Raw genomic sequence first — 57,671 nt, 5'->3', positions numbered from 1 at the left:
CTCCTATTTCAAGTTTATTCTTTGGTACTTGGTAAGTCTAACAAGGCAATTAATTAAAATCTTGCATTAAGTCATCAATCACTGCTTTTACAGTTCTAATCTCTTTAATTGGGGTAATTCCTGTGCCGACAGTAATATAGCCATCCACTATGTTACCCTCTAGCATACCGATACGCAGACCACTTGCTCCGCCCATTGCTTTTGCTATATCTTCACGACTTGCACCATTTTCATCCATTTCCACCAGCTTGTTCGATAAATTTGTAGGTAAAGAACGGTAGTAGGCTGGTAATGTACGAAACATTTGTAAGTCTTCTGCTGTGGCATCTTCTCCTTTTATAAACTGATTTTTTAATATTACTTCGTATATTTATTTACAGGGTAAGGTAAGCCTAGATTCCCACGAAGTGTGTCGTCCTCATATTCCTTGCGGAATATGCCTTTATCTTGCAAGATGGGAACCACCCATCGGATGAAGTCCTCAAATCCTGCTGGATGATCTTGTCTTATAAGCAAGATATCCATGACGCCTTCTCGATACCAATGTTCTATTTGTTCCGCAACATGCTCCGCCGATCCTATCAACCCAGGTTTAGGCATTCGATAACCTTTAGGCATCCATGATTCGATTTCCCTTAGCCTTTCCAGGGCTTCTTTTTCCGTTTCACCAACGATGGGGTTGTGAGAAGGCATCATCAGTAGGTCATGTGGTGAACGGCCTTGATTTTTCACTTTGCGTTTAAGTTCAGCAGTGAATGCCTTGAGATATTCAAAATCATGCCCAGGCGCCATGATGACTTCGGCATGGTGCGCAGCAATATCCATGAATTCCGGGGAAGTACCAGCTTGAAAGACGACTGGTCTCCCTTGTCTGGATCGACTAATATTTAAGGGTCCCTCTACTGAAAAGTAATTCCCTGTATAATGTAGCGGATGCATCTTACTCGGGTCATAAAATACCCCACGTTCTTTATCACGTATAAAGGCATCGTCTTCATACGAATCCCAGAGGCCTTCAACAATCTCTAGAAACTCTTTTTTCATGGGATAAAGATCTGCTTTCCTTAAATGAGAGCGACTGTAATTGGCTAATCCTCCTGGATTCGAGGTGATCGCATTCCACCCTGCTCTGCCTTTGCTGATCTTGTCGAGTGAGGCAATCTGCCTGGCAACCGTAAATGGGTCAGCATATGAAGTCGCTATCGTTGCGGCCAAGCCAATGGAGTGAGTTACCATACTCAGTGCAGACAAAATGGATACACCCTCAAACATACTTAGATAGTGCGGAATCATACCATGTCCAATATGACTTACGTCTGCCAAAAAGATGAGATCGAACTTTCCCTGTTCAAGTTGTATGGCTTTCTGCACGTAATACTCAATATTTTCACTGGCATCTGCTGGAATAGCGGGATGTCTCCAACCCGTGTAATTCCAACCCACGCCATCAATAATTCCTCCTAATTTAAGCTTTCTTTCTTCCATGGTTGAAATATCTCCTTTGTACGAGTTCACTTATTCCCTTGTGATAAACCTAATTCTTGTGCCAATAATTCATGACCTCTCTTTCGGCTTTCTTGATTAGGATAAAAGTCTGCAATCATGATTTCATCCACCAAACTTGCTTTCGCAAGTTGTTGAAGTTGCTCAGCAACCTGTCCAACACTTCCAATCACAAAGCGATCTTTATTACGTTCCCTAGCCAACTCTTCATGAGGCGTGTATCTGTGATTTTTGGCTTCTTCTGGTGTAGGAAAAGTAAGATTTCTCGTCCCTGTACTGATCTGTGCCCACATTAACTCCGCCGGCCCTGCGATATATTTAGCCTCTTCTTCCGTCTCGGCTGTAATAACGATCGTCGCTAACATACTTTGCGGCTCATTTAAATAGGTCGAAGGTTTAAAATTCGAACGGTAAGCTCTCAACACAGGAATAGCCAATTGCGGTGCCAAATGTGCAGCAAATACCAACCCTAATCCTTTCTCCAAAGCAAAATGTAATCCCCCCTCGCTAGATCCCAGCATAAACATATCCGGAACCATTGATTTATCTCCCGGAGGGTTGATGTGACTAAACGGATGGTTTTCTTTGAAGTTACGGGCAAAGAAGGCAAGCAGATTATCTAATTGCTCTGGAAAATCATTCACCTCCATTAATGCCTGGGATCTTAATAATGCCCACATGGTTCTGCCATCCGTACCTGATGCTCGGCCAATCCCGAGGTCAACACGCCCTGGATACAATCCTTCGAGAAGCGTAAAGTTCTCCATCACTTTCAAGGGACTGTGATTAGGCAACATGATGCCACCTGAACCTACTCGAATGCTTTTGGTGTGAGCTGCTGCATGCAGGCTTAGCAAGTCTGGTGAAGTACTCATCGAGTTTGTCGTGTTATGGTGTTCTGCAAACCAATACCTGTTGAACCCCCACTGTTCTGCTAATTGAACCATTTCCGTCACGTTTTGGAGACTTTCCGTAGCCTCGGTTCCGTTATAGATATGAACAAATTCCAAAATCGAAAGCTTTAGTTCACTTACTGTATTCACATCAGTTACTCCTCTACTATGTTATATTTATTATTTAGCTTGCTAACTATAGGATTAAAAAATATAATGATTACTTAGCCTGCTAATTATAAAACCAAAATAAGTTTATTATTCTTTTACATTTTAGGTAAAATAAAATGATTTTGTTTTGGTTGTTGAGCCAATCATAAGTGCATTCAATTCGTTTGCAAAGAGGGCACTTTAAATGAACATAGTACATCTTTTTGTACCTATAGATTAGGAGTGATATGAATGAGGGTTTGCAATGAAGGTTTTGAACAAGAGTTCATAGATGAAAAAAGTGATATGTACGCGATAGCTTTTACACAGAATGTTCTTTCCGGACGGTGGAAGTATTTTATATTATGGTTTTTAAAAGGTGAAACACGTCGTTATTCGGATATCAAAAAATTCCTTGGAGGTCTATCTCAAGGCTCTCTTACCAAGCAGCTAAAGGAATTAGAGAATGATGGCGTTATTCAACGTGATGTTTATCCAGAGGTTCCTCCACGAGTCGAGTATTCGTTAACAGACAAGGGAATGAAGTTACTACCGATCCTTGAAAAGATGGAGGATTTCGGTAAAGAATACGGCGTGAAACCTGAAATCAATGAAGTTTAGAATAAGAAGAGATCATTTCATGTGCAGGTTCTCTGCAGATGGGACAGCTCTCTTTCCAACCCAGGCGTTCGAACCAGCTTCACGATCAAATCGGCAACGCTTTTGCGGGATACTTCCCGACCTTTGAAAGGTTCACCCTTATGAGTGATTTCATAGTCAATCTCATTCTTATTGGTGAACCAGCCCGGTCTAATTATGATGTAATCCAGATCAGAGGCTTCAATGACTTCGGCAGATTTTCGATAGGGGTCCAAGATCGGACTTATTGAACTCTCCTCATTAATGAATGGTCGTTATTCCAGTACCGTCGGTTGTGACGTTGGCGTCCAGATGTTCTGCGCGCCAATGGGAAGGCGTATCCCCCTCCCATTGGCGAAAAGCCCGAAAAAACGAATTCTGATCTTCATATCCAAGCAGGAATGCAACTTCTTTCAAATCCAGCTTAGGATCCGCCAAATATTCAAGAGCACTCTCTCGCCTGGTGTCAGTCAGCAATTGTTTAAAACTCGTGCCTTCGTCCGTCAGACGGCGCTGCAAGGTACGCTCGCTCATTCCAAGCTCGCTTGCAATGACACGCATGTCGGGCCGGCCCGAAGCAAGATTCTGCTTTAGAATCCATTTCACCGTTTCCGTAATGGAACTGCTGCTGAACTTCTGCTCCAGTGACCGATCGAGCACGGGAGTGAGAATTTCCAAAAGCTCTTCGTTGTATGAGATAAACGGGCGGTCGAGATCGCTTCGGCGAAGGATCAATCGACTTCGCTCTGATCCAACCCGAACGCTGCAGCCGAAGAACGCTTCAAGGGCTTGAACGTTTCCCATGGGGCGAGAAAGTACTACAGCGTGTGCGTTCAAGGGCTTACCGGATCCGCGGCGCCCTAGCTCCACCAACGAAGCTAATGACACCCCGATAAGCATCGGCGGTTCAGGTCGTTCGGAAAAAAGCCACGACAATTCAATAGTACATAACTCGCCTTCCTCGACGATAAGAATCCGTTCGGGAGCGCACAATTGTTTGTACCTTGCCATTCGGTTCAATGCATCGCGATAGTCACGCGCATGATAGGGAGCCATGACACTCGGTGGCAATTGCGCATTTTCGAAATTTGTTGAAAGTTTTATGGTGCTCTCGGCTGGATCCTCTACAATATCGGAGAACGCTTGCCAAAGCGCAAAATATTGGTCCGTTGTAATGAAAGTCTGATCATTCACGATGGTGAGCGGCAGACCCGCTTTACGGACCACATCACTAGGCGCAATATTCAAGTAATGTAAACCCAGCCAAAATCCCTTAGGAATTTTAATACGATCAACGGAGTGTATCTGCATCCCTCATTCGCCTCCTTACGTTTTCCAATCATGAAATATAGTGAAGCTGCCGTTACTCTTGGCAGCTTCATCTAAGTTACTTATGTTTCGTTCCATCGTTACGAGTTTATAGCCTGTCTGTCTTGCCAAGCGAAGGTCGAGGTTCTTTTAGCGATCAACCACTTTCCGTTTTCACAAACGTATTCATCGCGATAATAAACGCCGCTGGTCGTTTTCATTTTTTTATCATCTTCTACGGAAATAAGATCAACCAGACAGTAAAGGGTACCCTCTGCCTTATTTCCATTTATCGACACTTGATGTTGACCATTAAAATGGTACACCGTTTCGAAATTGCTTAGAAAAGCTTCGAAGGCATCTCCCATTTCCTTGGTCCCCTTCAAACTCGAAACCAACTGATCACTCAAGTAGGACTCAACGGTTGCGTCTGCGGTAAAAAGCAATACTTGCTTGCGAATATCTTTCATTTGTAATTTGCAACAATATAAAATCATGCTTCAAGCCAGCGGCTTTACCAGCATTTCAATAGAGCCAAAGGATGAATCCAGAGCTGACATCGATCAATATATCATTTCCGCTGTAATTAAAGCCACTAAACCATAAGTTATGAGAAGCTTAAACGCATGGCAAATGAATCACCGTCTTTATTTTGGCACCTTCGTCGTCGATCCCCGAACGATCAGCTCCGGCTTCAGGACCATGTTCCGCGCAGGCTGGCGTTCCTCCTTCAGCTCTTCAATCAGCAGGTCAACTGCATGACGTCCCAGCTCTTCGATCGGCTGTGCAATCGTCGTCAGCGGCGGGCTGGTTACGGAGGCGAGAATCGTGTTGTCGAAGCCAATGACAGACAACTCCTCCGGCACCCGCAGGTTCAGTTCCTTAGCTGCCTGTAATGCGCCGATGGCCTGAATGTCGTTGCAGCAGAACAGCGCGGTGGGCTGATCGGACTGTCCAAGCAGCTCCAGCACCGCTGCTTTGGCAGCATTCAGCTCTGCCGTCGCTTCCCTGATCTGCTTCGCTTCCAGTGTGTGCCCCGCCTTCTCCAGAACTTCGCGGAAGCCGCGCAAACGTTCTTGACTGCTGCTTACTCTCGCGGGCTCCGATAACACCGCCACACGTGTATGTCCAAGCTCCAACAGGTGCTGCGCCGCCAGTGCACCACCCAGTCGGTCATCAGTGACAACCGTATGGATAGCCAATGAAGGCATATGACGGGCGACCAGCGCTACGGGGATGGACTGCTGCAGAAGCGGTGCCAGGATCTCGGAATTGCTAATGCCTGTTCCAATCATCATGCCGTCGACTTTTTTTTGCTGAAGCAGGTTCAGGTAACGCTCTACCCGCTCATCCTTGTTGTCGGTGCTGCAGATCACGACACTGTAGCCCAACTGCCTGCTCCGGTCCTCCACCGCGCGGGCAAGCTCGGCGAAATACGGATTGGAGATGTCCGGCACGAGCAGCCCAAGCGTATACGTCTGCTTGCCTGTCAGGGCAGCGGCGATAGCGCTGGGCTGATAGTTAAGGCGCTCCATGATTTCCATAATCTCGGCACGCCGCTTGTCGCTGATTTTGCCTTTGCCGTTAATGACCTGAGAGACGGTAGCAATGGACACTCCCGCCTCCCGTGCAATATCGTAAATGGTTGCTTTCATTGTGACTCCCCGTTTGTATTCGTTTATTTCTCATTATGCAGGCGGATACCGCCATAAGCAACCTGATGCAAAGCGGCGGCTCGACCGCAGATGGAAACGAAGAAGGCTTAGCTGGGCTTCATCAGCCAGTCATGGTCCGGGTCATTCCGGAATTTCCAGGTTCGCGTTGGTCCGGCCATCACGTTTAGATAGTAGACCTCATAGCCCGGAGGAGCACCTACCGGGTGGTATCCGCAAGGTACTAGTACAACTTCCCCATTGTTCACCGCAAGAGTCTCATCCACGGAGCGGTCATCGGTATATACGCGCTGAATCGCAAACCCCTGCTCGGGCTCTACACGAAAATAATAGGTTTCCTCCAGTAAGGATTCGTCCGGCAGCGCATCCCGATCATGCTTGTGCGGAGGGTAGCTGGACCAATGTCCATCCGGCGTGAATACCTCTACGACAAGCAAGCTGTCTGCTTCCTTTTGCTCCGGTAAAATGTTGTGGATCTGCCGCTCCAGATTGCCGTACCCGCGTATTTCCACTCCAACGTCCCCCGGCGCAATCAATCGCGCCGGATAGGTGTCCTTGCCCGGTGCCGCACAGATGGCCAGCTCTACGTCTGTCAGTGCCGTAATTTCCACCCGATCCGAGCTTGGAACATACACCGAGTACGGCGGGATTTTTTCGAAAACGCTCATTCTCTTCCCTATATTGTTCCATGTCTGATTCATGGTCGCGACATTCGCCAAACCGCTGAGCAGCACAATGCAGAGCTCCTGCTCACCGCTCTCGCGTGTCAGCGTTTGCCCCTCCGTCAGCTTTGCCACCTGAAACCCGACATAGCTCCACCCCGCAGACTCTGGGGTTACCGTGAGCACCGTTCCATCTTCATCCGGCGTCAACTTAGGTTTGATGATGTATTCTGACATCGTTCTCTTCACTCCCTTCCCTTGGTGATTCTGCAGCCGTTTGTGATCCACTTGCCATCCCTGGTACCTCGCTCAGCTTCACGGGTCTTCCCTGCTGCAACGACTTGCGGGCTGCCAATGCAATGCGCTCCGCCTGTATGGCATCATAGCCGCTCACCATCACAGGGGTATCCTTCAGAATGGACTCGATAAACAGGGCCGTTTCCTGCACATACGCCTCATTGTAGCGTTCCAGGAAAAAGTGCAGCGGCTTATCACGCATCAGGCCTGCCGACGTGCTGATTTCAGCCGTGTTCGGATGGTCGTTGGCGGCCGCAGCGCTTCCGAGTGACCCGAACACTTCCACACGCTGATCATATCCATACACCGCCTGACGGCTGTTATCGATGACACCAACCGCTCCGTTCTCAAAGCTCAGGGTAACAATTGCTGTATCCACATCCCCGTGCTCCGCAAATACAGGATGAATCAGCACATTACCCAGGGCATACACCTCTTTCACCTCACTTCCTGTCAGATAGCGGGCCATATCGAAATCGTGAATCATCATGTCCATGAATATCCCGCCCGACACCCTGATGTACTCTGCCGAAGGCGGACTGGGATCACGTGACGTGATTCTGATAATATGCGGCTCACCGATCGTGCCCGTCTGCACATGCTCACGTATCCGTCTAAAATTATGGTCGAACCTGCGGTTGAACCCGATTTGCAGCTTTACACCCGCCTTCTGTACCGCAGTCACAGCAGCCTGCGTCTGCTGAAGGTCCATGCTGACAGGCTTCTCACAAAAAATATGCTTGCCCGCCCGCGCTGCCTGCTCGATCAGAGGCACGTGAGTGTCGGTGGAGGAGCAGATCAGCACTGCGTCCACCTCAGGCATCGCGATCAGCTTGCTGCTGTCGGTTGTAACGACCGCAATGCCGCGTCTCTCTGCCCAGCTCTCCAGCTCCGCTCCAGCGAACAAATCACTGATGCCCACAATTTCGGCATGCGGATTGCGCAGCAGATTGTCAGCATGGATCTTGCCAATTCGCCCAGCCCCGATAATTCCGATTTTTACTTTGTCCTTCTCCATTCGGTTATCCTCCCCGTATGCATCTGCACTGCGCTCGCTTCGCTGCAAGACTACCAGCGGGCCGTTATCATTTTTTTGCGTGTATAGAACTCAACTCCATCCATACCATTGGCATGCAGGTCGCCGTAGAAGGACTTCTTCCAGCCGGAGAATGGGAAAAACGCCATCGGCGCAGGGACGCCCAGATTAATGCCCAGCATACCCGCATCCATCGTTTCGCGGAACTGCCTCATACTTGCTCCGCTCCGGGTGAACAGACACGCCCCGTTGGCAAAATCCGAGCGGTTGGCCAGCTCCACCGCTTCCTCAAGCGTAGCCACCCTCGCTATCGAGAGCACAGGCGCAAAGATTTCTTCCCGCCAAATCTTCATGCCGCTCTCCACTCTATCAAAGATAGTTGGTCCAATAAAATAGCCGGACTGATCTGCTGCCTTATCCTTCCGGCCATCCCGGATCAGGGCGGCTCCCTCCTGCTCCCCGGACTCAATATAACCGATCGTACGCTCCTTGTGTGGGCCACGGATGACTGGGCCAAGGAAGACTCCTTCGTCCATGCCGTCTCCTATCGTAATTAGGTCAGCGGACTCCACCAGCTTCTGCACAAGGGTATCCGCGATGTCGCCAACGGCAACAACGACCGAGCAGGCCATGCAGCGTTCCCCAGCCGAACCGAAGGCGGCACCCGTGATTTCCTTCACAGCCAGGTCAAGATCGGCGTCAGGCATGACGATGGAATGGTTTTTAGCGCCGGCAAGTGCCTGCACCCGTTTGCCATGCGCAGCGGCGGTGGTGTAGACATATTCGGCTACAGGCTGTGAGCCGACAAAAGAGATGGCTTGAAAATCCTGGTGTTCAAGCAGTCCGTTCACGACGTCATGCGCCCCGTGAACGATGTTCAGCACGCCGTCCGGCAGCCCTGCTTCCTGAAACAGCTCCGCCAGGCGGCACGCCAGCAGCGGTGTACGCTCGGACGGCTTCAGAATAAAAGTGTTGCCGCACGCAATCGCCAGCGGGAACATCCAGCACGGTACCATCATCGGGAAGTTGAAGGGGGTAATGCCTCCCACAACGCCAATCGGGTACCGGTACATGCCCGATTCGAGCCCTGTGGCGATGTCGGGCAATTGCTTGCCCATCATGAGATTCGGGGCGCCTGCCGCAAATTCAACGCATTCGATGCCCCGCTGCACCTCGCCGTAGGCTTCGTTATAGCTTTTGCCGTTCTCCAGTGTCACCAGCCGCGCCAGCTCCTCCCAATGCTCGACCAGCAGCTGCTGGTAACGGAATAAAATCCGCGCACGCCGCGGAACCGGTGTGCGGCTCCAGGGAGCAAAGGCCTCCTTGGCCGTGCGCACGGCCAGATCAAGATCCGCCCGCTCAGACAACGGCACGTAAGCAATGACCTCCTCCGTCGCTGGATTCACGACCGGCTCGGTGCGGTTGCCCGCCGGGGTGACCCAGGCACCTCCGATCCAATTTTGTACGTTAGTAATCTCCGTCTGCTCCGTTAATGCTTCTTTTCCCATTATCCTGTCTCCTTTGCACCTTCGTCCTATGACACTGTGATCTCTCCCCGATTGCAGCGTTCGATATAATCGTTTACCTGTTCCACCGTCGGCATCGCATCCGAGCAGCTGTGGCTGGAGATGACGATACATGCGGCCGCACTGCCATAGCCCATGCTCTGTTCAATCGGCCATCCCTGCATCAGACCGTACAGGAATCCGGCTGCGTAGGAGTCGCCTGCCCCGAACGTCTTGACCACCTGTGCCGGATAGCTCTCCGCACGATGGGACAGTCCTTCGCGGGTGTACGCGATGGAGCCCTGCTTGCCATGCTTGATCACAACGATTTTCGCCGCAAAATCAAACCACTTCTGCGCCGTCAACGAATCGCTGTGCTCCGGATTAGGATCAAACGTCTCCATCATGTCGAATTCCTCGCGCGTACCCAGAATGATATCGCATTTCTCGGCAGCAAGGTTGTAATACACCGCCGTCTCCTCCGGTGACGTCCATGTATAGGGACGATAGTCAAGGTCAAACACAATCACGACTCCATGCCGCTTGGCATAGGTCAGTGCCTGAAATACCGCCTCCCGGGATGGACTCTGTGCCAAGGCCGTCCCCGAAATCAGCAGCACCCTGGAATCGGCAATCAGTTGCTCCTGCACCTCGTGTGACTGCAGCTTCAGATCAGCGACATGGTCACGGTACATGAGGATGCTGCAATCGGTTGGACTTTTGATCTCGGTAAAAGCCAGCCCGGTCACTGCCCCGGTATCATCTGTCACGACATTGGACGTGTCGATGCCGTTGTTCTCCAGATAACGATGGATGAATCTGCCCATCTGATCATTCGCGATTTTGCCAATGAAGGCCGTCTTCATGCCCAGCCGGGACATGCCGATGGTGATGTTGGCCGGAGAGCCGCCAACGTATTTCGTGAATGTCATCGTCTCTTCCATCGGACGGTTGATCTCATTGGCATTCAGGTCGATGCACAGCCGCCCGATCGCCGTGAAATCCAGCCTCCTGGAAGCAGGAAAGGATACATAGCTCATGCCTGGGGACTCCTTTCTGTACTGGACTGCTGCTGAATCAGGGAATTAAGATATTCCAGGGAACGGCTCGCATACGCATAAGGATTATGGATTGCCGGGTCCTGCTCTCCTTCGAGCATCGCCCAGCCGTCATAACCTCTGGTGATCAGCTCCTGCAGGATCGGGCCAAAGTCAATGCAGCCATCTCCAGGCACCGTAAATACCCCTTTGCGAATACAGCCGACAAAATCGCTCTGCTCGGCGCGCGCCTCCTCCAGTACATGTGGACGGACATCCTTGAGGTGGATGTATGCGATCCGGTCATAATGCTTGCGCAGCACCTCAAGCGGATCGGCACCGCCATAGTAGGCATGGCCCGTATCATACAGCAGATACACCAGATTAGGGTCAGTTAGCTCCATCAGCCTGTCGATCTCCTCCGGTTGCTCCACCACCGTGCCACCATGATGATGGTAGGTCAGCTTCAGCCCATGCTCACGGGCAATCGCTCCTGCCGCATTCAGCCCTTCCGCCAGGCTACTCCATTCCTGCTCGCCCAGCCTCAGCACTTCTTTTTCATGCGGTGTTCTCCGTGGATCAAAATGCAGGGAGCCCCCTACCTCAGCCGTGCTGATCACCACACTTCCCATGGACTGCAGAAATTCGGCATGGCGGCGATAGCTGTCCAGCTCGGACTGCCGGTAGGCCGGATCGGAGAACAGCATCGATTTCCACTGGGAGACCAGACTAATACCGCGCTGGCTCAGCTCTTTTCTCAGAACCTCCGGATCTGTTGGAAATTTACGCCCCATTTCCGTGCCCGTCAGTCCAAGACGCTGAATATCATCCAGAATCTGTTCACACGTCGTATCTTCACCGTGCTCCTTCACATCCTCGCCAACCCAATTGATTGGATGAATGCCGAGCCGGAACGGCAGCTTGCTCATAGCTTCACGTCTCCTTTGTGATTCGATTTAGACGAGCCTTGCTTTAGCGCGATGCTCCTGCATGACACCATGAGACTGAACGACTCTTTCCGCGGTGGACACTTCGGGAACACCCACGTTCCACCACGACTCATAGCCGCCGGTATTGGTGCCGGGAACGACCGGGATTTCAATCAGCGTGGTTACGGTTTCAGTTTGTGCCGCTCGGAGCGCCTGCTCCAGTTCCTTGGCGGTCTCCACCCGGTAGCCCTTGGTCCCCAGGCTGCGGGCATGGGCGGCAAAATCCATCCGCATATACTCCCCAGTCAAGCGGCCCGTGTCTGCTTCCCGGTAGCGAAATTCATTGCCGAACCCGTCACTACCGTGTTCCCGCTGCAAATTGTGAATGCACTGGAAGCCATTGTTGTTGAATAGCAATATCGTGATTTTGCGCTGCTCCTGCAGGCTGGTAACCAGCTCGGAATGCAGCATCAGGTAGCTGCCATCACCCACCATGGCGTACACCTCGCGCTCCGGCTCGGCCAACGCCGCTCCCAGCGCTCCGCTCACTTCATAACCCATACAGGAGAACCCGTATTCCATGTGATACGTCTTTGGCTCCGCAGACCGCCACAAACGGTGTAAATCACCGGGCAGGCTGCCTGCCGCGCACACGATCACCGAGGATGGCGCAATCGTCCGGTTGATGACACCAATCGCAGCAGTCTGTGCCAGCCCCGCCTCATGTCCAAGCCCGTACAGCCGCTCCACTTCAGCATTCCACGCCTGACGCAGCGCGGCAATTTCGGAATCCTCGTATCCGCTGTAGTACTGGCGCTGCTGCAGGACCGCCTGCAGGGCCTGCATACCTTCCCGCGCATCGGCCAGAATGGCCTCTCCACCTAGCTTCGCGGCATCCATACCGTTTAGATTGATATTGACGAACGCTACATCTGGATGCTGAAAAGCAGACCTGGACGATGTCGTAAAATCCGAAAACCTTGTACCGACACCGATGACGACATCCGCTTCCCTGGCCAGCCTGTTGGCGGCCAGAGAGCCAGTTACGCCGATGGCCCCCACATTGAGCGGGTGGTCCCACGGCAGAGCGCTCTTGCCTGCCTGTGTCTCGGCGACCGGAATGCCAAATGCCTCGGCGAAGGCAGCAAGCTGCGTGGACGCCTCGGAATAGAGCACGCCACCCCCTGCGATCAGCAGCGGCCTGCGACCACGGGCGATCTGCTCAGCCGCCCGTGCCAGCGCGGACTGAACCGGAGGGCGGCGGTCCAGGTAATGCACTCGCCGTGCGAAGAACGCCGCAGGGTAATCATACGCCTCAGCCTGCACATCCTGCGGCAGCGCCAGCGTCACTGCCCCGGTCTCCGCCGGATCGGTCAGCACCCGCATAGCGTTGGTGACAGCCGACATCAACTGCTCGGGGCGCACGATGCGATCCCAATATTTGCTGACGGTCTTAAACGGATCGGTGGCAGAGATCGTATAGTCGCTGCCCACCTCAAGCTGCTGCAGCACCGGGTCCGGCTCGCGTGAGGCAAAATTGTCACCAGGCAGCAGCAGCACGGGAATCCGGTTGACCGTCGCGGTAGCCGCCGCCGTGATCATATTCAAGGCGCCCGGCCCAATGGAGGTGGTGCAGGCGTAAATCTGCCTGCGGTTTTTCTGTTTGGCATAGGCCGCTGCGGTGTGCACCATGCCCTGCTCGTTTTTGCCCTGCAGGTAGGTCAGACTTCCCGGGCTGCGCTCCAGCGCTTCCCCGATGCCGGTCACATTGCCGTGCCCGAATATGCCAATGACGCCTTTTACAAACTTGGTTTCCACCCCATCTACGGAAATGTACTGCTGATCCAGATAACGGAGCAAAGCCTGGGCCATCGTCAGCCGAATCGTTGTCATGGATGAACCGTCTCCCTTCTCCTCGAGGTTAAGCGCTTAATCTAACAAAGGTTAAACGCCTCTCCATTGAAGGTTAAGCGCTTAATTTCATCAATAAGCGTGGTCCCTGATATAAGAGAAGCCAATGCGCATATCTTCAAAATAACTAAGGGCTTGCCCCTTCTCCGCCTTCTCATGGGATTGTACTCGTACAAAAAATAAAAGTATCAAAATCCCGATAGCCGCCGTAACGACATCGATAAAGAAAATAATTTCAATAGGAGCTGCCGTCATCAAAGCACCGCTAAGCATGGGGGACAGCAGCATGACAGCGGACTGCAGACTGCTCAAGATCCCGTTCACTTTGGTAAGCTTGTCCCCGGGCACCAATTGCGGCAGTAGCGCGCCGACCGTAGGGGTTTGTACTCCTGTTCCCAACGCTCGTATGCCTGCTACTACGAAGAGCAGCCAGGTCGAATGATATCCCGCCAGAAACAAGATGGCGAGTACTAGCGTGGATAAGGCAATGATTGAATCGGACCAGATAATCAGTTTTTTTCGGTTGTAACGGTCGGCCCAAACTCCTGCAAATGGCGATAGGATGAAGGTAGGCAGAAAACCGCAAAGAATGTAGACGGTCATCATGATGCCCGATTGGGTGCTCAGCGTGATATACCACATAATGGAATACTGCACCAATGATGATCCAAATAGAGATATCGTCTGGCCGGATAAGAAGAGCGTAGTGTTTCTTTTCCAGTTCTGTTTTGAATCCATGTGTCCGCTCCTTAAAATTGAAGTATGTGATCTTCATACGCTGGAATTCTTCTCCAAAATTGTACTTAAAGCTTGTCCCAGTGTCAATTCATGTAAGGAGTCAAATTAAAAAAAATCGGCTCCTCCTATGAGGAACCGACCCTGTAGTAAATTTTGATCACTGAGCCACTTCATCCATGTACACGACTTCCCAGATGTGTCCATCCGGGTCCTGAAAGCTCCAACTGTACATGAAGCCATGATCGCTTGGATCATTGGAAGGCTTGGCACCCGCTTCCAGCGCCTTGTTCACAATCTCATCCACCTGTTCGCGGCTTGCAGCAGAAATAGCTAGAATGACCTCTGTGCTGGTGCTGGCATCCACTACATCCTTTTTCGTAAAGCTTTTGAAAAAGGGCTCCACCAGCAGCATCGCAAAAATGTTGCTGCCGATAACCAGACACGCTGCGTTATCATCGGTAAACTGCAGGTTGAATTCAAAGCCGATATCCGAAAAGAACTGCTTGGACACTTGCAAATCTTTTACCGGAAGGTTTACAAAGATATCCTTGGATGTTAATGCCAATGTGATCACCTCATGGTCAGAATGTGTTTCCGATCCATCATAACAGCTTTTGCAAAAAGCAACAAATTATGCTTAACGAATTCTCCCCGCTGCTATTTTAGGAGACGTGAAACTGCTGTCCGTCCAGCACTTCCTCTACATAACCTGACCGGATCACAAAGTCGCCAAAATGCTCGCCCTCATGACGTTCCTTGGCATAACGGTTAATGATCGGCTGCAGCGATTCCAGAATTTCGGTCTCTCCGATGTTTTCCTTATACAGCTTATTCAAACGGTTGCCTGTAAATCCGCCGCCCAGATACATATTATACTTGCCGGGCGCTTTCCCTATAAAGGCGAGCTCCGCCAGCATCGGACGGGCGCAGCCGTTCGGGCAGCCGGTCATACGGATCACAATATCCTCATCCCGCAGTCCGGCCTCGTCCAGCATCGGCTCGATTTTGTCAAGCAATGTCGGCAAATATCGTTCGGATTCGGCCATCGCAAGGCCGCAGGTCGGCAATGCCACACAAGCCATCGAATTTCTGCGCAGAGCAGAGTAATGGATGCCATCGGTGAGATCGTATTCACTGATCAGCCGCTCTATTTTTTTCTTCTTCTGACTGCTGATGCCACCGATAATCAAATTCTGGTTTGGCGTCAAGCGGAAATCGCCGGTGTGGATCTTGGCAATCTCACGCAGTCCAGTCATCAGCAGATAATTTTCCTCGTCCTTGATTCTCCCGTTCTGGATGAACAACGTAAAATGCCATTTCCCATCGCTGCCCTTGACCCAGCCGTACCGGTCTCCATTATTGTCAAAATGATAGGGACGCGCCTCTGCAAGACTCCAGCCCAGACGGCTGCTTAATTCCTGCACGAACCAATCGAGACCACGGTCATCAATCGTATATTTGAAACGAGCATGCTTCCGCACTGCCCGGTCACCGTAGTCTCTTTGAATAGTTACGGTCTTCTCGGCAACCTCAATCATTTGCTCCGGCGTGCAGAATCCGATCACCTTGGATACCTGCGGATAGGTTTTGTGGTCACCATGGCTCATGCCCATGCCGCCCCCAACCGTTACATTAAAACCTTTCAACTGGCCGTCCTCCACGATGGCGATGAACCCCAAATCCTGTGAGAAGACATCCACGTCATTAGACGGCGGGACCGCAATACCGATCTTAAATTTGCGCGGCAGGTATACAGGGCCGTAGATCGGCTCCTGCTCTTCTCCATCCCGGCTGTCGGCAACCTTCTCGCCGTCCAGCCAAATTTCATGATACGCTCTGGAGCGCGGATCCAAATGATTGCTCACCTTGCATGCCCATTCATACACCTCGCCATGAATATCAGATTGATGGGGGTTCGGACTGGCCATGACGTTGCGGTTCACGTCACCGCAAGCGGCCAGCGTGCTCAGCAGTGCATCGTTGACTTCGCGGATCGTATTTTTCAGATTCCATTTCAGCACCCCGTGCAACTGGAAAGACTGGCGTGTCGTCAGGCGGATTGTACCGCTACCGTATTTATGAGCAATCCGGTCCATCATCAGCCATTGCTCGGGTGTGACCACCCCGCCGGACGCACGCACACGCAGCATAAATTGGTAGGCAGGTTCAAGTTTCTGCTTGGCCCGTTCATTCCGCAGGTCTCTGTCATCCTGCATATAGCTGCCATGATGCTTCATCAATCGGTTGTCATCTTCGGGAATGGACCCGGTGATCGGGTCCTGAAGCGTTTCGCTCAAGCTGCCACGCAGGTAATTACTGCGGCGTTTGATATCCTCGACGTCGCTGTGCGGCCGGTCATGCGGCGGATAGAATTGATTTTGTGCCATACTTGCATCTCCTCTCGTCATCATAGGAACTGTCGTCTAATATACGTCCCGCTGATAACGTTTTTCCTGTTGCATACGAATTAGATACTCGGAAGCTTCCTCTGGGCTCAACCCGCCCTCTTGCTCCAGGATGGTTCCAAGGGCGGCATGAACGTCATGCGCCATCTTTTTCTCATCACCGCAGACGTAGATATAAGCGCCTTCCTTCAGCCATTGATATAGCTCACCGCTCTTTTCAAGCATCCGGTGCTGAACATATACTTTCTGGTCAGTGTCACGGGAAAACGCCACATCCATGCGGGTAAGGACACCATCCTTGAGCCAGCGCTGCCATTCCACCTGATACAAAAAATCCGTGCTGAAATGCTGATCCCCGTAAAAGAGCCATGTTCTCCCTTCTGCCCCTGTCTCTTCACGTTCGCCAAGAAACGCTCTGAACGGAGCTACGCCCGTGCCCGGGCCGATCATAATTATCGGCGCATCCGTATTGTCCGGCAGCTTGAAGCTCGGATTATGCTGAATGTACACTGGCAACTGATCGCCGGGCTGAATGCGCTCCGCAAGCTGTACGGAACATACGCCGTACCGATTCCGCCCACGGGCTTCATAACGGACTGTCCGTACCGTCAGATGCACTTCATCCGGGAAGGCCTTCGAGCTGCTGGCAATCGAATATAGACGGGCAGGCAGTTTACGCAGTATTCCTGTGAATGCTGAAGCGGTAACACCCTTCAGGCTGTAATCCTGGACAAGGTCCAGCAGATCTCTGCCTTCAATATAGCTTCTCAGCTCCTGCTCCTTGCCTGGCTCTAGCAGCTTGGAGATTCCACTGTCAGGTACGAGCTGCGCTGCCTGTTCAAGCAACGGTTTGGTCAGAACTGTGATTTCATAATGGCGCAGCAGCGCATCACGCAGGGCCAGCGCATCGCCATTCTTTAGCGTAATTGATTCTTCCGGCTTCCACCCCATCGTCTCGATCAATTCGTCCACTAGACGAGGGTGATTTTCCGGATAAATCCCCAGGCTGTCCCCTGGCTCATACTGCAGATTTGATCCTTCCAGGGACAGCTCGATATGTCTGGTTTCACGGTCAGAGCCGCGGCCGTTCAGATTCAGGTTCTCTAGAACCTCCGCATAGTAAGGATTAGATCGCGAATATTCCGTTTCCGCACTGTCACCAATAGCCAAGCCTGCTGAAACGGCAGAGGCTGCTGCTGTCGAAGTTTGACCTAGCGCCTGCACCACCTGATTCATCCAGTCCGCTGCTGGCTCGTCAAAATCAACATCACAGTCCACACGCGGAACGATCCGCTGGGCACCCAGCTCCTCCAGACGCTTGTCGAAGTCTTTACCTGTCTGGCAGAAAAACTCGTAGGACGTATCGCCCAGCGCCAGCACGGAATAACGCAGCTCTTCCAGTTGCGGAGCCCGTTTGCTGTACAGAAATTCATAGAAGGCTATCGCGCTATCCGGCGGATCGCCTTCACCGTGGGTGCTGACGAGGATCAGCAGGTTTTGCAGCTTCTTCAATGTATTCGACTTAAAATCACCCATGGAGGAGAGTGTCACCTGAAAACCGCGTTCCTCAAGCAGCTTGGCTGTTTTCTTCGCCAAATTGCTGCTGTTGCCTGTCTGCGATCCGAAGAGGACCATTACCTCCCTGGACACACTGGTCGCTGCTGGGAGAGATACCTCGGGAGCGGCTTCAGCCGTGGCATTCGGAGCCGCAGTACTCTGGAGGGCTGTAAGGTATCCGCTCAGCCAGATGCGTTGTGTCGGTGATAGCGTAGGCAACACACGATTCAGCAATTCCGTTTGTTCCTGATTAAAAGGGCTATTAGTTACTTGCAATTCCAACGATATCCCACCTCACAAAGCTGCTGTAATATTAATTCCAAGTATTTTGATCCAAATTATTTATTCGCTCTTTTGAACCTATCACAGCAGGCGGTGCAGGTCAATTATATTCATCTTATATGTTTTATCAATTCTACTGATAATGAAGTAAAACGCGAGGATTTTGCTTGCCTTGCTATAACGTAATAAGATAAACTTGAACATATGTTCTCATTTAATGATAATATGTAAGCTATATAGGATTTAAACCAGTAGCAGGAAAGGATGAAGAAGCCCTATGAACAGCCCCCGCTGGACGGACCACCCGGATGGCGTCACTTTAACCGTGCCGGTTGAATTCAGCTTCCAGGAGAACCTGAAGTACCTTGCCAGAAGCACTAACGAATGTATGCTGCAAATTCGTAATGGCAAAGTCTATAAAGCAATTCCGGCCGGACAAGACATCGTAATGGTTGAAGTTGGACCAGATGAGAGCAATCAGCTACATGTCCGGTTTTTAGGAAAAACAGAGAGCCTGGACAAGCCGTCACGAACGGAGATCGCACATCATATACATGATTGGTTCGATCTGGGCAGGGATCTTGCCCCATTTTATGAAATGGCTAAGTCAGACGCGTTGCTGAGCAAGGCCGCCGAGTCGTTCTACGGTCTCCGTATCATCGGAATTCCCGATTTGTTTGAAGCGGTCTGCTGGGGCATCATCGGACAGCAGATCAACCTTGCGTTCGCCTATACATTAAAGAGGCGGTTCGTAGAAGCATACGGCAGCTCCGTATCGTGTGAAGGAGAGCCGTATTGGATTTTTCCCGCTCCGCACCGGATTGCAGCTTTGACGGTAGATGAACTGAAGGCTTTAAGCTTCAGTGCGAAGAAAAGCGAATATCTTATTGAAGTCGCCCGCCGGATCGCAGACGACCAATTAAATAAGGAGCTGCTATTAGAGACAGGCGACATCAAGCAAGCGGAGCAGATGCTGACCTCCATCCGTGGTATCGGTCCCTGGACAGCCAACTATGTATTAATGAGGTGCCTTCGCTTTCCCTCCGCTTTTCCGATAGATGACGTGGGGTTGCATAATGCGATAAAAGCACTGCTGGGCTCTGAACGCAAGCCGACCAAACGGGAGCTGCAGCATCTGTCTGCCCATTGGGCACCATGGGAGGCTTATGCGACTTTTTATTTGTGGAGGGTGCTCTATTAATCAGAACAGGGTGGCTCCTTGGTCCAGATTTCATTGGCCGTTTCAATAACCAAACGAATCTTGTCCCACTGCTCCTCCTCTGACAGCAGGTTGCCTTCCTCGGTCGAGGCAAAGCCACACTGCGGACTCAGGCAAAGCTGATCGATATGTACATACTGTGCGGCTTCTGCGATTCTGGCCTTAAGCTGCTCTTTACTTTCCAGCCCGCCATGCTTAGTTGTGACAAGCCCGAGGACGACGAACTGATCACGGATATGACGCAAAGGCCGGAAATCACCTGACCGCTCGTTGTCATACTCCAGGAAGAAAGCGTCCACCTTCGCATTCGAGAACAATTGCTCGGCTATTGCCTCATACCCTCCTGACGCAAACCAGGTGGATTGGTAATTGCCCCGACACACATGCAGCGCGATGGTCATGTCCTGCGGTTTGTCCATTATGCTTTCATTGATCAGGCGCACATAATCTGCCGCAAGCCGGTCAGGGTCCATACCAAGTGATTGCAAATGCTCCCGGTGCCTCTCACTGCACAGTGTTCCCCAAGCGGTGTCATCCAATTGAAGATAGCGGCAGCCCGCTTCGTAGAACGCTTGAATAACTGACCGGTATACATTAACGATATCGCGGTAAAGCTCTTCCTGGTCGGCATAAACCTCATTTCCGTTATAATACTGGACGAAATGAAACAGCGACGGAGACGGGATGCACATCTTCGCAACCGAAGCTCCCGCCAGGGCATGGAGCTGTTTAAAATGCTCCACCATGGGATGCTGGTCATAGGCTATTTTATCCACAATTTGAAAGGATTCCGCACGTGTCCCGGCTTCGACCCGTCCGTTTCCCCGGTTGAGTGAAATCTTACGGGTGCCTTTAATTCCAAGGAAGAAATCGAGGTGCCACCAGGAGCGACGGAATTCCCCATCCGTTATCGCACGAAGTCCAAGCTCTTGTTCCCTGCCGACCAGCCTGGCGATCTCTTCATTCTCCACGTCCAGTAGCTGCTGTTGGGTCATTTCACCCGCTTCCAAGCGCCGTCGCGCTTCCTTTATGCTCTCTGGCCGGAGAAAGCTGCCGACGATATCATAACGAAACGGCGCTGTGTTTCTCTTTGTCCCCATGATTGATGTAGGCATATATTTCCTCCTGGACTATAGTAAAAAGTGATTAGTATTAAAGAAATATCCGGACACCAGATCGTTCAGCAGCTCAATGTAAGCTGCCGCTATCTGGCTTGGTCTGCGCTCTTTGTGCGCAATCCACCCGACCGTGAACATTTCGCCATTCTCCACCGGAAGTGCAATGACTGCACTTCCGTTCAGCTCTGAGGCCAGAAGCCCTGTACCGATGGTATAAGCGTCTGTGCCTGTCAACAAATTGGATAGGGTGGCTCTGTCGTTCACTTTAATGCTTTTATCGATACGGGCCGCACTCAGCATTTCCTCGGCAAAGTGCAGTGAGTTGTTGTCTCCCTGCTCAAAGCTAATAAAAGGATACGACGAGATTTCGTTGAGCGAGATGCTCTCCCTGCCGGATAAAGGATGGCCATCACGTATGAATACATGCGGATGTGTGTTAAAAAGCGGCGTGAATTTTAAGCTCCCGTCACTGAAAAGCTTGTTCAACACCTTGGAGTTGCGTTCACTCATGTACAAAATTCCGACATCACTGCGCAGGGTCCTTACATCATCCACAATTTCATAGGTTTGTGTCTCCCGCAAATGGAAGCTGTAGTCGCTCAATTCGCTTTGCTTCGTCAGCCTCACAAATGCATCCACGGCAAAGGCATAATGCTGGGTAGATACGGCAAAACGGATTTTGCTGTGCTGCTTTCCGCTGTAGCGATTTTCGATAAAATCGGCCTGCTCAATCATTTGTCTAGCATATCCCAGAAACTCCATTCCTTCAACGGAGATGCTGATGCCGCGGTTAGTTCGCTCAAAAATGGAAATGCCCAGCTCGTTCTCCAACTCCTTGATGGCATTGGAAAGGCTTGGCTGTGAGATGAACAATCTTTTGGCCGCCTCACTCATGGAACCACAGCTCGCTATTTCGATGGCATACCGCAGTTGTTGAAGTGTCAAATCGGTTTCTCTCCCCCCGCCAGATCTTCCCGCAAATATTTTGCGGTTTTCTTATCCCCTTTTAACGCCCGCTCCCGGGCACGCAGCAGCGCATGAATCTGTGGCGGCGATAACAGGAGTATACCAGCCAATTCCCGTTCCCAACAGGGTACAACATAGTCATTTACGACATAAAAAAAGCAGACCCTTAAAGGTCTGCTAAACCGGATTTATACGTTTTGTTCACCATCATACGTGGCAATCAATTTATACAAATCAGGGCGGCGATCTCGGAAAATGCCCCACTCGATCCGACCGGTTTCCAGCTCGTCCAGATCAAATTCCGCTGTCAGCACAGCCTGCTCTGTCCGGCCGGCTTCAGCAACCTTTTGCCCCTGTGGACCGGCGATAAAAGAGGAACCGTAGAACGTAATTTTCGATTCGTCATCCTCTTCCACACCAATCCGGTTGGAGGCTACAACAGGCATCAGGTTGGCTGCCGCATGTCCAAGCATGACGGTCTGCCAGTGATCCTTCGAATCAATGGACGAATCCTGCGGCTCGGAACCGATCGCGGTTGGGTAGAACAGGATTTCTGCTCCCATCAGCGCCATGACTCTGGCCGCTTCCGGGTACCATTGGTCCCAGCAGATGCCTACCCCGATCTTAGCGTAGCGGGTATTCCACACCTTGAAGCCGGTGTCACCAGGGTTGAAGTAAAATTTCTCTTCATAACCGGGACCGTCAGGAATATGACTTTTACGGTATTTGCCAAGCACTTCCCCGTCTGCATCGATCACAGCCAGAGAATTGTAGCGCGCATAGTTTTTCTTCTCGTAAAAGCTGATCGGCAGTACTACATTTAATTCTTTAGCTATCTTTCTGAAATGGCTGATCGCTTTGTTGGCCTCCAGTTCCGTAGCCAAGGCAAAATAGTCGGATTTCTCCTTCTGGCAGAAATACGGCGTTTCAAACAGCTCCTGCAGCAAAATAATTTGCGCGCCCTGCGCCGCCGCTTCTCTTACCAGCGTTTCGGCTTTGGCTATATTCTCGTCAACGTTGGCTGAACAGTTCATTTGTGTAGCCGCCACTTTTACCTTTCTCAACGTCCATCCCCCTCTGCATAGGTCGCTAAAACGATATTTGACAATCGGTTAAGCCGTTCCGGCTGCCGGCATTTGCTGTGTTGTACAGTGCACATTTCCGCCTTCTGTGATGACGGCCATGCCATCCACCGTGCGGATTTTCCGGTTAGGAAAGGCCTCGGACAGGCGCTGTGCAGCCTCACGGTCGGTTGCTTCCGCATCGCCGCCAAAGACCGGCAGGATGATTCCGCCGTTAACAAAGTAAAAATTAATATAGCTCAACGTTAAACGGCTATCCTCATGCATTCTTTGCGGAGGCTGCTGAATTGTTATGATTTCCAGCTTTCTCCCCTGTGCATCCGTCGCCTGCCGCAAAATCTCCAGGTTCTCTTGGGAAATCTCGTAATTCTCATCCGAAGGATCATCGCATACCTGGATAATAACCTTGCCCGGTGCGGCAAAACAGGCGATATTATCGACATGGCCATCCGTCTCGTCCCCGCTTAATCCTCTTTTCAGCCAGATGATTTCGCTGACACCTGTATATTGGCACAGGTATTGTTCAATATCTTCCTTCGAAAGCTCCGGATTCCGGTTCGGGTTCAGGAGGCATTCCTCCGTAGTGATCAATGTCCCTTCCCCGTCTACATGAATGGAGCCGCCTTCCATCACAAGAGGAGCATCGAAACGCGAAATATTGAAGGTCTCAAGAATACGGGGTGCTACCTGATCGTCCAGATCCCAAGGCGCATACTTCCCACCCCACGCGTTGAACTTCCAGTTGATTCCCGCCAGCTCGCCCTTATCATTCTTCACAAAGGTCGGTCCATTATCACGCAGCCAGGCGTCGCTGTGCTCAACCGGCAGCAGTTCGACCTGCGGGCCAAAATTATACTTTCGTACGGCTTCCAAATCCACCGGGTTGACAACGACGGTCACAGGCTCAAATTCGGCCATGGCACGCACAATCTCCGCATAACCGTCACATACCGCGCTATGGGTGTCTGGATACACCATGGACTCGCGCACAGGCCAGGATATAAATGTTCTTTCATGCCGAGCCCATTCAGGTGGCATGGTATAGTTTAATGGGGCAGAATTCATAGGTTTCTAGGCTCGCTTTACTATAGAATGGGGTCCCCGCAGCGCAGGCACCTAAAACATAATACAATAAGTTGCCCTTTGACTCAATCAACTAAGATTAGATTACCCAATTGCCTTTGCGGAAAACAGGCTCGATGCTTCCGTCCTGAAGCTCTCCATCGATATCAAGCTCGGCGGACCCGATCATAAAATCGACATGCGTCAGGCTAACATTGCAGCCGCGCTGCAGCAGCTCTTCATTGGTCATTTGTGTACCATTGGCAATATTGGTTGGATAAGCACTGCCCAAAGCCAAGTGACAGGAGGCATTCTCATCAACGCCTGTATTGTAGAAAATCCGGTTCAAATTCGAAATCGGTGAATCATGAGGAACCAAGGCAACCTCACCCAAATAGCTGGCTCCCTCGTCCGTGGCGAGCAAATTCTGCAGATGCTCTTCTCCCGACTCAGCCGTGAACTCTGTCACCTTCCCATCCTTAAAGGTAAACCGGATGCGCTCCACAAGCTGACCGTTCAGATTCAGCGGCATGGTGCTGGTCACATATCCGTTCACGCCGTCCCGCTTGGGCATCGTGAATACCTCTTCTGTCGGCATGTTATGCACCACATAGGTACCCTGCTGGGTCTGGCTTGCCCCTCCGCTCCAGATATGCCCTTCAACCAATTGGATGTGCAAATCCGTGCCCGGAGCGCGGTAATGGAGACTCTTGTATCTTTTGCCGTTGAGTTTTTCGTACGAATCCTTGAGACGCCCCAAGTGCTCGTGCCAATTCTGTACAGCATCACCGCCGTCAACACGATTCATTTTGAAAATGGTGTCCCACATCACGCGGATACGATCCGTCTCGGGGATATCGGCAAATACTTTGTCAGCCCAAGCTCTAGTCGGCGCTTTAATCAAGCACCAACTGATTTTACTATTGCGTGTATAGTTGGAATATGTACGTCTTGCCTGAGCCATCGCTTTCGTGGAACGGGCAACCTTCTGCGAATCGATGCCTTTATACAGCTCCGGGTCAGGCACCTTAATGAACAGAGTTGCTCCCCCCTCTTCGGCAAACTTCTCCAGCATTTCCGCCTTCCATACCGGATAATAATCAAGAGTGCTGTCATCCGCATGTTCATAACGGCTGCGGACGATCTGCTCGTCTTCAAAGTCAACCTGCACGTATTTTGCCCCGGCCTGATAAGCCTTTTGCACGATCAACCGTGTTAATTCCACCGTTTCCAGTGGCGAAGTTACGATCAGCACCTGGCCAGGCTGGATATTGACGCCAACCTTCACGACCAGTTCTGCATATTGTTCAAGCAATTTGTCAAAATCCTTCATTTCTCTGTACACACTCCTGAATTAAAAATAAAAACTGCCGCTTTCCATCATACGCCTGTAGCGCAAAGCTTGCAAAGGATTGCCACAAAACAGAAACCGCCCCCCATAATATGGTTGATGGTTGGAGATGAATTGATTACTATTTTACTATGTTAAGAAACGAAAGGGGTTCTTGCTCGTGTGGCTTATTTTTGCTCTGCTTTCCGCCGTATGCTTCGGACTGCGCGGAATTTTGTACCATTGGACCAGCCAGCAAGGTCTCCAGCGAAATCTAATGCTGTGCGGCACTTTTTTTATGGGCGCCTTGATCAGTCTGGTCTGCAGTCTTGTATTGAGACAGGATTGGACTGCTTCGGCCATGGTCGGCATCCAGATGGGATTGTTCTCCTTTGCCGCCAACGCGAGCCTTTTCCAGGGATTCAAGGTCGGCAAGGCCTCCGTGGTTGCCGTTTTAACAGCGCTTCCAGCAGTGCTGGTGGTCATTAGCGCTTATTTTATTTGGGGTGAAAGACTGAATCTGACGCAGTTGATCGCATTTATGATCATCATCTGCGGTGTGCTGCTGGTCAGATATTCCAATGATATTTCACTGCAGAACCTGCAGGGGGCCCAATGGGGCTTGATTGCACTGGTGCTGTTTGCCGGAAATGATTTAACTGGCAAGTGGTCTACTCTGCTTGAAGCACCTATGTTCCCGACTCTGACCTACATGTTTTTTACCGGTACGCTCTGCTTTGGAGTCGGAAGCTTAATGGATTACCGGAAGCAAGCTGCCAAACAGGTTACCGTGTCCGGTCAAAAGGCTGCCTGGTCTGCCCAAAACACCTTCCTTCTCGGAATGGGCATCGGCATCACCAATACAGTCGGCATGATCATGATCCTGACCGCCTTTGATTACGGCAAAGCCGGTCTTGTGTCGGCCGTTGCCGCTCTCAATGTCGTCATCATCCTGCTATATACACGCTTTGTCGTGCAAGACCGGTTCACCAGACTGGAGACAGCCGGTTTGGTCACCGCGTTTGCAGGTATTTTAGTCATGCGGTTATTCGGAAGTTAAGTGTATTAGCTGGCAGAATATTTTAAGGGACTGGTGATATAACGCTCCTTATTCTCTATTACATAATCAAGGAAGCACCTGACGGCCATGGATGCCTGGCTTTTATTTTTGATGGCCATGCCTATTTTCCTTGAAAAGCCCGGTTGCGTTTCTTTGGCAACAATATGGTATGGATTCCGCTTTAAGACAAGCTCAGCCAGTATGCTAATGCCAAGTTCGTTCTCCACCATGGACATGATCGTGTAATCATCCTCCGAGCGGTATTCGATCCGGGGCTTCATATGATTTTTGCGGAACATGTCCAGCACTTCTTTTTTAGTGCCTTCATCAAGCAAGATGACGGGTTCATGCTCAAAAAGCTGCAAGGGCACATGCTCATAATTGGCATATGCATGACCTGCGGGGAGAATCGCCAGCATCCTATCTTCAAAGATCGGGATGACCTCGAACTCTTTGGATGTGGGCTGGACAACAAAACCGATATCGACCGTCCCATCTGCAATCCATTGCTCGATTTCACGATAATCACCTTGCAGCAGCTCAAACCGGATATTCGGACGCTTTTCTTTAAAATCCTTAAGGATGGGCGGCAGCAGATGGCAGGAGACGCTGGAAAAAGCGCCGATGCGGATCAGACCGCTTTCGATGCCTAGCAATTCAAACACTTTATCCGACAGCTCATGGTGAGCACTGCTCAAACTCCGTATATACGGCAGTAATTGTTCCCCGTCCGAGGTGAGCCACACCCCGGCATGGCTCCTGTTGAGCAGCTTAATGCCAAGCTCATTTTCCAGGGAGTGGATGATTTGGCTGACTGCAGATTGGGAATAGTTGCAGTATTCCGCTGCCCGTGACAGACTTCCGAGCTCTACTACCTTTACAAACACCTCGTATTTAGATCTTTTCATCAGACACCCTCATAAGAATATGTAATACTCAGAATCATATATATTCACTTCTCTTATATACTACCTTTGGCTAAGATGGGATTCAAGACGCTGCAATTATTTTAGTAAAAGTGCGTGTTCAAAAAGTCAGGTTTTCAGCACCGAAGCCTATGCTTCCGAAGTGCGTTTTTTCAAAACGCTGGAGTTGGATGAAGCTGGGACTGAGGAGCGGAGCGTACTTTTGGGTACGTGAGCACCTGAAATGTTTCCGCAGGAAACATGCTTCGGAAGCATCCACTTAGGCCCGGCTGAATTCAAGATTCGATGTCGAGTCCGCTTCTTGACTTCCTCCGTGATCAAAAGATGACTTTTTGAACTACCTCTAAAAGGTGGACATCATGACTCAGAAGAAAGCGAACTGGATTTTAGTAACGGTATCCTTGGCTTGGGGGTTATCGTATTTGTTGATGAAGCTGGGCGTGCAGGGAATTCCCCCCTTCAACATGACAGCACTCCGATGCGGAATTGCCTTCCTTGTGACTGCTCTTGTCTTTTTCCCGAAAATCAGGAAGGTTGACGCCAGGACGTTAAAGTACAGTTGCATATCCGGCGCATTATTATGTGGCCTTTTTACCGGCTTGCTGTATGGGCTGCAAAGCACAACCGCTTCCTCCGCAGGTTTCCTGACCAGCACCACGGTGATCATAGTCCCTATCCTGCTGGCCTTCATCACCCGCAAGCTGCCCAACCACAAAATCGTCCTCGGTGTGATCGTCGTATTGGCCGGGCTGTTATTGCTGACAAGCAGCAATCGGTTTGCTTTGGATATCGGCTCCGTGTATTGTCTGGCCGCCGCGCTGCTGTATGCCATTCATATTATCGTTTCAAACCGGTTTGTGCGTGAGGTGGATTCGCTGCAATTGGGCATTTATCAGCTTGGATTTGCGGCGCTGTTCGGTTTGGCTGGAATGCTGATTTTCGAACAACCCGTGCTGCCCTCCACCTCCGTTCATTGGGTCGCCGTGCTCGGTCTGGCCCTGGTTTGCAGTGCGTATGGTTTTGTCATGCAATCTATTGCACAGAAGCACACCACCCCTGAAAGTGTAGGCTTTCTGTTCTCCCTTGAGCCGGTGTTCTCGGCCATATTCGCTTTTGCTTTCCTGAATGAGATCATGGGGCCGCAAGGTTATGTTGGTGCCGGGCTTATTCTATTGGGAGTGTTCATCGCAAATCAGCGGGCAAGTTCAGCCGGTGCTCCAGCGCAGGCTCATACAGGTTGAAGGTTGAAACAAATAAACCAAACAGCGCGCACTGATAGAAATTCGGTGCGCGCTGGAAGCTTGACCTTTTTTATTCAACAAACCTCCCACATGACATACTAAAAGTACGTTTACCCTTCGGTAAGTGGATATAGCGTAGAAGTTTCCTTCATGCAAGCAGGAAATCAGCTTCAAGATTCCGTTCAAGCAATGATCCCACTCGTTGAGCCATGAAGGAAGGAGAATGAGGCTTTTCATTCTTGAACCACCATTCCACCACCCCTACGATAGCCGCTCCTAAAAATTGAATGTCAACATCCTCACCGTCAGTTAATCCTTGCTTGCTCCCTGCAGGCATATCGTTCTCTTCATTCTTTAACTTTTGGAGGAAAAACTCAAGGAATCGATTGCGGAAAAAAGTGTCCCCTTTACTCGCTAGTATTGCAGAGAAGAATAAATAATGACTCTCAAAATACTCGAACCATAACAACCCCGTATCTATATAATCGGCGTCATCGCCGGCCGAGTCGCAGAGCTTCCGCATCTCGTCAATATGTTCTTCGATGAGCTTATCCAGCAGATCAAGTTTGTCCATGTAGTGAAGATAGATCGTTCTTCGACTAACATCTGCCCTATCGGAAATATCTTGTATCGTAATCTGATCAAATTTTTTTTCAATCATCAGTTCAATAAAAGCCATTTTTATTGCTTTTTGGGATTTGCGTATCCTTCGATCCATCGTTAACACTTGAGAATCACCCGCTTTCCTGAAAATAAATACACAATTATAAAGGATTTGTGAACTAATGCGCGGAATCTGCCTTTTTAATAATTGTAGACTTGCTATTTCTGTTTACAATTATACATAGCTGCTTCTTAATACACTAATGTGTATTTTATGTACCCATATACGGATGAAGTTAATTATAATCACCTATCGGAGGGGAACATTTCAATGAAAATTGCGATTATTGGAGCAACAGGGGCAACTGGAAGGAAAGTGATGGAGCGGGCACTTGAATTGGGACATGAGGTTGTAGCCGTGGTTCGCCGGCCGGAAGTCATTACTCCCGCAGAGCGGCTCAGCACCCGGCAGGGGGATGTGTTCGACGCGCCAAGTATTGCCAAAGCCATTGCCGGTACAGATGTGGTAATCAGTTGCATAGGTCCGACCAGTAACTTCTCGCCGGGTACCGCCATGTCGAAGGGGATCCTGAATGTTCTGGCGGCAAACTTGTCACCTGGCACCGTCATGTCGGAGGGAATCCCGAATATTCTTGCGGCCTGCCAGCGTGCTGGAGTTAAGCGCCTAGTCATGCAGAGCGGCATTGGTTTGAGCGACGGGAAGGAGCTTTCCACGGGCAATCGGTGGGCGTTAAGCATTCATCGCCGCATCTTCTCGAAGGCGATCAAGGATAAGGCTATTGCCGAGCACGCGGTGCAGCGGAGCGATCTGGATTGGGTCATTGTACGACCGCCGGGGCTGAGTAACGCGGCTGCCACTCTGAACTATACAGCAGGTCCGTCAGCACGCACCGCTCCGTTCCGGCCGCTACCCTTCGCAGACTGCGCCGACAGCCTTGTGCGAGCGGCGACGAGTGAGCCAACGTGGGGCAGGAAGATCGTTAATGTTGGACGATAAACTGACAGCAAATTTCCACCGTTGCAGATCATAACAGCCCACTTATTCCCAATAACAAAAAGCAATCGCCGATCCCCTGCAATTTATATTTGGGGTCCCGCCAACAAAACGCGAAAAACTTAGGATGACTTTCCAGAAAGTGTGGAACTGCCGGTTGGCCACGTGGAGAGCGCTTGTTCAGCAACAGCCTCTAACATGTCGCGACTGAAACCGGCCTTGGCTTGAACAGCCATACCGTGGGTCACTGCCATCACGAATACAGCTAACACAGCAGAATTAGCAGTCTCCGGCAGATCTCCCTCCTGTTTTGCCCGTTCGAAGCGATCACGCAGCGCCACCTCTCCGTCCGCACGCGCATCAATCAAGGCACGTCGAATAGGTTCAGCATCGTCCGAGCCGGCCAAGGCACCGTGGATTCCTAGACATCCCTTACGATCCGGGTAACGGGTATGCAGTGCAACTGCACTGTGGAGGATGTGTGCGGCCACCTCCCGCGAGGTCGGCTGCTCCAGCGCCGCCGGGAAGAAATTCAGATAGTGCTCGTAATAGCGCGCCAGCGCGCGGCGGAACAAAGCTTCCTTGTTGCCAAACGCCGAGTAGAGCGCGGGTCGTTCGACACCCGTGGCCTGCGTCAGGTCGGTGTACGACGCACCCTCGTAGCCTTTGCGCCAAAACACGCTAAGTGCCGCTTCCAGTGCCTGATCCACATCAAACTCGCGGTTACGTCCCATCCGTCAGACACCTCGCCTTCATGTCGAATTTTCAAACTATGTATTATCATAACACACGTTACGGATCGCTGCCAATCCATCGGGCAAGGGCCTGCAAGTCCATGCAATTGACCGTTGACAGTGCGCACCGAATTGTGTAACATTCGTTACTGTAATGATCGTTATGAAAAATCGCCAATTCCGGCGAGGGCGTTCGGTCACGTACAAAGAGATGCTTTATCATGCAGAAATCATTGGAGGAGGTTATTTTCATGCAAAAATCATTAAAGGGCAAGGTTGTCCTCATTACGGGTGGCTCACGCGGCCTTGGTGCCGTTATAGCTGAAACGTTTGCCGATCATGGAGCGGATGTTGCGATCAGCTACGCGGCTTCGACCGAAAAGGCAGAGGCTGTCGTGGAGAAGCTGAAGGCCAAGGGTGTTCGTGCATTAGCAATTAGAAGCGACCAAGCGGACCTTTCTTCCGCCAAGCCCCTGATTGACTCGGTGATTGCCGAATTCGGCAAGCTCGACATCCTCGTGAACAACGCCGCCATCGCGATCCAGGGTCAGATGGTAGATGATACCAGCTTAGATGAAGAAAAATACAATCGGCAGTGGCAGGTCAATGTCATGGGATCGATCGCCAATACTCGCGCGGCGGCACCCAAACTAACAGACGGTGGCCGCATTATTTTTATCGGCTCTTTGCTCGGCGAACGCGTGCCTTTAAAAGGGGTCGCCGACTACGCCGGAACGAAGGCGGCGATCGCTGGATACGCGAGAGGCATCGCGCGCGACCTCGGCCCCCGCAATATCACTGTGAATGTCGTGCAGCCGGGTGCCATGCCCACAGACATGAACAAAGATGTGGCTGATCATCTTCCACCCCTTGAAGCCTTCCTGGACATGCATTCGATCCGTCGTTTTGCAACCCTTGAAGAGGTAGCAGAGACTGTCTGCTTCCTCGCCGGACCACATGGGGGCTACATCACCGGTGAGACGATCAATGTGGCCGGTGGTGTCGGAATCTGAAGCCGCCCGGAGTAATAAATACGCAATTAAAGGAGAACATATATGACCAGGAAATTCGGTGCAAAGTCAACTGCCGATCAGGTGCTTTCCGGCGTTGATCTTAAGGGAAAGCGATTTCTCATTACAGGTGTATCCTCAGGCATTGGCCTTGAAACCGCCCGCTCACTGGCCTCTCATGGCGCCAGCGTCGTCGGCACGGTCAGAGACCTCGCCAAAGCCGAAGCGACCACTGCAACGGCCCTTGACGCTGCGGCGCAAGGAGGCGGAAGCCTAGAGTTGATCGAGCTTGATCTCGCATCCTTGCAAAGCGTTCGCGCCTGCGCGGATAGACTGTTGGCCAACGGTCAGCGGTTCGACGCCATCATCGCCAACGCTGGCATCATGGCAACCCCGTTCGGCCGGACAGTCGACGGCTTCGAAGTCCAGTTTGGGACGAACTATCTTGGTCATTTCGCTTTGATCCATCGGATCGAGCCGCTGCTCGCCGATAACGGGCGCTTGGTAGTGCTGTCGTCCCAAGCCCATCGCGCCGCCGATGTTGACTTGGACGATCCGAATTTCGAGCAGCAGGCATACGATCCTTTTGTCGCTTATGGACGATCGAAAACGGCCACTTCTCTCTTCGCAGTGGAATTCGATAAGCGGCATCGCAATCGTGGCATTCGAGCTGCTTCGGTGATGCCCGGCAATAGTCTTACCAATCTCCCGCGCCATTTCTTGCAAGAAGACTTGCAAGGTCTTTTCGAGACCGTTGGCAAAGCTCGCGCCGAAGCGGGTCTTCCGCCAGCGGAGCTCAAAGAAATCGCGCAGGCAGCCGCAACGTCGGTCTGGGCCGCCGTCGTGGCTGACAAAGACGAAATTGGCGGACGTTATCTCGAAGATTGCGCGGTCGCGCCGATCGATGACACACCCAACCCGTTTGCCGACGGCGTAAGGTCGTATGCGCTCGACGCTAACAAAGCCGAACGGCTTTGGGCGAAAAGCGAGGAATGGATAATCACTGCGTCGTGAAGGTTGTCGCACACACGGTAAGTTGATCGCCTTGATTTACTGAATGCGCTGACGGTCCATTCTCACATTATTTTGGTGGCGATCCCCCCTATTTCAGCAAAAAAGTGAAGAACAGGAGCAGCTTCCCCTGTTCTTCACTTTTTCCACTTCATAACAGTCATCTCAATTTCAGCCCCGCGAAGGGCTCTGCCGTTTTCTTCTGGCAAGTGCAACTGTCATCGGTATGATAAACATCGTATAAAACCCGAGCGCATACATGGACAAGGATTCTTATCATCCGGATTATTTCCTCGACGCCTGCAAAGTGCTGATTGAGGGACAGCTTTCGTAAATCAGAGCAGAGTATTAAGCATTACCGCCACCTGTTGAACTCTAACGGATAACCGTTCAATTAGGGGCTGTTCCATAAGTAACTTTTTTTGTGAAAAAAGGACGGTCAGTGGAATCGAAAATCAAAAAAACGGACCGGGCCAGAGTACTGCGATTTCCGGTTGTTCTTTTTAAGTTGGGGGATGCACAAAAGCAGCGGAGAGGACGAAGCAATTTCGGAAAAGCGGAGCGTTCACCTTTGGCCCGAAGGGTCAATAGTGATTGGAGGAATGCTTCGTTCTCGGAGCGTCTCCCCATGCACGAAAAGAGTGCCCCGGTCAAGAGCCTTTGGGGACACCCTCTTACTTTTGGGCAAAAATCGTGATGGACATTCAAGCAGGAATCAGCCAGCATTCCAACTCCGCCACTCCAATGGGGAACTATCCTGGAAATGGAAAAAAACAGTTGCCTCTTTTCATGATTTATAATAATGTTAATTCGTAAATAAATTTGTATATCACTATACATACGGAGGGATGATTCATAATGAAACAAAGTAAAAAAACGGCTTTGCTTTTGTTATCCTGCCTGACCGCAGCCGGCAGCAGTATTGTCAATGAGACTGCCTCTGCCTCCCCTGCTGCTGTAACAACTGCTGATTCAGCGCCCACTATTGAAAGCGTTCACAAAAAATCCGATGTGATTCCCGCCTTTTCCGAGGTCACTGTTCACGATCCCTCTGTCATTAAAAGCGGTGATGCCTTTTACCTCTTCGGCTCCCATCTGGCCTCCGCCAAAACAAAGGATCTTATGAACTGGCAGCAAATCTCCACGGTCGTAGACAACAATAATCCGCTCATCCCCAATGTCTTCGAGGAGCTGCGCGAAACGTTCGAATGGGCGCAAAGCAATACGTTATGGGCTGCTGACGTCATCCAGCTGAAGGACGGGAAATACTACATGTATTACAATGCCTGCAAAGGGGATTCGCCAAGATCAGCGATGGGTATTGCCGTCGCTGATCGCCCGGAGGGACCCTACAAGGATACAGGCATTATTTTAAAGTCTGGCATGTGGGACGAGATCAGTGAAGACGGCACGATTTATGATGCGACCATTCACCCGAATGTCGTCGACCCGGACGTTTTTTTCGATAAGAATGGCAAGCTGTGGATGGTGTACGGATCGTATTCTGGCGGCATTTTTATTATGGAAATGAACCCGAAGACCGGCAAGCCGCTTCCCGGCCAAGGCTATGGTAAAAAGCTGCTGGGAGGCAACCATAGCCGCATAGAAGCACCTTATATCGTGTATAATCCGAAAACCGACTATTATTACCTGTATTTGTCCTTTGGCGGATTGGATGCAGTTGGAGGTTATAACATCAGGGTTGCACGCTCCAAAAATCCGGACGGGCCTTATGTAGATTCGGCAGGCAAGGATATGATCAACGCCAAAGGTGCGGACGGCACCTTGTTCGATGACGCCTCCATTGCCCCTTACGGGACCAAGCTTGCTGGCAACTTTGAATTTACCGCCCTGGATGGGGAGGAATACACGGACCAGGGTTATGTCTCTCCAGGGCATAATTCCGTATATGTGGACCCGAAGAAAGGCGAAACGTTCATCTTCTTCCATACCCGCTTCCCTGGACGGGGTGAAGAGCATCAGGTTCGGGTCCATAGAGTCATGATGAATGAAGACGGATGGCCGGTGATAGCCCCCCACCGCTATGCAGGTGAGACAGAAGCCTCTGTTCAGCCCAAAGAAATTCCCGGTGTCTACAAATATGTGAATCACGGCAAGGACATATCGGCAGACATCAAACCTTCCGCTGCCATTGCACTGAACAAGGACGGTAAAGTCACAGGGGCTGTGTCAGGAACCTGGAAAAAGAACAACAAGAACAGTATAACTCTTACACTAAACGGGACGACCTATAAAGGAAAGCTGTTGCGTCAATGGGACAACGGCGCTCAAAGCTACGTCCCGACCTTCTCGGCCCTGTCCGGAGACGGTACGGCTGTCTGGGGAAGCCAATCAGCCGAGTAAGTGAACGGCTTAATACGAAACGGATCTGTTTCCACTTTGGGTGGAGTACAGATCCGTTTTTCGCTTATCAAACTTCTTGTAAAAAGAGTGGAATTGCTATTTCATGCCGACCGATCTTCTGATGATCAGCTCTGTTCCCATATAAATTAGTTTTTCTTTGCTTGAAGGCGACTCGATCAGCTCCAGAATATGTGACGCTCCGGCCGCACTGATCTGTTCAATCGGTCTCTTAACCGTCGTTAGCGGCGGAGTCATGTATTGAGAATATCCGATATCATCAAAGCCGACGATTGACATATCCTCCGGCACCCTCATTCTCTGCTCGAACACGGCGTTTATAGCGCCTATGGCCATATCGTCATTGGAGCAAAAAACTGCAGTAGGCGGTTCCGCCAGTGCGAGCAGCCTCTTCATCGCCCTGCTTCCGCTTTCTGTATCATACTGGCCCGCCACCATGTATTCGTTATGAATCGGTAGCTGATGCTCAACTAACGCTTTCACGAAACCATCCCTTCTGCGCTGTGAAGACTTGAATCCTTCCCGGCCTTCAATTAAAGCCAAACGCGTATGGCCACATGTTATAAGGTACGAAGCGGCATGATAAGCACCTTCCGCATCATTCGAAATGATGTTTACGATTCCCTCGCCTGCAACTTGACGATTCAGCACAACCAGCGGAATGCCCTGCTGCAGCACATGATCGATAAAAGGATTATCTTCTTCGCTCTGGCTCATCAATATAATGCCGTCAAAGCGTCTGCGATGGATGGAAGAAAAATCGTCGAACTCATCGATTCCGCGCACAAACAGGTTAAAATGCGTATCAATGACAGAGTTCACTCCCCTGATCGTGTCCGCAAAAAAGCTGGAGGACGTCCCCCGCGAAATGCTGGTGAAGAATAATCCAATCGTATGTGAGCGCTGCATGACGAGGCTTTTGGCATTGTAATTGGGGGTATAATTTAGCTGCTCGGCCAGCTCCAGAATTTTGCGTTTGGTCTCTTCCTTGATCAATGGACTGTTGTTCAGCGCCCTGGATACTGTTGTGTGAGACACATTCGCCAATTTGGCTATATCTTTAATTGTGGCTGCCATATTCGCACCTTCTTTGCCGTTCGTATTAGCGTCTATCACAACAATACCATATCAGAGGCTCTCTCAAAAGCGCAGATGGAGATTTGATTCAGATACCTTCCATCTTATTAAATTGCACCTGCATCCCTTGCCGAATAGAACGACGGGAAAATCGGTCGATAATTTAATTCTTCTCTGATCCGTGTTGTATCGACGATCTGGTCCCATGGATGAAAATCCTGTTGCAGCGCTTCTGACGAAACTTCACTATTATGAAGCTGTAACAATTCCGCAACGGCGATTGGCGCATCGTCGGCAACATTGTAGATTCGGCCATCAATACCTGGTGTGGAAGCTGCGAGCAGCAGGGCTTGAGCTACATCCGCATGGTGTGCCATATGCATTCGTTTGGCTGGGTTCCAATTACGCAATAACGGCAGAAATTCTGTGATATGGGGATCACGCTCACCATAGACAAATGGAAGCCGTAAAATGCGCAACCCTAATCCCTGTTCGCGATGAAGCCGCAGCAGCGCCGCTTCGGCATCGGCTTTGGATTGAGGATAAGGATGATAGGCAGGCCTCAACTCGTCATCTTCACGGTTTGGTCTCGCATGATCCCCCGCACCGTATACATTATTGGTGCTGGAAAAAACAAACCTCGGCATATCCGCCTGTAACGCAGCGCGAGCTAAAGCTATGCTGCCATCGACATTTGATATTCTGGTGGTATTCTCATCTACACCACGGAACTGTGCTGCCAAATGAATCACAGCATCCGTGCCCCGGAGAGCGTCAACATAACTTTCTGCTTGCAAAAGATCACCTTCCACAACTTCAGCCCCTTGCTGGTGAAGCCAGCCCGCCTTTGCAGCGTCTCTAACCAACACTTTAACGTGATAACCCCGCTGTAACATACGCGGAACAAAATGGCTTCCTACTTTTCCTGTGGCACCTGTTACAAAAATGTTCATTTTTCAAATCCTCCTAAGTTTTTGTAGAAGCTATATTGGCAGTATAATAGAACGCATAAGTAGCAACCTTCCTGCGTTTATCGTACGATTGGAAGTGTCAGGGTAAGGAGGAGTTATCCATGGAAGAGATGTCTTCCAGCATGTCGTTAGGTGATTTTTTGCGTTCGCGGCGAGAACGTCTTACTCCAGCAGATGTAGGGTTAATATCCTATGGACGACGACGAACTCCGGGGCTTCGAAGGGAAGAAGTGGCTCAGCTTGCCCATATCGGAACATCCTGGTACACCTCTTTGGAACAAGGCAGAGATGTCAATCCATCAGAGGATGTACTGAATAACATAGCAAAAGCGCTGCGATTGACCGAGGATGAACGCCACCATCTCCATCTTCTTGCAAGACCGGTCCAACAGAAAGAGGTAGAAAATCAGCAATTAAATGCAGGCTTGGAACGGATGATCAGGGCTCTTGAGCCGAATCCGGCATTCGTGATCGGAAGATACTGGGATTTACTATTCTGGAACAAAGCAGCCGAGTTCGTTTTTCAATTCCCATCATTTTCAAATCATGCGCAGCACAGACCCAATTATATGAGACTCTTTCTGACGGACACCACGCTGGGAGCAGGCATAAAGGATTGGGAAGCCAAAAGACAAATCATGATTGCACGCTTTCGTGCGGATTATGGGCACTTCCCTAACGATCCGGGATTCAAGGAGCTTATTGGGGAATTTATGCAGACCAGCCAGTTGTTTCGCGAGAGCTGGCCGATGCATGACGTTCAGGTCGTAACCGATTGCCACAAACGGTGGTACGATCCTCATATCGGAGAGATGGAGTTTGAACATGTGACCCTGCAGCCGCCGACCAATCCGGATCTGAAGATCATGATCTATACTGCTTCAACGGATACGGCTGAGCGTTTGCAAAGTTTAATAAGCACTCAGGAGCATGGATAAATCACTTGGTTTATCCATGGAAAAAAAGGTCAAGAACGAGGGGATTTCTACCCGTCCTTGACCTTTTATTACATCATCTGCAGATCAGGAGCTGCAGCCTTCGCATTCATAGTACTGATTGGTGGCATCCAGCGTTTTAAGCAGATTGCCTACCACAACATCGTCCATCTCCACAAACTCCAGATCAGCGATGCGCTCATGAACGGCCGCTTTGGCCTGCTCCTCGGTTTCAGCCACCCAGCTAAATTCACCCTTGAAGCCGGTGGATTTCAATTCATATTCAAAAAGATAACGAGTCATCCTGGTTTCCCTCCTATGTACTAATTTATAGTAAGCATCTTTTTTTCTTACTTTCAACAAGATACACGGAAACGGCACATTCTGCAACAATACTAATTCCACATTTTCCTCCCGAACTTGCTCTAAATCGTGCAGCAAGTCGTTTTCGTTGACTCCCGTTAGATTTTTCCCCTTCAATATAAATTCACTCATTGCTCGTCCCCTTTTAAATTCATTCCCCCGAACACTTCAATCATCACCATTGCTCCAAGTCGAAAACCTTCCGTATACGCGGCAGATGAGTATATGGATGTCGATTGCCCTAACAAATCGATTAAATTCTCCAACTCATCGTACTCCTCCCGCGAAAGCTTCTTGTGATAGGAATCAATTAACGTAGAAATCTTTCGGTTAAGGCTGAGATATTCAGAATTTACAGGTTGTAAGCTTTCGTTAGGTCTGAGGTTTCCATAGAACAGCTTTTCCAAAACAATGCTCATAATTTTCCTCCTATACACTGCAGATTAAACCCCGGACACGGGGTCCCTCTGCAGTATCATACATCATCAGATCACAGCACATTGTGTTTTAGCGGTATAATCACTAAAAATGTTTTTATATCCTTAATGCGGAGGAAGTCCAAATGCAGTATAACAAAAATATGAAATTTCTATATCGGACAATGTTTTACGTTGGCAAACCAAATTACACATTGCAAACCCCGTCATTGCAGCTATTATCACCTTGGGATTCGTCCTTGAATTCCTGTTTTTGGAGTTTATTTTCTTCATCCCAGATCGTATTCAGAGCATTTAAAAAAACTTCCTCAGACTGAGCGCCTGAAATGATGTACTTATTATTAAACACGAAGGTAGGTACGCTTGAAATATTCAACTTTCTAGCCTCGGCGATGTCTGCTTTGACCGCATCTTTATGCGCATCAGATGTAAGCATTTTCGCTACATCCTGCTCATTAAGCCCCGCCTCGCTACCTAAGGAAACAAGTACGTTGTGGTCGGCGATATCCATGCGTTGCGAAAGGTAAGCGCGAAACAGACTTTCTGTTAACTCTGCTCCCTTTCCCTCTTCGGCTGCAAAATGAACCAACCGATGACCATCAAACGTATTAGCGATCACAACTTGATCATAACCGACATCGAGTCCGGCTTCTTTTTTAATCATATTGGCTACTTGTCCTTGCTTGATTTTCAATTGCTCAACTGTCATTCCCTTTTCCCGGGCAAGTTGTTCGGTACTAAGTGTTCTGTTCTCTGCGTCAGGATCGAGTTGATAACTGCGATATACAACATCTACTTTATCTTTCATCGTAAACATGCCCAGTGCATTCTCAAGTTTTCTTTTACCTATTACACAGAAGGGACATCCAAAATCCGACCAAACCTCTATTTTCATCATCAATTCCTCCAATGATCTAATAATAATTCTATTCTTGATTCGACGAATCGTACCTTCAGACTCAAAGCTCTCTCATATACATGTTCTGATCCTGCAATCGAATCAGTACTTTGCCAAAACGTCCGTCCTCCTGGATGATGACAAATGTAGCAAATATCCCATTGACGTTGTTTTCGAACTGAACGCCTTGGCCTTAGGGTCAAAAGAGCGGGTAGGATCCATTCCTTTTCATCCTGTCGATTTTCAAATCGGATTCGTCTTTCCACACTTTTTCCCATATGGCTGCATTAAAAAAATCGTTCATGAGTATTCTCCACCATCCCTTATGATTAATGAATTACCCTAAACGAACGGGCTAATTCATCCAGCCGACTGTTCTTGCTCCGGCGATTTCCCTTTACGAAGAAAGAGACTGAGCACAAGCGCGACGAGCGCGATGATGACGCCGAACCAGAATGCGTTGTTGATGCCGAATGCGAGCCCATTCGCCATTTCCTCCGGAGCCTGCGGATTGCTTGCACCGCTCAAATACTGCTTCTGCCCGCTCGACATAATACTGATATATAGGGCAGTGCCGATTGCGCCTGACACCTGCTGCAGTGTATTCAAGATCGCTGTCCCATGCGGGTGCAGATGGTTGGGCAACTGGTTAAGTCCAGCCGTCTGTGCAGGCATCATGACTAGCGCGATGCCAATCATCAGCGCGATGTGAATGGTTACGAGGAAGCCGGTGCTCGTCGTTTCGTCGAATCGGGTGAATTGCCATAATGAGATAACAGCGATGACCAATCCCGGGATGACCAGAACGCGCGGCCCAAATTTGTCAAACAGCTTGCCTGAGACCGGGGCCATGAACCCATTGATGATTCCTCCAGGAAGAAGAATCAAACCGGACTTGAATGCCGTTACCATGAGCACGCCTTGCATGAACATCGGAAGCATGATGGCCGATGAGAAGAAGGTCATCATAAGCACAAACAGCAGCACGGCGACAAGTGCAAATGTCGGATATTTAAATGCGCGTAAATCCATGACAGGCTGCTCCAATACGAGCTGCCTCCAAACGAACAGCAACAACGCAACGCTACCCGCCGTGATCGTCCAGATGACTGCGGGTTCTGACCAACCGTGTTCACCGGCACTGCTGAACCCATAAACGATTCCACCAAAGCCGATCGTCGACAACACGATAGATAAAAAATCTACGCGCGGTTTGGTGACTTCCGACACATTCTTCAACACAGCGGCTCCGATCATAACGGAGAGCAGCGCAAATGGTATTACGAGGTAAAACAACCAGCGCCACGAAAGTCCGTCAACGATCAAACCCGATACGGTCGGGCCAATCGCCGGCGCGAACATCACGACGAGCCCTAACGTCCCCATCGCTCCCCCCCGCTTTTCCGGCGGATAAATGGCCATGATGACGTTCATGACAAGCGGCAGCAGCATGCCGGTCCCGATCGCCTGAATAATCCGCCCGATGAGCAGCACGCTGAATGTCGGCGACACCGCTGCGATCACTGTACCCACAAAGAACAGGCTCATCGCGGATAGAAAAATTTTCCTGGTCGTGAACCATTGCTGTAAGATTGCCGTCACCGGAACAAGCACGCCAACGACGAGCATGAAGGCCGTGGAAAGCCACTGGACCGTTGCCGCAGACACCTCAAATGATTTCATCAATTCGGGAAGGGCATTCCCCATCAACGTTTCGTTCAAAGCGGCGACGAACAGGCCGATAATCAGGGCAAACATGATCGGGCCGCGCTTGATATTATTTAAATTACTCATCCTTTTTCACCCCAAGCCTCTGTATTTAACTCGTTATTGATGACCGCAGCGACAAATGCGCCCATCGAGGCAGCAGCTATGGCCTGATGCATTCGCGATGCTGCATCCCCGGCGCTATAGACGCCCGGAACATTCGTTTTTCCGAAGTCATCGACGACGACAGCCCCCCATTCCGTGATATGGCATCCGATCTTTCGCGGTAAGTCCGATCCTGTAACCAACTCCGGTTTGAAAAAGATCCCTGTGCATGGGACCGTCGACCCGTCTTCAAGAACGACTTGCTGCACGCTCCCGTCGCTGGAGTCAATGTGCCGGATCGGCGAGTCGAACAGAGGCACTTGATTCTGCCGGAGCTCCTCGCGCTCGGCATCCGTCAATTCATCAGGGCCATTCGTGCAAACGGCAAAACGGTCCGTCCATCCGGATATGAGGGGAGCAAAATGCATAAGCTCAGCCCCCTTCATAATGATGACAAGCGGCTGATCCCTTAATTCCCAGCCGTCGCAATACGGGCATACAAAAGCGCTTTTTCCATATACCTCCTGTAGTCCCGGAATGTCGAGCGGCTCATCTTTCATGCCAACAGCGAACAGAACTTTTTTACTTGCAAAAGTTTGTCCTTGCGCAGTCTCAATCTGAAACTGACCGTCAGTTCCCGTGATCACCACTGCGGTGTCCGCTACGAAGGATACGGAAGGATAGGCACTAATCTCTTCCTTCGCAATTCGCCGAAACTCACGCGGCGTAATTCCGTCACGGGTAAGAAATCCATGGACCTCACGAGTTACCATGTTGCGTGGACGACCTTCATCGATGATCATCACCTTTTTCCTTGCCCTTCCGAGTACCAAGGCGGCGTTCAACCCAGCTGGTCCGCCACCAATAATGGTTACATCTAAAAGTTGATTTGTCATTTCCATAGTTTTTAAATACCTCCATAAAAGATCTATATTATCCATGATTAATGCACAAGAAGCGCATCACTTCTTGTTTGCCTCATGGGTACAACGCTTGAAAGCTTCATCCAGTACCGACTGGAGCGTGTGTTCCCGCAAGTATTGGTGTAGCTGCTGTTCCGCGCCGTCCATAACTTTTTCAATCAAACATACGTTTTTTCCCAGACGTTTCCGATCCCGCTGTGCGGCCCCCTCTTCCGCTAAGAACTGATGCTGCTGCGAACTCGTATTCGAGCATTCGAATAGATGCTGTCTTCCTTCAATCACTTGAATTACATCAAGGAACGTAATTTGATCCGCCGGCCGTGCAAGTTCGTAACCGCCGTTCACGCCTGGCATAGCTCGTACGATTCCATCCTGCCTCAGCTTAGACATAATTTTGGATAAATAGCTTTCGGAAACGCCAAGTGCCCCGGATAATTCCTTGATTCCGACGTTGTTGCAACGCTCCGAGTATCCTAGATGAATTAAGGCGTGTAGGGCATAATCACTGCTTTTGGAGAATTGCAAGTGTTCCTCCCCCTTTCTCATTATGGACCTTCGATGTCCATAATAAAAGATTTAACTCCAAATTGCAATACCATTTTCTGATTCGCTTCCAGTTTACAGTTGCCCACCCAACTTGATGACGGCACCCATCTGGCCGTTGATCTCGCGGAACTCAAAGTTGGGCAGCTAGTCGAGCGTCCAGATGCATATTCCTTCTTTTCGATAATTTGCAAGCCCCATATTGCGGAGCAACCGAAGATGGTGGGAAGCCGTCGCTATGCTCGATCCGATAATATTGGCGACATCACACACACATCATTCGCCTTCCTGGCACAAAGCAAACGCAACTTTCATTCGGGTATCATCCGCTAATACCTTAAAAATCTTGGCTATATTTTGTGTATTCGTCACAGAAAGATTTGATTGTTCCGAAACTGTACACAAAAAGATCCAATTCCCGAAATGGAATTGGATCTTGCCGCATTTGAAAATGTATCTGTTTGTCAAACAACCCTGCACAAGGAGCGAATGCCCTTCAGCTCTTTCAGAAGTTCAGCAGCAATGAGCTCCGACGTGCGATGATTCGCTTCTTCCGTCAATCCAGCCACGTGCGGCGTAATGACGCAACTGTCCAGAGACAGCAGCGGATGATCGGGCGGTGGCGGTTCCACGGACAGCACATCAAGCATGGCCCCGGCAATCCGCCTGTGCAGCAGCGCCTCATACAACGCCTGCTCGTCAACTACGCCGCCCCGTGATGTATTGATCAAATACGCATGCGGCTGCATCTGTTCGATCGCCGCTTTATTGATGAGTCCCTTCGTATCAGGTAAGAGCGGAATATGAAGGCTTACACAATCAGAGCTTTGCAGCACTTCTTCCATAGAAGCAAGCCGGATGCCGGATTCGGCAGCCGCAAAATCATAGCCGGACAATCGAGGATCACTGCCGATCACCTTCATGCCGAGCGCTTTGGCCCGCACGGCTGTGCGGTGGCCGATCTCGCCAATCCCGATGAGGCCCAGCGTTTTGCCTGCAATCTCATGGCCACCAAACCGCTTGCGGTCCCAGCCTCCCGCCTTCACATCCTCGGAAGCCACAAGCAGCGGACGTGTAAACGTAAAGATGGCTGCTATCACATATTCTGCTACAGACGACGCATTGGCGTTTTTCGCGCTGATGACCGCGATATTCCGTCGCTTGGCTTCATGCACATCGATATTGTCCAGCCCGACACCGAGCCGGCCGATGGCCACCGTTTTCACCATTTTCGCTAGTAGGGGGACATCCACTCTTGTCTGATTACGTACGATTAAAGCGTCTGCGGTGATTACTGCGTCCTCCAGCCGCCCCCGGTCAGCCCAGAGCCCTGGATCATAAACCAGCTCATTTCCGCTGCTTTGCAGCATCTCCAGACCAGAGTCGGCTATATGTTCTGCGATGACGATCTTCATTGCGCTGGCCCTCCTTTTATTTCCGGAGCCCCAGTTTTGACGCCAGCTCCGTGTAATATTCCGTTTCTTTCTGCAAAAATGGATTATATTCCGTCTGATTTAAATAAGAGGGCTGAAGCTTCAGAGCCTCCAGTTTGGCTATAAAATCGGGATCCTCCGCCAACTCGGCAAGCGCTTCGTCCCATTTTTGCACGATTTCACCCGGTGTCCCTTTGGCCATGCTTACACCCGTCCACCAAAACGCCGACAGATTCTCCACTCCTTGTTCCTTCGCTGTTGGCACATCTGGAAAATACGGGCTTCTGTTCTCACCTGAGACAGCCAGTATTTTGAGCTTTCCAGCCTCGGCCATAGCGGATACTTCACTTACCGGATGTACAGCCAACACCGCATTGCCGCCTGCCACCAGCGGAATCGATTCCGCCGTACCTTTAGTAACGATCATGCGAGTTTTGGATATGTCCACACCGATTTCATTCAACCACTCCGCAACCGCAAAGGAGGAGAAGCCGGATACGCCGGAGGTCGTCCATGTCAATTGATCCGGATTCGCTTTCACCCAATTGGAAAATGCTTTGAAATCCTGCCACTGTGCATCCCCTTTCACCGTAAACGCCGGGACATCCTGTACGATCCGGGACACAAAAATCTGATCCTCCTGCTTGACAGGCGGATTCGTGTACCCGGCCGTCATCATGGAACCAAGCGACACCACATTGGCCATCACCGTATATCCGTCCGGCTGCGCTTGATTCAGCGCATATTGCGCTCCTGTCGCACCTCCACCTCCCGGCTTGTTGACTACGTTGACAGGCTGGCCCCATTTCTCGCTCAGCTTCTCCGCAACCGCTCTGGCTACAAGATCTACGCCCCCGCCTGCCGCATAGGGAACCACATATTCAATGGCTCTGTCCGGATAACGGTCTGCACTGCCTGCCGCGTTTTGTGTCCCTGCTGCTGTCTGCTTACTCTGCTGTCCTGAACCACAACCGGCTACAGCCAGGGTTACCGTCAGCAGGCCTGCCAATAGGAATCCGTATTTTCCCATCCTCGATGCGCTTTTCTTCATGTTCCCGCTCTCCTTTAACAAGTTGATTTCATCGAATTCCTATCCTTGGGGATGTCAAAAATCCAAAGCCTCCGCACCCTCCTCCTTCACTCTCCTTCTCGTTCGCCCGGCCAGCCAGGTGGATACCAGAAACAGAACAGCCGCTATTAAAAGAAAGGCAAGCGTTATGGGACGGGTGACAAAAATAGCAAAGCTGCCGCCGGACATGGACATCGTCTGCGTGAACGATTGTTCCATCAGCGGACCGAGAATAAAGCACAGAATGAGCGGCATCACCGGCCAGTCGAACTTATGCATAAAATAACCCAGCACCCCAAAAACGACAGCTACGCCCACGTCAAAGAGATTGTTGCGCACCGTATAGGCCCCGATAATACTAAGCATTAGAATGATCGGAGCCATGATGCCAAAGGGTACACGGGTCAAGCGCGCCCACAACCCGACGAGCGGCAGGTTCAGGAGCAGAAGCGCAATGTTGCCGATCACCATGCTGGCAATTACCGTCCAAATGAACCCGCCTTTTTGCTCAAATAAGAGCGGACCGGGAGCCACCCCGTAAATCATCAATCCGGCCAGCAGCACGGCAAGGGGCGGCGATGAAGGGATACCCAGTGCAAAGAGCGGGATAAAGCCGGCTGAGCTGGTGGCATTGTTGGCTGCTTCCGGTGCTGCCACCCCCTCAATCGCTCCACGCCCAAACAAATGGCGTCTTCTGGAAAACTTTTTAACCACATCATAGGACAGAAATGAAGTTACGGCCGCAGATGTTCCAGGCAGAAGCCCCATGACAAAACCGATGATACTACCCGCTGCGATGGCTCCTGAGCTCTGGCGCAGATCACTTCGTGTAGGATAGACGCTGCCGATCCGGTCGGATGAAACGGCTGTTTTCTTCTCTTCCATGCTTCTTAGAACCTCGGTAATGGCAAACAATCCGATAATGATGCTGATCATCTCGAAACCACCGGAAAGGCTGCTGGATCCGAACGTAAACCGGAACATACCTGTTGAGCTGCCCAAGCCAACCATGGAAAGAAGAAAACCGAACAGCCCCATAATCAACGACTTTAGCAGTGATCCGCCCGTTAAACCCGATGTTATCGCGAGCGCCAGCAGCATCACGCTAAACAACTCTGGAGGTCCAAGTTTAATGGCCTGTTCTGCCAGAATCGGCGCAAAAAAGACCAGCCCCAATACACCGATAATGCCTGCAATAAAGGAAGAAATGGCTGCGATGCCGAGAGCCGGCCCGCCTCTTCCTTGAACCGCCAACGGATAACCGTCAAGACAGGTCGGCACGGATGAAGCTTCACCCGGAATGTTCAGCAGGATGGCTGTCGTGGAGCCTCCATACATCGCGCCATAATAAATACCGGCCAGCATAATAATCGCCTGGGCGGGATCAAGCACTGTTGTGAGCGGCAGCAGAATAGCGATAGCAGATGTGGGACCAAGCCCTGGCAATACACCTACAAACGTACCGATCAGCGCCCCGATGGCTGCCATCAGCAGGTTCATGGGTGTAAGCGCGTCGATAAAGCCATATGCAAGCGCGGTTGCAGATTCGATCATAAGCTCACCCCCATCCAATTGGCGGCAGGTAATGGTGTCATGAGCCAAACGATAAAAATGAGGTACATCGCTCCCGTCAGAAGAACAGCCGCCAGCACAGCCCACACCCAACGCATGGACCCGATCATACGAAACAGCAGCAATGAGCACACCAAGGTTGAGGCTGTATATCCGGCGATGGTCATCAGGAGAAGATATACAATAAGCAGGGCAGGAACAGCGGCCAGCACAACAGCCTTTCTCCCTTTGGGAAACAATTTGATGCTTGCATGTGCAGCACCGCCTCTCACGGTTAACGCAATACCGGATAATACAAGTCCGATTCCAATCATAAAAGGAAATATATGATCTCCGTTCCACAACCCCGCTCTATATTGAAACAGCTTGACTGCTTCCATCAAGGCTACACCGCCAATAACTACGGTCAAAGCTCCGGCTGTCCGGTCCGCTTTCTTGCTGATCATCCTCTCTCATCCCTTCCCCCATGAACATATGCAGACAAAAAAAGACACTGGAAAGAAGAGGGCATACATCAGCCCTTATCTCGCAGTGTCTCCGGTTTGTCCGGTCGAACTTTAATTCCTATATTTTTCATGTGATTAATATGTTTATCATGTTAACAGTGAATAATCATCTAGTCAACGGATAGTTTTTGTGAAATCAAGGTTCCTAAAACAAGCAAAATGCATGATGTTATGTAATGAATCATTAACATACTTAATCATATACGGAATAAAATCCTCTTCCTTGGTTTCCTTCCCTTTCCCTAAGCAGTATACTAGTTTGTAAATTATGGATTTGAAGAATACATAGCTATTTCGCAAAAATGCTAATTCAAATAAAGGGGAATGTCGCTGCCATGATATCCAAAAAAACAGATCGCAAATCTTTACGCAGGCTGCTTCTTCAGGCCCAGCATCTGCTGCGGGCTCCTTCATCCTCACCTCCGCAGCCTGCTTCCGTACAGTCCGTGCTGGACATGATTCGTTCGCTGGTGGCTGTGCAGTTGGACCCCGTATCCGCCGTTGCTCCGAACCAGCATCTCGTATTCGCAGCACGTATGCCGGAATATCGGCCGGAAATGCTTGAACAACTGCTGGCGGAGCATAAGGTCTTCGAGTATGTTGCCAACGCGGCTTGTGTCATGCCGATGGAGGATTATCCGGTGTATCAGCCTGTACGCGAACGGAAACGTGCGGCTGTCCAAGACAGATTGGTGGAGCTTGAACCGGTCGTAGAAGCCGTGCTTGCCCGTCTGCAGACTGATGGCTCCCTCCCTTCCCGTGCCTTCCAATCTGCTGCTAAGGTAACAGGGTATTGGGAAAACCCGAACAACATTCCAAAAACCAAAGATACCTCCCATGCACTAACCCTGTTGCTGGATGCCGGTATGATCCGTGTCGTTGGGCGGAGGGGCACAGAGCGTTTCTTCGCCCTGACGGATACCACCGTTCCTGCCGAGCTGCGGGAAAAAGCTGCCGCAGCGGACCCGGCAACCGTTCGCAGCGAGCTGCTGGATAAATATATACAGGCTTACAAAGTATTCGACGCTCAGGACCCTCGTCTTGGCTGGGTGAAATCGTCCGCGTCCGAGCGTAAAGAATGGATTCAGTCGCGGCTCCATGACAGGCAGTTGGTCGCCCTGGACATTGAGGGTGTAACAAGACCCTATTATATGGCTGCTGCCGATGTAGAAGTACTGGAAGAGCTTTCCGACCAATCCGGCACCGGCGGAAACGAAGGCAGTCCGGTGATCTTTTTACCTCCCCTGGATAACTTGTTATGGCGCAGGGAACGGCTTGCCGATTTATTTGATTTTCATTACAGATGGGAAATTTACACCCCTGCGCTCAAACGGCGGTATGGTTATTACGCGATGCCGATTTTGTACGGGGATGAGCTTGTCGGCAGGATGGATCCTCGTCTTGACCGCAAAACCAATACGTTAAGCGTTCCTCTTTTACAGTTGGACGAACATATTCAAATTACGGATGAGCTGCTCGCCGCCCTGCGCAGTGGGTTAACGCGGTTTGCGACTTCTTTTCAGGCAGACTCTGTCGTAGTGGAAAGAACAGAACCACCTGTCTTGAAAGAGAGTCTGTCTATGTAACCTCGTTTCAGGCTTGTTTCAGGGGGGTTACGGGCATTAGAATGATGATAAAAGGCATAGAGCAGGACAGGAGGACCTCATGTACAGCTACGAATGGGAACAACTGCAAACCAAACTGCCGCAATGGGTGGAAGCAAGCCGGAAACAGCATGTTCACGGCCAGGTCGCCGCTTATATTCCCGAATTGTCCAAAGCCCCGAAGGACGCGCTTGGAATTACGATGATGGACGGCAGAGGTAACACGGTAATATCTGGTGATTGTGGCTGTGTTTTTACCCTGCAGAGCATTTCCAAAGTGTTTACCCTCATTCTGGCTTTGATGGATAACGGTGAAAATCTGGTTTTCTCCAAAGTTGGCATGGAGCCAACAGGAGACCGCTTTAATTCCATGCTCAAGCTGGAGCTGGTGGAGCCAGGTATTCCGTTTAACCCGTTCATCAACGCGGGTGCCATAGCCGTCTCTTCCCTGATTGCAGGCAATAGCATCGAAGAAAGATATGCCCGTATTTTGCAATTTTTAAGGTTACTGGCCCACAATGACCGCATGGATTTCGACCAGGACGTATATGAGTCAGAATCGGCGACAGGCCACCTGAATCGCTCGCTCGCTTATTTTCTGATGGAAAAAGGCATTTTAAGGGGCAAAGTCGAGGATGTGCTGGAAGTGTATTTCCGCCATTGCGCGGTCAACGCAACCTGTGCCGATCTTGCGCGCATGGCTCTAGTTCTCGCCTATAACGGCTACGATCCGATCCGAAATACTCAGCTAATCCCGCGCCGTTATGTGCAAATTGCCAAGACATTCATGACGACCTGCGGGATGTATGATGCGTCTGGCCATTTCGCCATTCAGGTAGGACTGCCCGCCAAGAGCGGAGTGTCAGGCGGCATATTGACAATGGTACCCGGACGTTACGGCATCGGCGTCGTGGGTCCGGCGCTGAACCGGATGGGCAACAGCACAACAGGCGTCCATCTGCTGGAAACGCTGTCAAGAGAGCTGGACTGGAGCATGTTCTAAATGCTTCAACGCAGAAGTATCCCTTCACCTTCCGGTTGAGGGATACTTCTCAGTTATATTCATTTACCCGTTAGACTTAACTTCCAGCCTGATCCCGATATTAAACGGATCCTTTACAAACAAGCCGCCAGCACGTTGTGTCAGCGAATAACCGCTTTCGGTCAAGCGAGTCACAACTTCATCCAGTGCTGTTTGATCAGGCAGCCGCAGTGTAAAATAGTCGATTCCCGCAGCATTCTCAGGCACCGGCGGTGCACCTTCCCCCGCCCATGTATTCAAACCGATATGGTGATGATATCCGCCGGCAGAGATGAACAAAGCCATCGAGCCATAGCGGGCTGTAATATCGAATCCCAGCAAATTCACATAAAATTGTTCCGCATCCTGCAGATTCGATACATGGAAATGGACGTGACCGATGACCGTACCCGCAGGCAGACCTGTCCACTGCATATGATCAGAGACCGCCAGCAGACCTTCCACATCCACCGGATCGGTTCCCATCACATAATGCCCTGTGCTGTCGCGTTTCCATGTATCACGTGGCCGGTCAGCATAGAGCTCAATACCGTTATTATCCGGGTCGCTTAGATAGAGGGCCTCGCTAACCGTATGATCTCCCTGCCCAACCGGAATGTTGTTGCGGATCAGGTTGCGGACGACAAGACCAAGCGATGCGCGATTCGGAACAAGAATGGCAAAATGATACAAACCTGCCCCGGACCGTTCCGGCAGCACAAGCGCGTCATCGATTTCATGCAGAATTACAAGCGGTTTCATCCCATCAGCAGTCATCTCGGCTCGGCGTTCCTCCCGTTTTAGCAGCTTAAGACCGATAACTTCAGTATAAAAGGAAATCGAGCGCTCCAAATGTTTAATTTTCAGGCTAACCAAGCCAATATCCGTTGCTGGATGAATTTGCGGCTTCATCATATACCCCTGCTTTCATTTTTTTGTTTACATAATATTTATTACGTTAAACAAAATATTTTATTATCCACACCAAAAGTGTATCTGTGTGATAAAACTACCACCTTACTATTGGAAAGTCAATGATAAAACTACCCCTTCTCTTGCTGCATTACGTAGTATTGCCGAAGTCCTTGGTGTTCCACTCGCTTTTTTATTGCTGCTACGGATTACAGCCAAAGCCGTCTGTTCGCGTTTTGCTGCTGCCAAAAAAAAGAGCCGATACCGGCTCTTCCCGCTTTCTGATTTGATTTACGATTTCACGCTTGGCTCAGCTTGCCTTCTACACAGCTCAGCCGCTTTCTGCACGGAACGGACGATACCGCCGTAGCCTGTGCAGCGGCACAGATTGCCGCACAGCGCCGATTCGATCTCTTCCTGAGAAGGCGATGGATTTCGGTCCAGCAGCGCTTTGGTCGATATGATCATGCCTGGGGTACAATAACCGCATTGAAAGCCGCCTTCTTCCACAAACGCCTGCTGAATCGGATGAAGATCGTCCATCGGTTCTTCATGTCCTTCATATCTGCGCTCTGCATCCACGCTCAAGCCTTCAATAGTAGTAATACGCCGTCCCACGCATTGATAGGCCATCAGCAAACAGGCGTTGGCCGGTTCCCCGTCAAGCAGCACCATGCACGCTCCACATCGGCCTACTTCACAGGAGATTTTGGTGCCCGTCATATTCAAATCCACTCGCAATATATCCAGCAGCCTTCTTGAAGGCGGGATCTGCATTTCGATGTTCTGACCGTTAATCACGGCATGCCAGATACAGATTTGCTCATTCATTAGCGCTCCGCTCCTTCCTTAACAGCCAGCTCTACCGGACGAAGCAGCAGCTCACGACTCACTGGCAGCCTGTTCACCCGTACGCCCGTCGCCTGATGAATGGCCGCCGCTATGGCCGGAGCCAGCGCAACGGAACCAATCTCTCCGATGCCCCGCGGTCCGAATGGATCTCCCTCAGGCAGCTCTTGAATCGCTTCAACCTCCAGGGAAGTATGAACATCGCTAATCGTCGGGATCATGTAGGTATCCAGATTTGGCGTCAGATAACGGCCACCCGCCATGATGGCATCTTCAGTAAGTGTGAAGCCAAGCGCCATGACGCTGCCGCCTTCAATCTGTCCGAGGTACCCCATTGGATTGATCACCGGACCCGCCGCCACTACATGCTTCGTATCGAGCAGCCTGACCTCTCCGCTCAGCGTGTTCACTTCCACCTCTGTAATGACGGCAGCATAGGTATATAAATAATGGCCGCCGACAATGTGATCCGGCGTGGTTGGATAATCAAATTTAGTATCGAATATAAGTTCTTCACCAGCCGCCGCTGCGATTTGGGCATAAGTAACAAGAGGAATACCGCTGAATTCCTGAGTGGTGTTGCAGTCTCCCCCATGTTCCGCAGACATTTGCCATATGCCTCCCGGCCCTGTGACGAGTCGTTCCTCCGGAATGCCGGTGAGCCTGGTGGCAATGGCCCTGATTTTGCTGATAAAGGGAGTTCTCAGCCTTTGCAGCGCCATCCACGCCATGGTCGTGGACCGGGAAGCGGTGCTGGAGCCGCTGTGGGGCACCCTGTCCGTATCCCCAATGACAATGCTGAGATCTTCCGCAGTACAGGCGAAAATATCCATCAGCATAATTTCAAGCGTTGCGACAAGCCCTTGCCCAAATTCCTCATAGCTGAAGGCTGCTTCAATTTTGCCCTCGATCGTAAGCGACAGCCTGCCTCCGGCAGGATCGGGTATACCATAACCCAGGCCTGCACCGTGCATGGCAATCGCGGCTCCAATGCCTTTTTGGACCCATGGCAGGTGCTCCTGACGATCTAGACCTTGCTTACGCTGTTGCCATAGCTCGGATTTCTCCACAGCTTCCCACACCTGCGCCAGCCCTTCGGTTTGCAGGATGCGTTGTCCCAGCGGACCGGGGTCAGAGCTCGCGCGCAAATTCAAACGGCGGAATTCCCATGGATCCATTCCCAGCTTCCCGGCCAGTCGATCCATCTGTCCCTCCATCGCAAAGATCGCCTGGTTGCCTCCAAATCCCCTGAACTCCCCAGAAACTCCATTGTTCGTATACACAGATACTCCTTCAATATCTACGTGGGGAATATTATAGGGGCCCATGCTGTGCTCTGTTGCAAAATTCAGCACAGGCGCTCCCAGAGTAGCATAGGCTCCAGTGTCCGCCGTAATCCGCACCTGATGAGCGAGCAGCTTCCCGTTCGCGTCGGTTCCTGTCCGCATCTCGATCTTCATCGGGTGACGTTTCAAGCCTGCGCGAACTGATTCCTTTCTGGAGTTATGCATTTTGACCGGACGACCGCAGCGTAACGCAAGCAGGGAGCCGTAAGGCTGCACATTCAGCTCATCCTTACCGCCAAATGATCCGCCGATCGGACTCGAGATCACACGAATCGACTCCTCAGGCATATCAAGAATCCGGGAAAGCTGCAGCCTATCCTTATAGCCATGCTGTGTCGCGGCATATACCGTCAGACGGCCATCCGCTTCCGGTACAAAAAGGCCGCCTTCGGTTTCCATATAGGTATGCATCTGACGCGGGGTGTAGTAAGTCTCTTCAACCATGTGCGCACAGGTTCGGAAAGCTTCTTCCACCGAGCCTCTTTTCACTTCCGTCCGATGAAGGACGTTCCCCTGTGAATGCAGAAGGATAGCATCAGGTGCGAGGGCTGTTTCGGGTGAATCCATTACCGGCAGCTCTTCATATTCAACGGAGATGAGAAGCAGGGCGGCTTCGGCGATTTGCGGGCTTTCGGCGGCAATGGCAGCAATGGCATCCCCTGTATAACGTACGACGGTACTACAGAATACCGGCTGATCCGGTGTAGCGAGTCCGAACAGGTTCATCCCCGGCACATCGCGGTAGGTCAGGACTGCTTGTACTCCTTCAAGCCGCTCCGCCGCTGACGTATCCACGGAAAGAATACGCGCATGCGGATACATGCTGCGCAGTACGCGTCCGTATAACATGCCGGGAAGAGACAGGTCCGTTAAATACTGCAGCTTTCCCGCCACCTTATCCGGACCGTCCGGACGTGTATACCAACGCTTACCGCTGTTTTCACGATTCAGCAGCATGTGATCACTTCCTTTTTACTTAGACTTGGCTTGCAAGCTTATACAGTTCCGCCGCCAGCAGATTCCCTGCTGTCATGGCTCGGTATTCAGCCGAAGCAAAAGCATCTGTGAAGGTTTCAAATTCCTCTTTAACCGTCTGAACGAGGCTTGAAAGATCGGTGAGCCCGTTTTGCAGCAACGCCTCGGTGCGGACAAGTCTCATTGCAATGCCTGCTCCCCCGCCTGCCGCAGCAGTTACGGGACTCCAACGCCCGCCGCTGTCAGGTCTCCCCATGAAGGCTACGGTCACTAATGAGGGAGTGAATGCTTCTCGTCTGCCGATTTTTCGAAACCGAAAAACCTCCTCACCGGATTGTATAGGAATAAGCACCCGCTGCAGAATGGCCTCCTGCCCGTGTATGCCCTGACGAATCCTTTCCAGCCAGTCTTCTATCGCTATCCGGACAGGGCCATCTTCGGTATGCCATTCAAGCTGGGCCCGCAGCACAAGCAGCGCGGGAATCGAGTCTCCAATGCCTGAAGCAATATTGCCGCCGATGGTGGCAGTCGTCCGAATAGAAGGGGCGCCGATCAGGCGTGCTGCTTCTGCCAGCAGCGGAGCGTTGACAGCCAACAGCGGATTACGGCAGCATTCTGCCAGACTGGTCAGAGCTCCAACCGATAACATACCGTTGTCCAGACTTATTCCCTGCAAGTTTGCAATACCGTTAAGGGCTATAATGTGCTGAGGCAAAGGAACGGCATCTCCCTCCCATTGGGTGCGCAGAAGCGTTCCGCCCCCAACGTAGCAAGAGGTTCCTTCCGAGGTATTTTTCCAATGCATCGCTTCCTCGACAACTGCAGGAATCCGAACAGCGGGTAGCGGACATATTACAGGATTTCCGTTGCTCATATTCCTTCAGCCTCCTTCTTCATAATCAAATTCAGATCCTCAGGCGTATCTGCGTCGAGGAATATATGCGAGGGCAGCGGAACCCCGATTCCCGCAGAGGAGGGGCGGTTAATCAAAGCGCCTGCCCCTTGATCCCCTTCAAGGGATCGGAGTTTGCTGAAGAATCCGCTGGCCAGCAGCACCGGCGGTTTGGCTGTCCCCTGATCGGATGCAGCGACATAATCTACCTGCTGATTCGCTTCAAAATGCTCCAAAAGCGCGTTGATATGCTGACTCGCAACCAAAGGCTGGTCGGCGAGCAGAATTACCGCCGCGTCACTTTGCAGCGCCGCGACGGCCTGGATGCCGCACTTGAGCGAGTAAGCCATGCCTTTGTCCGCGTGGGGACAAGCGATATAACGGATACGCTCAGCAGCCCCCGAACCGCCGCTTGCCATCTGAAGCCATGATGGCGGCAATTCCGAACGCCCGATGACCAGGATGGGATCGAGCCGGGAAGCAGCAGCCGCTTGCAGAACACGGGAAGCAAGGCTGGTTCCGTCTTGCAGCGGCAGGGCTAGCTTATCACGTCCCATGCGCACGCTTCGTCCAGCCGCGAGCACTATTCCGGCTGCGTTCATAGCGCGCCCCTCCTTTTGGCTGCTCAAGCTGCTTTCCCCGCCGCAAGGCGATCAGCTCTGCCGTAATGCTGACGGCGATCTCCTCCGGCCCGTCCGCACCAATGGCAAGGCCGACGGGGGAGTGCAGATTTGCCGTTATTATCAGTCCCTCCGTCAGGCGTGTCGTGCGGTCCTTGGAGCCCATAATGCCTAGATATGCATATTCCGCAGCCTGCAGAAGGGCGAGAAACTCCTTCTCCCGCTGGAACTGGTGGCTCATTAGCAGCACATAATCACTGCTGCGGATATTGAGCAGCGCAAAGATTTCAGATGGAAATCCGTAGACCAGCTCCGCACCCGGGAACCGTTCCGCTGTCATCAACGCCTCTCGCCAATCCGCCACGGTGACCCTGAACCCGGCCCCTGCAGCGAGGCGGGATACTGGAACGGCATCCTCTCCAGCACCTACCAGAATCAGCCGGGGCTTAGGTTCATAAGTATGGAAGTACACAACTGGCCAAGGAGCAGCAGCCTCCTGCGGAGAGACAGCTTTGCCCAATACATATTCCGCCGTCCCATTGTCCCAATCATACCGGCGTGTCAGCATCACTTGCTGTCCTTCAAGGAAGCAGTAGTGCATCTGTTGCATCACCTGTTCAAGCTTGCCGGTTACAGGCTCCAGTACGATATGAAGCAGCCCTCCACAACCGATATTCTCCCCCCAGGACAGGTCATCCTCCGGCCGCATATCATAGGGGACTCGCTCTACTTTTCCGGTGCTTAGCACTGCTTCAGCCCACCCCAGCAGGTCACTTTCCATACATCCAGGACTGATGCTCCCCCAGATGGAGCCCCGCTCGCCAAGCAGCATCGAAGCCCCTTCCTTCCGGTAAGCATGCCCGTCAATGTATACGACGGTAGCCAGTACCTTGCGTTCCGGGCTGTTCACCACTGCTGCACATAAGTCTGCCATTTCCATCGTACACTCCTCCTCTGCCTGGTTTACGGATTGCCTTTTGCTACAAGGCTTTCACCAAACGTGCGATCGATTTATCCGCTTCCTTCAAAACCACGGCACGGTCCATCGTCGTTACTCTGCGGTTCTCAAAAACAATGCTGCCGTCGACCATGACTGTATCGACATTGCCCCTTGTAGCGGAGTAGACAATTCGGGAATAAATGTCGGTATCATAGGATGGATAGGTATGGAAATCCTCCAAATCCAGCAGAAGCAGGTCGGCCTTTTTGCCGACCTCCAGGCTGCCGATTTCACGGCTCATGCCCAGCACCTCCGCCCCGCCCATCGTAGCCATACGCAGCACTGTGCGGGCATCCATGGCTGTAGGTCCGTGCGATACCTTTTGAATCAGCGCGGTCAGCCGCATTTCCTGTAACATGTCGAGGTTATTGTTGCAGGGGGCCCCGTCAGCTCCGATCCCGACGTGAATCTGACGGTTTAACAGGTCTGGAATCTCGGCAATACCGGAAGCAAGCTTCAAATTGGAGCCCGGACAATGGGTAACCTTGACACCCCGTTTGCGGATGATCTCCTTCTCTTCCTCGCTCAGCCATACGCAATGGGCCAAAATCAGTCTGGAATGCGCCAGCCCGATATGATCGAGGTAGACGATATTGCGCATTCCCCGTTCAGCCTCAACAAGAGCAATT

55 protein-coding genes and 2 pseudogenes (1 of these 57 cut by a window edge) are annotated in these 57,671 nt (G+C 51.0%); 11 read left to right on the top strand and 46 right to left on the bottom strand.

Features of this window, described 5'->3' with window-relative positions; translation table 11 throughout:
• Positions 1-49: 49 nt before the first annotated feature.
• The 3 genes from OIN60_RS18735 to OIN60_RS18725 are packed head-to-tail and all read right to left on the bottom strand — an operon-like array spanning position 50 to position 2,546.
• Positions 50-304 carry a hypothetical protein gene (locus OIN60_RS18735; RefSeq protein WP_305756387.1) on the bottom strand — a complete coding sequence of 85 codons (255 nt, stop codon included), beginning with the start codon at positions 302-304 and terminating at the stop codon, positions 50-52.
• Between the two features lie 53 nt (positions 305-357).
• On the bottom strand, positions 358-1,485 hold the full coding sequence (locus OIN60_RS18730) for an NtaA/DmoA family FMN-dependent monooxygenase (RefSeq protein ID WP_305756386.1): 1,128 nt from the start codon (positions 1,483-1,485) through the stop codon (positions 358-360).
• Positions 1,486-1,511: 26 nt separating this feature from the next.
• Positions 1,512-2,546 (bottom strand): LLM class flavin-dependent oxidoreductase, encoded by a 1,035-nt coding sequence (locus tag OIN60_RS18725; RefSeq protein WP_305756385.1) that lies wholly within the window; start codon positions 2,544-2,546, stop codon positions 1,512-1,514.
• A gap of 252 nt (positions 2,547-2,798) precedes the next feature.
• On the opposite strand from OIN60_RS18725, the gene OIN60_RS18720 reads away from it, so the two are divergent.
• The gene (locus OIN60_RS18720) at positions 2,799-3,167 is read left to right on the top strand and encodes a winged helix-turn-helix transcriptional regulator (RefSeq protein WP_305756384.1); all 369 of its coding nucleotides are present in this window, start codon (positions 2,799-2,801) and stop codon (positions 3,165-3,167) included.
• Between the two features lie 17 nt (positions 3,168-3,184).
• Here OIN60_RS18720 and OIN60_RS18715 read toward each other — a convergent pair whose 3' ends face one another.
• From OIN60_RS18715 to OIN60_RS18650, 14 genes and pseudogenes are all read right to left on the bottom strand, one after another.
• Positions 3,185-3,433 carry an NAD(P)H-binding protein gene (locus OIN60_RS18715; protein ID WP_370872546.1) on the bottom strand — a complete coding sequence of 83 codons (249 nt, stop codon included), beginning with the start codon at positions 3,431-3,433 and terminating at the stop codon, positions 3,185-3,187.
• Positions 3,434-3,446: 13 nt separating this feature from the next.
• Entirely contained in the window at positions 3,447-4,496 is a 1,050-nt protein-coding gene (locus tag OIN60_RS18710) for a helix-turn-helix transcriptional regulator (RefSeq protein ID WP_305756383.1), read from the bottom strand.
• A gap of 98 nt (positions 4,497-4,594) precedes the next feature.
• Positions 4,595-4,963 (bottom strand): nuclear transport factor 2 family protein, encoded by a 369-nt coding sequence (locus OIN60_RS18705; RefSeq protein ID WP_305756382.1) that lies wholly within the window; start codon positions 4,961-4,963, stop codon positions 4,595-4,597.
• Between the two features lie 177 nt (positions 4,964-5,140).
• Complete coding sequence (locus OIN60_RS18700) at positions 5,141-6,148, bottom strand: LacI family DNA-binding transcriptional regulator (RefSeq protein ID WP_305756381.1); 1,008 nt, start codon at positions 6,146-6,148, stop codon at positions 5,141-5,143.
• Positions 6,149-6,255: 107 nt separating this feature from the next.
• On the bottom strand, positions 6,256-7,065 hold the full coding sequence (gene iolB / locus OIN60_RS18695; RefSeq protein WP_305756380.1) for a 5-deoxy-glucuronate isomerase: 810 nt from the start codon (positions 7,063-7,065) through the stop codon (positions 6,256-6,258).
• On the bottom strand, positions 7,040-8,143 hold the full coding sequence (gene iolG / locus OIN60_RS18690) for an inositol 2-dehydrogenase (protein WP_305756379.1): 1,104 nt from the start codon (positions 8,141-8,143) through the stop codon (positions 7,040-7,042). The genes iolB and iolG overlap by 26 nt, the downstream gene beginning before the upstream one ends.
• A 50-nt stretch (positions 8,144-8,193) precedes the next feature.
• A complete protein-coding gene (locus OIN60_RS18685; protein WP_305756378.1) occupies positions 8,194-9,669 on the bottom strand; it encodes a CoA-acylating methylmalonate-semialdehyde dehydrogenase in 1,476 nt (491 codons plus the stop codon).
• Positions 9,670-9,695: 26 nt separating this feature from the next.
• Positions 9,696-10,706 carry a 5-dehydro-2-deoxygluconokinase gene (gene iolC, locus OIN60_RS18680; protein WP_305756377.1) on the bottom strand — a complete coding sequence of 337 codons (1,011 nt, stop codon included), beginning with the start codon at positions 10,704-10,706 and terminating at the stop codon, positions 9,696-9,698.
• Positions 10,703-11,632: a myo-inosose-2 dehydratase gene (gene iolE / locus OIN60_RS18675; RefSeq protein WP_305756376.1), complete on the bottom strand. Its 930-nt coding sequence runs from the start codon at positions 11,630-11,632 to the stop codon at positions 10,703-10,705. Before iolE ends, iolC begins: the two co-directional genes overlap by 4 nt.
• A gap of 27 nt (positions 11,633-11,659) precedes the next feature.
• Positions 11,660-13,525 carry a 3D-(3,5/4)-trihydroxycyclohexane-1,2-dione acylhydrolase (decyclizing) gene (gene iolD / locus OIN60_RS18670; RefSeq protein WP_305756375.1) on the bottom strand — a complete coding sequence of 622 codons (1,866 nt, stop codon included), beginning with the start codon at positions 13,523-13,525 and terminating at the stop codon, positions 11,660-11,662.
• Positions 13,526-13,618: 93 nt separating this feature from the next.
• Positions 13,619-14,281: pseudogene (locus OIN60_RS18665) on the bottom strand (MFS transporter); the annotation flags it as partial.
• A gap of 157 nt (positions 14,282-14,438) precedes the next feature.
• Positions 14,439-14,846: a VOC family protein gene (locus tag OIN60_RS18660; protein ID WP_305756374.1), complete on the bottom strand. Its 408-nt coding sequence runs from the start codon at positions 14,844-14,846 to the stop codon at positions 14,439-14,441.
• A gap of 97 nt (positions 14,847-14,943) precedes the next feature.
• Entirely contained in the window at positions 14,944-16,668 is a 1,725-nt protein-coding gene (gene cysI, locus OIN60_RS18655) for an assimilatory sulfite reductase (NADPH) hemoprotein subunit (protein WP_305756373.1), read from the bottom strand.
• 36 nt (positions 16,669-16,704) lie between these two features.
• The gene (locus OIN60_RS18650) at positions 16,705-18,525 is read right to left on the bottom strand and encodes an assimilatory sulfite reductase (NADPH) flavoprotein subunit (protein WP_305756372.1); all 1,821 of its coding nucleotides are present in this window, start codon (positions 18,523-18,525) and stop codon (positions 16,705-16,707) included.
• A gap of 277 nt (positions 18,526-18,802) precedes the next feature.
• On the opposite strand from OIN60_RS18650, the gene OIN60_RS18645 reads away from it, so the two are divergent.
• Positions 18,803-19,726: a DNA-3-methyladenine glycosylase family protein gene (locus OIN60_RS18645; RefSeq protein ID WP_305756371.1), complete on the top strand. Its 924-nt coding sequence runs from the start codon at positions 18,803-18,805 to the stop codon at positions 19,724-19,726.
• On the opposite strand, the gene OIN60_RS18640 is transcribed toward OIN60_RS18645, so the two are convergent.
• The 6 genes from OIN60_RS18640 to OIN60_RS18615 form a co-directional block, all read right to left on the bottom strand.
• Positions 19,723-20,859, bottom strand: a complete 1,137-nt coding sequence (locus tag OIN60_RS18640) for a 5-methyltetrahydropteroyltriglutamate--homocysteine S-methyltransferase (protein ID WP_305756370.1) — start codon at positions 20,857-20,859, stop codon at positions 19,723-19,725. The two genes, OIN60_RS18645 and OIN60_RS18640, sit on opposite strands and share 4 nt — an antisense overlap.
• Before the next feature lie 15 nt (positions 20,860-20,874).
• Entirely contained in the window at positions 20,875-21,807 is a 933-nt protein-coding gene (locus OIN60_RS18635) for a LysR family transcriptional regulator (protein WP_305756369.1), read from the bottom strand.
• Positions 21,804-21,938 carry a CysS/YqeB C-terminal domain-containing protein gene (locus tag OIN60_RS18630; RefSeq protein ID WP_305756368.1) on the bottom strand — a complete coding sequence of 45 codons (135 nt, stop codon included), beginning with the start codon at positions 21,936-21,938 and terminating at the stop codon, positions 21,804-21,806. Before OIN60_RS18630 ends, OIN60_RS18635 begins: the two co-directional genes overlap by 4 nt.
• Before the next feature lie 78 nt (positions 21,939-22,016).
• The gene (aguB, locus tag OIN60_RS18625; RefSeq protein ID WP_305756367.1) at positions 22,017-22,892 is read right to left on the bottom strand and encodes an N-carbamoylputrescine amidase; all 876 of its coding nucleotides are present in this window, start codon (positions 22,890-22,892) and stop codon (positions 22,017-22,019) included.
• A gap of 48 nt (positions 22,893-22,940) precedes the next feature.
• On the bottom strand, positions 22,941-23,975 hold the full coding sequence (locus OIN60_RS18620) for an agmatine deiminase family protein (RefSeq protein ID WP_305756366.1): 1,035 nt from the start codon (positions 23,973-23,975) through the stop codon (positions 22,941-22,943).
• 97 nt (positions 23,976-24,072) lie between these two features.
• A complete protein-coding gene (locus OIN60_RS18615; RefSeq protein ID WP_305756365.1) occupies positions 24,073-25,305 on the bottom strand; it encodes an aminopeptidase in 1,233 nt (410 codons plus the stop codon).
• 178 nt (positions 25,306-25,483) lie between these two features.
• Between OIN60_RS18615 and OIN60_RS18610 the strand changes: the two genes are divergently transcribed.
• Positions 25,484-26,362, top strand: a complete 879-nt coding sequence (locus OIN60_RS18610; RefSeq protein WP_305756364.1) for a DMT family transporter — start codon at positions 25,484-25,486, stop codon at positions 26,360-26,362.
• Positions 26,363-26,367: 5 nt separating this feature from the next.
• Here OIN60_RS18610 and OIN60_RS18605 read toward each other — a convergent pair whose 3' ends face one another.
• Positions 26,368-27,270, bottom strand: a complete 903-nt coding sequence (locus OIN60_RS18605) for a LysR family transcriptional regulator (protein ID WP_305756363.1) — start codon at positions 27,268-27,270, stop codon at positions 26,368-26,370.
• Positions 27,271-27,647: 377 nt separating this feature from the next.
• Here OIN60_RS18605 and OIN60_RS18600 point away from each other — a divergent pair, with 377 nt between their 5' ends.
• A complete protein-coding gene (locus OIN60_RS18600) occupies positions 27,648-28,529 on the top strand; it encodes a DMT family transporter (RefSeq protein WP_305756362.1) in 882 nt (293 codons plus the stop codon).
• 148 nt (positions 28,530-28,677) lie between these two features.
• Here the strand turns inward: OIN60_RS18600 and OIN60_RS18595 are convergent, their stop codons facing one another.
• Positions 28,678-29,256, bottom strand: a complete 579-nt coding sequence (locus OIN60_RS18595; protein ID WP_305756361.1) for a TetR/AcrR family transcriptional regulator — start codon at positions 29,254-29,256, stop codon at positions 28,678-28,680.
• 207 nt (positions 29,257-29,463) lie between these two features.
• Between OIN60_RS18595 and OIN60_RS18590 the strand changes: the two genes are divergently transcribed.
• Positions 29,464-30,150, top strand: a complete 687-nt coding sequence (locus OIN60_RS18590) for an NAD(P)-dependent oxidoreductase (protein WP_305756360.1) — start codon at positions 29,464-29,466, stop codon at positions 30,148-30,150.
• Between the two features lie 119 nt (positions 30,151-30,269).
• Here the strand turns inward: OIN60_RS18590 and OIN60_RS18585 are convergent, their stop codons facing one another.
• Positions 30,270-30,881, bottom strand: coding sequence for a TetR/AcrR family transcriptional regulator (locus OIN60_RS18585; RefSeq protein ID WP_305756359.1), 612 nt, complete (start codon positions 30,879-30,881; stop codon positions 30,270-30,272).
• Between the two features lie 221 nt (positions 30,882-31,102).
• On the opposite strand from OIN60_RS18585, the gene OIN60_RS18580 reads away from it, so the two are divergent.
• From OIN60_RS18580 to abnB, 3 genes are all read left to right on the top strand, one after another.
• Positions 31,103-31,894: an SDR family NAD(P)-dependent oxidoreductase gene (locus OIN60_RS18580; RefSeq protein ID WP_305756358.1), complete on the top strand. Its 792-nt coding sequence runs from the start codon at positions 31,103-31,105 to the stop codon at positions 31,892-31,894.
• A 42-nt stretch (positions 31,895-31,936) separates the two neighbouring features.
• Positions 31,937-32,905 carry an SDR family NAD(P)-dependent oxidoreductase gene (locus OIN60_RS18575; RefSeq protein WP_305756357.1) on the top strand — a complete coding sequence of 323 codons (969 nt, stop codon included), beginning with the start codon at positions 31,937-31,939 and terminating at the stop codon, positions 32,903-32,905.
• 855 nt (positions 32,906-33,760) lie between these two features.
• Entirely contained in the window at positions 33,761-35,266 is a 1,506-nt protein-coding gene (gene abnB, locus OIN60_RS18570; RefSeq protein ID WP_305756356.1) for an arabinan endo-1,5-alpha-L-arabinosidase AbnB, read from the top strand.
• A 96-nt stretch (positions 35,267-35,362) separates the two neighbouring features.
• On the opposite strand, the gene OIN60_RS18565 is transcribed toward abnB, so the two are convergent.
• Together OIN60_RS18565 and OIN60_RS18560 are read right to left on the bottom strand one after the other, a co-directional pair.
• On the bottom strand, positions 35,363-36,361 hold the full coding sequence (locus OIN60_RS18565) for a LacI family DNA-binding transcriptional regulator (protein ID WP_305756355.1): 999 nt from the start codon (positions 36,359-36,361) through the stop codon (positions 35,363-35,365).
• A 107-nt stretch (positions 36,362-36,468) separates the two neighbouring features.
• Positions 36,469-37,314: an NAD-dependent epimerase/dehydratase family protein gene (locus OIN60_RS18560; RefSeq protein WP_305756354.1), complete on the bottom strand. Its 846-nt coding sequence runs from the start codon at positions 37,312-37,314 to the stop codon at positions 36,469-36,471.
• Positions 37,315-37,433: 119 nt separating this feature from the next.
• Here OIN60_RS18560 and OIN60_RS18555 point away from each other — a divergent pair, with 119 nt between their 5' ends.
• Positions 37,434-38,270, top strand: coding sequence for a helix-turn-helix transcriptional regulator (locus OIN60_RS18555; protein ID WP_305756353.1), 837 nt, complete (start codon positions 37,434-37,436; stop codon positions 38,268-38,270).
• Between the two features lie 84 nt (positions 38,271-38,354).
• Here OIN60_RS18555 and OIN60_RS18550 read toward each other — a convergent pair whose 3' ends face one another.
• The 11 genes and pseudogenes from OIN60_RS18550 to OIN60_RS18500 form a co-directional block, all read right to left on the bottom strand.
• On the bottom strand, positions 38,355-38,570 hold the full coding sequence (locus tag OIN60_RS18550; RefSeq protein ID WP_305756352.1) for a hypothetical protein: 216 nt from the start codon (positions 38,568-38,570) through the stop codon (positions 38,355-38,357).
• Positions 38,571-38,758: 188 nt separating this feature from the next.
• On the bottom strand, positions 38,759-39,049 hold the full coding sequence (locus tag OIN60_RS18545; protein ID WP_305756351.1) for a DUF6809 family protein: 291 nt from the start codon (positions 39,047-39,049) through the stop codon (positions 38,759-38,761).
• A gap of 205 nt (positions 39,050-39,254) precedes the next feature.
• Positions 39,255-39,965, bottom strand: a complete 711-nt coding sequence (locus tag OIN60_RS18540) for a DsbA family oxidoreductase (RefSeq protein WP_305756350.1) — start codon at positions 39,963-39,965, stop codon at positions 39,255-39,257.
• A gap of 360 nt (positions 39,966-40,325) precedes the next feature.
• Complete coding sequence (locus OIN60_RS18535; RefSeq protein WP_305756349.1) at positions 40,326-41,759, bottom strand: MDR family MFS transporter; 1,434 nt, start codon at positions 41,757-41,759, stop codon at positions 40,326-40,328.
• Complete coding sequence (locus OIN60_RS18530; RefSeq protein WP_305756483.1) at positions 41,756-42,673, bottom strand: NAD(P)/FAD-dependent oxidoreductase; 918 nt, start codon at positions 42,671-42,673, stop codon at positions 41,756-41,758. Before OIN60_RS18530 ends, OIN60_RS18535 begins: the two co-directional genes overlap by 4 nt.
• A 66-nt stretch (positions 42,674-42,739) precedes the next feature.
• Positions 42,740-43,225, bottom strand: a complete 486-nt coding sequence (locus OIN60_RS18525; protein ID WP_305756348.1) for an RrF2 family transcriptional regulator — start codon at positions 43,223-43,225, stop codon at positions 42,740-42,742.
• A gap of 177 nt (positions 43,226-43,402) precedes the next feature.
• Positions 43,403-43,615 (bottom strand): annotated as a pseudogene (locus OIN60_RS18520) (ArsR/SmtB family transcription factor); the annotation flags it as partial.
• A gap of 92 nt (positions 43,616-43,707) precedes the next feature.
• Positions 43,708-44,658 carry a hydroxyacid dehydrogenase gene (locus OIN60_RS18515; RefSeq protein ID WP_305756347.1) on the bottom strand — a complete coding sequence of 317 codons (951 nt, stop codon included), beginning with the start codon at positions 44,656-44,658 and terminating at the stop codon, positions 43,708-43,710.
• Positions 44,659-44,674: 16 nt separating this feature from the next.
• Positions 44,675-45,727 (bottom strand): tripartite tricarboxylate transporter substrate binding protein, encoded by a 1,053-nt coding sequence (locus OIN60_RS18510; RefSeq protein WP_305756346.1) that lies wholly within the window; start codon positions 45,725-45,727, stop codon positions 44,675-44,677.
• A 54-nt stretch (positions 45,728-45,781) separates the two neighbouring features.
• Positions 45,782-47,299 (bottom strand): tripartite tricarboxylate transporter permease, encoded by a 1,518-nt coding sequence (locus OIN60_RS18505; RefSeq protein ID WP_305756345.1) that lies wholly within the window; start codon positions 47,297-47,299, stop codon positions 45,782-45,784.
• Positions 47,296-47,763: a tripartite tricarboxylate transporter TctB family protein gene (locus OIN60_RS18500; RefSeq protein WP_305756344.1), complete on the bottom strand. Its 468-nt coding sequence runs from the start codon at positions 47,761-47,763 to the stop codon at positions 47,296-47,298. Before OIN60_RS18500 ends, OIN60_RS18505 begins: the two co-directional genes overlap by 4 nt.
• A 395-nt stretch (positions 47,764-48,158) precedes the next feature.
• Between OIN60_RS18500 and OIN60_RS18495 the strand changes: the two genes are divergently transcribed.
• Together OIN60_RS18495 and glsA are read left to right on the top strand one after the other, a co-directional pair.
• Positions 48,159-49,409, top strand: coding sequence for a winged helix-turn-helix domain-containing protein (locus tag OIN60_RS18495; RefSeq protein ID WP_305756343.1), 1,251 nt, complete (start codon positions 48,159-48,161; stop codon positions 49,407-49,409).
• Positions 49,410-49,488: 79 nt separating this feature from the next.
• Positions 49,489-50,430 carry a glutaminase A gene (gene glsA, locus OIN60_RS18490; protein ID WP_305756342.1) on the top strand — a complete coding sequence of 314 codons (942 nt, stop codon included), beginning with the start codon at positions 49,489-49,491 and terminating at the stop codon, positions 50,428-50,430.
• Positions 50,431-50,493: 63 nt separating this feature from the next.
• On the opposite strand, the gene OIN60_RS18485 is transcribed toward glsA, so the two are convergent.
• The 7 genes from OIN60_RS18485 to OIN60_RS18455 form a co-directional block, all read right to left on the bottom strand.
• Positions 50,494-51,360: a VOC family protein gene (locus tag OIN60_RS18485; protein ID WP_305756482.1), complete on the bottom strand. Its 867-nt coding sequence runs from the start codon at positions 51,358-51,360 to the stop codon at positions 50,494-50,496.
• Between the two features lie 291 nt (positions 51,361-51,651).
• Positions 51,652-52,191 carry a (2Fe-2S)-binding protein gene (locus OIN60_RS18480; RefSeq protein ID WP_305756341.1) on the bottom strand — a complete coding sequence of 180 codons (540 nt, stop codon included), beginning with the start codon at positions 52,189-52,191 and terminating at the stop codon, positions 51,652-51,654.
• Positions 52,191-54,512, bottom strand: a complete 2,322-nt coding sequence (gene pucD / locus OIN60_RS18475; protein WP_305756340.1) for a xanthine dehydrogenase subunit D — start codon at positions 54,510-54,512, stop codon at positions 52,191-52,193. Before pucD ends, OIN60_RS18480 begins: the two co-directional genes overlap by 1 nt.
• A gap of 19 nt (positions 54,513-54,531) precedes the next feature.
• A complete protein-coding gene (locus OIN60_RS18470) occupies positions 54,532-55,404 on the bottom strand; it encodes an FAD binding domain-containing protein (RefSeq protein ID WP_305756339.1) in 873 nt (290 codons plus the stop codon).
• The gene (locus tag OIN60_RS18465) at positions 55,401-56,024 is read right to left on the bottom strand and encodes a nucleotidyltransferase family protein (protein ID WP_305756338.1); all 624 of its coding nucleotides are present in this window, start codon (positions 56,022-56,024) and stop codon (positions 55,401-55,403) included. Before OIN60_RS18465 ends, OIN60_RS18470 begins: the two co-directional genes overlap by 4 nt.
• Positions 55,969-56,982, bottom strand: coding sequence for an XdhC family protein (locus OIN60_RS18460; RefSeq protein ID WP_305756337.1), 1,014 nt, complete (start codon positions 56,980-56,982; stop codon positions 55,969-55,971). The genes OIN60_RS18465 and OIN60_RS18460 overlap by 56 nt, the downstream gene beginning before the upstream one ends.
• Positions 56,983-57,022: 40 nt before the next feature.
• A protein-coding gene (locus OIN60_RS18455; RefSeq protein ID WP_305756336.1) for a 5'-deoxyadenosine deaminase crosses the window boundary here: on the bottom strand, positions 57,023-57,671 show its final stretch. Its footprint extends 674 nt past the window's final position; the window shows 649 of its 1,323 coding nt (coding positions 675-1,323); its start codon lies beyond the right edge, outside the window — the gene reads right to left on this strand; it ends in the stop codon at positions 57,023-57,025.

Origin of the sequence: Paenibacillus zeirhizosphaerae (genome assembly GCF_030705605.1) — a bacterium.
Classification (GTDB): Bacteria; Bacillota; Bacilli; order Paenibacillales; family Paenibacillaceae; genus Paenibacillus; species Paenibacillus zeirhizosphaerae.
The sequence above is the reverse complement of the archived record's forward strand: the minus strand, read 5'-3'. Positions and strand labels throughout refer to the sequence as shown.

Coding starts and splice junctions, on each gene's coding strand:
- OIN60_RS18735 (WP_305756387.1), bottom strand. CDS start 304: ATGTTTCGTACATTACCAGCCTACTACCGTTCTTTACCTACAAATTTA.
- OIN60_RS18730 (WP_305756386.1), bottom strand. CDS start 1,485: ATGGAAGAAAGAAAGCTTAAATTAGGAGGAATTATTGATGGCGTGGGT.
- OIN60_RS18720 (WP_305756384.1), top strand. CDS start 2,799: ATGAGGGTTTGCAATGAAGGTTTTGAACAAGAGTTCATAGATGAAAAA.
- OIN60_RS18710 (WP_305756383.1), bottom strand. CDS start 4,496: ATGCAGATACACTCCGTTGATCGTATTAAAATTCCTAAGGGATTTTGG.
- OIN60_RS18705 (WP_305756382.1), bottom strand. CDS start 4,963: ATGAAAGATATTCGCAAGCAAGTATTGCTTTTTACCGCAGACGCAACC.
- OIN60_RS18700 (WP_305756381.1), bottom strand. CDS start 6,148: ATGAAAGCAACCATTTACGATATTGCACGGGAGGCGGGAGTGTCCATT.
- iolB (WP_305756380.1), bottom strand. CDS start 7,065: ATGTCAGAATACATCATCAAACCTAAGTTGACGCCGGATGAAGATGGA.
- iolG (WP_305756379.1), bottom strand. CDS start 8,143: ATGGAGAAGGACAAAGTAAAAATCGGAATTATCGGGGCTGGGCGAATT.
- OIN60_RS18685 (WP_305756378.1), bottom strand. CDS start 9,669: ATGGGAAAAGAAGCATTAACGGAGCAGACGGAGATTACTAACGTACAA.
- iolC (WP_305756377.1), bottom strand. CDS start 10,706: ATGAGCTATGTATCCTTTCCTGCTTCCAGGAGGCTGGATTTCACGGCG.
- iolE (WP_305756376.1), bottom strand. CDS start 11,632: ATGAGCAAGCTGCCGTTCCGGCTCGGCATTCATCCAATCAATTGGGTT.
- iolD (WP_305756375.1), bottom strand. CDS start 13,525: ATGACAACGATTCGGCTGACGATGGCCCAGGCTTTGCTCCGTTATCTG.
- cysI (WP_305756373.1), bottom strand. CDS start 16,668: ATGGCACAAAATCAATTCTATCCGCCGCATGACCGGCCGCACAGCGAC.
- OIN60_RS18645 (WP_305756371.1), top strand. CDS start 18,803: ATGAACAGCCCCCGCTGGACGGACCACCCGGATGGCGTCACTTTAACC.
- OIN60_RS18640 (WP_305756370.1), bottom strand. CDS start 20,859: ATGCCTACATCAATCATGGGGACAAAGAGAAACACAGCGCCGTTTCGT.
- OIN60_RS18620 (WP_305756366.1), bottom strand. CDS start 23,975: ATGAATTCTGCCCCATTAAACTATACCATGCCACCTGAATGGGCTCGG.
- OIN60_RS18615 (WP_305756365.1), bottom strand. CDS start 25,305: ATGAAGGATTTTGACAAATTGCTTGAACAATATGCAGAACTGGTCGTG.
- OIN60_RS18605 (WP_305756363.1), bottom strand. CDS start 27,270: ATGAAAAGATCTAAATACGAGGTGTTTGTAAAGGTAGTAGAGCTCGGA.
- OIN60_RS18600 (WP_305756362.1), top strand. CDS start 27,648: ATGACTCAGAAGAAAGCGAACTGGATTTTAGTAACGGTATCCTTGGCT.
- OIN60_RS18590 (WP_305756360.1), top strand. CDS start 29,464: ATGAAAATTGCGATTATTGGAGCAACAGGGGCAACTGGAAGGAAAGTG.
- OIN60_RS18585 (WP_305756359.1), bottom strand. CDS start 30,881: ATGGGACGTAACCGCGAGTTTGATGTGGATCAGGCACTGGAAGCGGCA.
- OIN60_RS18580 (WP_305756358.1), top strand. CDS start 31,103: ATGCAGAAATCATTGGAGGAGGTTATTTTCATGCAAAAATCATTAAAG.
- OIN60_RS18575 (WP_305756357.1), top strand. CDS start 31,937: ATGACCAGGAAATTCGGTGCAAAGTCAACTGCCGATCAGGTGCTTTCC.
- abnB (WP_305756356.1), top strand. CDS start 33,761: ATGAAACAAAGTAAAAAAACGGCTTTGCTTTTGTTATCCTGCCTGACC.
- OIN60_RS18565 (WP_305756355.1), bottom strand. CDS start 36,361: ATGGCAGCCACAATTAAAGATATAGCCAAATTGGCGAATGTGTCTCAC.
- OIN60_RS18560 (WP_305756354.1), bottom strand. CDS start 37,314: ATGAACATTTTTGTAACAGGTGCCACAGGAAAAGTAGGAAGCCATTTT.
- OIN60_RS18555 (WP_305756353.1), top strand. CDS start 37,434: ATGGAAGAGATGTCTTCCAGCATGTCGTTAGGTGATTTTTTGCGTTCG.
- OIN60_RS18550 (WP_305756352.1), bottom strand. CDS start 38,570: ATGACTCGTTATCTTTTTGAATATGAATTGAAATCCACCGGCTTCAAG.
- OIN60_RS18545 (WP_305756351.1), bottom strand. CDS start 39,049: ATGAGCATTGTTTTGGAAAAGCTGTTCTATGGAAACCTCAGACCTAAC.
- OIN60_RS18540 (WP_305756350.1), bottom strand. CDS start 39,965: ATGATGAAAATAGAGGTTTGGTCGGATTTTGGATGTCCCTTCTGTGTA.
- OIN60_RS18535 (WP_305756349.1), bottom strand. CDS start 41,759: ATGAGTAATTTAAATAATATCAAGCGCGGCCCGATCATGTTTGCCCTG.
- OIN60_RS18530 (WP_305756483.1), bottom strand. CDS start 42,673: ATGACAAATCAACTTTTAGATGTAACCATTATTGGTGGCGGACCAGCT.
- OIN60_RS18515 (WP_305756347.1), bottom strand. CDS start 44,658: ATGAAGATCGTCATCGCAGAACATATAGCCGACTCTGGTCTGGAGATG.
- OIN60_RS18510 (WP_305756346.1), bottom strand. CDS start 45,727: ATGAAGAAAAGCGCATCGAGGATGGGAAAATACGGATTCCTATTGGCA.
- OIN60_RS18505 (WP_305756345.1), bottom strand. CDS start 47,299: ATGATCGAATCTGCAACCGCGCTTGCATATGGCTTTATCGACGCGCTT.
- OIN60_RS18500 (WP_305756344.1), bottom strand. CDS start 47,763: ATGATCAGCAAGAAAGCGGACCGGACAGCCGGAGCTTTGACCGTAGTT.
- OIN60_RS18495 (WP_305756343.1), top strand. CDS start 48,159: ATGATATCCAAAAAAACAGATCGCAAATCTTTACGCAGGCTGCTTCTT.
- glsA (WP_305756342.1), top strand. CDS start 49,489: ATGTACAGCTACGAATGGGAACAACTGCAAACCAAACTGCCGCAATGG.
- OIN60_RS18485 (WP_305756482.1), bottom strand. CDS start 51,360: ATGAAGCCGCAAATTCATCCAGCAACGGATATTGGCTTGGTTAGCCTG.
- OIN60_RS18480 (WP_305756341.1), bottom strand. CDS start 52,191: ATGAATGAGCAAATCTGTATCTGGCATGCCGTGATTAACGGTCAGAAC.
- pucD (WP_305756340.1), bottom strand. CDS start 54,512: ATGCTGCTGAATCGTGAAAACAGCGGTAAGCGTTGGTATACACGTCCG.
- OIN60_RS18470 (WP_305756339.1), bottom strand. CDS start 55,404: ATGAGCAACGGAAATCCTGTAATATGTCCGCTACCCGCTGTTCGGATT.
- OIN60_RS18465 (WP_305756338.1), bottom strand. CDS start 56,024: ATGAACGCAGCCGGAATAGTGCTCGCGGCTGGACGAAGCGTGCGCATG.
- OIN60_RS18460 (WP_305756337.1), bottom strand. CDS start 56,982: ATGGAAATGGCAGACTTATGTGCAGCAGTGGTGAACAGCCCGGAACGC.